Origin of the sequence: Actinopolyspora mortivallis DSM 44261, from assembly GCF_000384035.1 — a bacterium.
GTDB lineage: Bacteria > Actinomycetota > Actinomycetes > Mycobacteriales > Pseudonocardiaceae > Actinopolyspora > Actinopolyspora mortivallis.
The window spans coordinates 1,801,458-1,858,273 of record NZ_KB913024.1 but is presented as its reverse complement, the minus strand read 5'-3'; the positions used below and the strand labels follow the sequence as shown (position 1 = coordinate 1,858,273).

Below are 56,816 nucleotides of genomic sequence, written 5' to 3'. Positions count from 1 at the left end.
GCGCAGGAAGTCAGGGGTGACCCCGAGAATCTCCGAAGCACGTCCCATCGTGTAGGCGGGGTAGTCGGCGTCGTCGAACGCCCTGTCTGCGCGGTCGGTGGGTCGTGCTTCGGACATGGCCGCTCCTGATCACTGGAACCGGGATCACCCCGTGCCGGAGGAAGAGCGGTGGTCAGCTGTTACCTCCCTCGATGACCTTCCGGTCTCCGCCGTGATCGACCTTGATCTGCCGCGGTTTCGCCTGTTCGGCCACGGGCAGGGTCACGGTCAGCACCCCGTCGGTGTAGGTGGCGCTGATGTTGTCCACGTCCAGCCCGTAACCGAGCGAGAGCTGACGCGAGAAGGTGCCCCTCGGCCGCTCGGCGGCGATGTAGTCGACCTCCTCACCACGGTTGCCCGTGCCGCGTTCGGCCCGGACGGTCAACGTACGGTTCTCGGCGCTGACCTCCAGGCTGCTCGGGTCGATGCCGGGGAGGTCGAACTCGACCACGTAGTTGTCCCCGGAGCGGTAGGCGTCCATGGCCATCGACTGCGGAGCACGGTTGCTGCCGAACACCTCGGTGGCCAACCTGTTCAGGTCCCGGAACAGCGGGTCGAATGCCGTGGTCATCTCAGCGAACTCCTTTCCACACACAACCAAGCAATGCCGGAACGGTTTCGGTCACCAGCACAGGGAAGTGTGGGTCCGACGAGTCGGTCGGGAACGAAGGTGAGATCCGTGTCCCGACCGTCGACCGACCCGGAACGGAAAGCGAGAACGAAGAACGAGGCCTGTGACCACCTCCGGTTTGCTCGTCCCTCATCGCCTTACGGCACTTATTCTGGCACCATGACTCCAATTTCGCAACCCTGAACGGGCAAGACTTTGTCGTTGATCACACGAGATCGTGACCTCCGTGCCGCCACCGCCACGGCTGGCAACCACGGGCGGGGACTTGAGGAACATCGGAACGAAAACCGGCGCTAAGCGGCCGTGGGGCTGATCCGCTCGTTGACGACCTTGACCGGGCTGCTGAAGTCCGCGCTCGGTTCCGCCGCAGTGGGCGGGTGCAGACCTGAAAGGGCCAGTGAGTTACCAGTTGAGTACCTGTCTGAGGAGCAGGCTGCGGCCGTTGCGCGACCCGTCCGAACCCGACGAGGACGAACTCGGCTGAACCGGGCCCGCAGGAAGGCCGACAGTGGGCTCGGGCGGAATGCGCCCGAAACCTGCCACTTGGTCGTGAAGTAGCTGGTGGTTGCGGCTACTTGTCGACGATGAGCGCGGTCTCGCACTACGCGCTACGGGTACCGGCGATCACGGTTCAACGGCGGTAGCGGGGCAAGCCGGCGAACCAGGTCTGCTCGGTCGTCGTGCCCGCCAGCTCGTCGTGCGGCACCGCGAAGGGGTCCCGGTCCAGTACGACGAAGTCGGCCGAGAGTCCCGGGGTCAAGGAGCCGGCCTGGTCCTGGAGTCCCATCGCACGGGCCGCGCCGGTGGTGTAGGCCGCGACGGCCTCGGGCACCGAGATCGCCTGCTCGGGCCACAGCGCCCCCGGGGCCAGGCCGGCCGGGTCCTGCCGGGTGACCAGCCCGGCGATTCCCGGCCATGGGTTCGGCGACCCCGCCACCGGCCAGTCCGAGCCACCCGCCACCAGCGCGCCGGTGTCGAGGAGGTCCCGCACTGGCTGGATGCGGGTGGCCCGGTGCGCGGGCAGCACCTCGCGCAGCGCGTCGACGATGACGCCGGGGAACCACAGCGCGGGCGACATGTCGTTGACCACGCCCAGCGGCGCGAACCGGCCGACGTCGTCGGGGTGCAGGAACTGGCCGTGCGCGATCTGCACCGGAGGCACCCGTTCGCCCGCCCGGTGGGCGGCCTCAACGACGTCGAGCACCATCCGGGCCGACGCGTCCCCGGTGCAGTGGATCTTCAGCCCGAGCCCGGCGATCGCGGCCCTGCGTAGCCAACTGGCGAGCTCGTCGACCGACATCGTGGTGTGGCCGGTGTGGTGGCAACCGTGCACCTCGTCGGGCAGGTACGGCTCGAGGAACGCGCCGGTGCGCGTGGTCGGGACGCCGTCGAGGAAGATCTTGCCGAAGTCCGGCCGGTGGTGGCGGGTGCGGTACTGCTCGGCGACCGCGACCAGCTCTTCCCCCACGACACCGGCGCTCATCAGCGAGTTGTTGAGTAACAGCGAAGACACCGTCCAGGCGTGCAGGCGCCCCTGCTCGTCGAGCCGCCGCAGTCCGGCCAGCTGGTCGAGCGAGACAGCCGCGTCCTGGAAACCGGTGACCCCTACCCGGTGCAGCAGCTCGATGCCGCGCTCGCTGCTGCGGGCGTGGTACTCGTCGTCGTGATCGGTGGCCTCGGCGCGGGCCCGCTCCACCAACGCGCCCGCGCTCTCGTAGAGGACCCCGGTCGGGCGGCCGTCGCTGTCACGCACGATGCGCCCGCCGACGGGGTCACCGTCGTATCCCAGCACCCCGGCTCGGCGCATCGCCTCGGTACTGGCCCACCGGTTGTGGTGGCTGTCGTCGGTGAGCACCACCGGCCGCCCGTCGGCGGCCTCGTCGAGGCGCGCCAGTGCGCTGGACTCCGAGATCTGGTCCAGCAGCGTCGAGCCCCAGGAACCGCCCGCGACCCACTCCTCGTCGGGCCGGCTGCGTACTCGCTCGCGGACCGCGTCGAGGATCTGCTCCAGCGACGCCGTCGCAGGGAACTGCAGGGTGTGCAGGTCGGCCTCCCCGGCGGCGGCGTGATGGTTGTGCACGTCCAGCAGCCCAGGCAGCACCGTAGCCCCGGCCAGGTCGACAACCTCGGTGTCCGGACCGGCGGCCCCGCCCGCCTCGATGTCGCCGCCGACGGCGGTGATCCGCCCGTCGCGGATCCCGAACGCCGTCGCCCGCGGCCGCAGCGGATCCATGGTGTGCACCACCGCGTTGCGGACCAAGACATCGAGCGTGCTCATGATCGTGACTCCTCACTGTCGACGGCAGGAACCCCACGAGATTACAGTTTGACACAAAAATGTTTTGTGACAAAAATTTCGGATGTGGGTTGGGAGCCGGTCGGCACCGACGACACCGTGCCGCCGGCGTCGACAACCGTTCGGTCGTGATAACCGCCCCCCACGCGGCCGAACTGGGCGCGGCCGTCACCAGCGAGGCCACTGAGGTGTGCCCGGACAGGGCCAGCAGTGTGACGGTGTTCGCGCCGTCCTCGACATCGTGCGTAAAGGGCGGAATGCCGGAGCTGGTACAGGGTGAACGGCCTGCCCGGCAGCCCGGTGGTGGCCTGCTCGAAGCGCTCGGCGTCCCGCCCGGGCCGAGGACTTCGTCGGCGCGAGCGGCGGTTTCATACAGCATCCGCCACAACGTCCGTTCCCGGAGCGGCAGATGCGGACGTGCCAGCTAGCCGCCCTTATCCGCGCCCCCTACCCACACGAAGCGATCACCGAAGAAGATCAACCCAGCGACCAGCGCCGCGACGGCTTAGCGCCGGTTTCCGTTCCGATGTTCCTCACCCCCTGAGGCGGAGTCCGGCCGGATCCACCCGCGGCCGCCGGGACGTTCGGCGACGGAATCGATCATGGGTCCCGTTCCTCGGTGACCTCGGCGAACGGCAGCGGGCAACTCGGGCTGGTGCCACATGCGAGAAGATCGTCACAGCCGGCCTCGACCGCCTCGGACAGCGCGCACCGCAGGGTGTTCAGGTCCGCTATCCGGGCCTCGACCTCGGCCAGTTTGTCCTGCGCGTGCCGACGCAGTCCCACTCCGAAACGGCCGCCACGGTGCGGTCGACCGGCCGCGAGCAACTCGGCGACCTCGGTGAGACTGAACCCCAGCCGTTGGGCTGCTTTGATCGCTCGCAGTGTGGTGACCGCCTGCGGTGGGTAGAGCCGGTGTCCACCCAGGCTGCGTTCGGGTTCGGCCAGCAACCCGCGCCGCTCGTAGTAGCGCAGTGTCTGGGGGTTCACCCCGGCGGCCTCGGCGAGTTGGCCGCTTCGCAGGAAACCCCTGGGTTCGGAACCCTCCTCCGCTCGACGATCTCGCCCGGCACCCCGGCAGACAGCGCTCGTCCCCCGCTCGTCCGTGTCGGCGGGCCATCCCGTGGGGACCGCGCACGACTCCGACCGTCCGACCGGGATGGTGCCGAGGACCGATCCGCAGCAGGAGCATCCGTTCGTCCCCTCGGTCGTCATCGCTGTCCCCTTCCGGTTGTGGTGCCCGCCCGGACCGGGCGGTGTCCTCGGTCGAGTCCCAACCCCACCGTGGTGCCGTAGACCAGGTGCGGTACCAGCGTCGCCACGGCGACACGCGGGCTCACGGCGATCCCGAACAACCCCCATCCCAGGTAGGGCAGCCACACCAGCCCCATCAGCGCCCACAGCAGCACGCCGTAGCCGAGCCCGGCCCACACCGACACCCGGCGGACCGACCCGGCCAGCACCGCCGCTGCCACGGCTCCGTAGCCCAGGTGGGCAAACCCGGCCATCAGCAGTAACACCGGCTGCGACGGCACCCCCACGGTCTGACTCGTCAGAGCCACCGGAACGGGCTTCGGCACAGGTGCCGCGCCGACAGCGGTGCCGAGGAGCATCACCGCGCTCATGAGCACCGTCGCGACCGTGCCCCAGCCGAGCCCGGCCACCAACCGGTGCGCGGTGGGCTCGCTCTTCGTGTCGCGGCTCGCCCGGTTCGTCGTCACCTGCACCCCATGCTCCCTTCCTCGCGGTCCTGTGTCCTGCCACGTCGACGGTAGGCCCGTAGTGGGCTACAGGATGCAACCGCGATCCGGGCGGGTTACGTACCACGAACGGGGCAGCTATCGTGGCTCGTCACGCTCCGCCGTCACGGGGCGGTTTCCGGGCGAGCAGGAACCCCTGTGGTGTTTCCTCGGGAAAGTCCCCTCCTCGTCGGCTCACGCAGCAGCCGGGCCCGTACGGACAGTCCGGCCCGCTCCAGCGGCTCGGCGACCATCTCGGGTGAGAGGTCCATCCCGAACACCGACAGCCCGAGGGCGCCCAGGTGGGCGGTCACCCGGCCGGGACCGCAGCCGACGTCGGCCACGGGGCTCTCGGCGTCGCGCGAGTTCGGCGAAGCCGCCGAGCACGGCACGGTCCAGTGGTTTGGCCGCCAGCTCGTCCCGGATCCACTCGGCGTGGTCGTGGGCCGTGGCGTCGTGGGAGCACCGGGTTCGGCGGAGGAAGTCGAACTCGGTCACGGGCGACCATCATAGTCCGGCGAGACCCCGGGAAAGACCTGTTCGACCAGCCGTCCGGGTCTTGTTGTTCGCGTTCGGAGATGTTGCCGGTGTCGGTCCCGCCGAGTGTGAGCGGCGGGACCGACACCGGAGCCGAATCACCGCGAGGCCTCGGCCTCCGTGTCGGCGGGGGCGCCGCGACGTCCGAAGTACAGCATCCCGGACAACAGGGCGAGGAGGAAGACCACGGCCATGACCACCAGCAGCGGCACGGGTCCGAACTGGACGATCAGGGGGATGGCAGCGGCCGTGACGAGACCTCCCCCGAAGAACGGTTCCAACACCAGTTGCTTGTAGCCGAAGGCCGGGTAGGCGGGGGTGCGCAGTTCCGGGTCGGCGATGCGCATGAGGATCAGGCCGGTGGCGGTGACACCCATGGACTGGCCGAAGTCACCTATTCCGCGTTCGAACCAGTAGTCCGGAAGCATCCGTGGGGCCAGCAGCAGGAAGGCTCCCAGCGACCAGGCGATGCCGACGGTGGCCAGCAGCAGGAACGGCACGATGTTGTGGGCGATCACGTCCAGCGACAGCGTCCCCATGGCGGCGATGATCAGCATGTCCAGCGCGAATCCCTGGATACGTTCGATCATGAGTCTGTCGATGATCTGGGTCCGGTCGAAGCGGTTGATCACCACCTGCAGCAGGATGCCCCCGAGCATCGCCAGCGGGAACAGGGGCACGTAGCCGAAGATCTCGATGGTGTCCACCCACAGCGCGTTCTCCAGGAGTTGCAACCCCCACAGCAGCAGTTGGCCGATGATGATCGCCAGCGCCAGCACGCCGAAGTGCAGGGTCAACGGCTCGATGGACGAGGGGTGCACCGTCAGTGTGGCCGCGGAACGCCGGTTCTCCCGCTCGACCAGTCCCATGCGTTCGGCCACCGACGGGGCGGCGTCCGCGCGCAGTTCGGTGGCGTGCCCCCGACGCACTCCCCAGTTGATCAGCACGATGCCCAGCACGATACCCATGAGCAGGCCGATGGTGGCCATGCCGAGCGCCAGGTCCTGTCCTTCGGCGAAACCGAACTCGGCGAAGGTCTCCCCCAGGCCTCCGGCGGTTCCGTGGCCCCCTTCGAAACCGATCTCGATGAGAGCTCCCGTCAGCGGGGGAAGCCCGAACACGGGAGTCAGCACCGCCAGGGCCAGCAGCAGCCCGAACACGTACTGGCCACTGCTGAGGGTCAGTCCGAAGGCGATCTGGGGCCCGGCCATCCGTCCCGCCTCGCGCGCCTTCGGCATCCGTCTTCCGAGGAACAGTCCGGCGAACACCACCGAGATGAGCAGCCCCGGCAGGGTCGACCAGACCTGTTGGATCTCGGTTCCGAACAGTCCTCCCTCGGTGAACCGGTCGGTACCGAACGCCGCGGCGATCCTGCCGAACACGTCGGGACCGAGCAGCAACGCGATCCCCCCACCGATGATCGATCCGGGAAGGAAGAGTCTCTGCGCCAGTCGCCATTTCACCCGGACGAGCTTGGCCACGAGCAACAGCACTCCCAGCAACAGGAGCGCGAAACCGATCGTTTCGGAGGACATGATCACCTTTCGGTAACCGATGGTTGAACGACGTCACCACGGAGGTTCTCCGGGGTGTCCTGACAAGAGCCGAGCTGTGTTCATCGGCGGCGCAATCCTATTTCCCGGGACGTCCGCCCCCGTACAGCGCTGGGACGTTCCCGAAAGGACACGTGTTGCCCAGCAATAACGGTGATCCCCTCACTTCCGCCCAGGGCGGAAGGCACGGCTTCCGGGGGCGTTCGAGTCCCTCATTCCGGCAGGGGCGTCGAGAGTCCGTGGGGACCGGGTCACGCTCTCGTGCTTCTCTCCGGGAAAAGCATGAATTCAGTTCACTGTATGGTGTATTGTTTTGTGTATGCTGACGAGTGAGACGCGGGAGGCGGTGCTGGCCCGACTGGGCCGGGCCCTGGCCGACCCGACACGCTGCCGGATCCTGGTGCGCCTGCTGGACGGGGAACACTATCCGGGACAGCTGGCCGAGCAGTTGGGGTTGTCCCGCTCGAACGTGTCCAACCACCTGTCGTGTCTGCGGGGCTGCGGGTTGGTGGTGGCCACCTACCAGGGACGTCAGGTGCGCTACGCACTGGCCGACGCGCACCTGGCCCGGGCTCTGCGGGAACTGGTGCGGGTGGTACTGGCCGTGGAACCGGGCGAGTTCTGCTCCGAGGAGGACACGACCACGGTGCCCGCCGAGGGCGGGGTGGTGCGGCCATGAGCGAGTCCGGCACGCACAGCGCACCGACCCGGGCCACCGGCGCGGGATGTTCGGACGGATGCTGCGCCCCCTCCCCGTCGTCGCGCGGCCTCCCGGACGCCGCGCGACGGGCTATCCTGTCGCGTCGGATCCGACTGCTGGTGGCGGCCACGATCAGCTACAACGTGATCGAGGCCGTGGTGGCGGTCACCGCCGGCGTGCTGGCCTCCTCGACGGCACTGATCGGCTTCGGCCTGGACTCGATGGTCGAGGTGGCCTCGGCGGCCGCGGTGGCCTGGCAGTTCTCGGCCCGCCAGGCGGCTCTCCGTCAGGCGCGGGAACGCAGGGCACTGCGGATCATCGCCGTGTCGTTCTTCGTGCTCGCCGGTTATGTCGCCGTGGAGGCCGTGCGCTCCCTGACGGGCGGGGTCGGGGCGGAGTCCTCGCCGGTGGGAATCGTGCTCGCCGCCCTGTCACTGGTGATCATGCCCGGTCTGTCGTTGGCCCAACGCTTCGCCGGTCGTCAGCTCGGATCGGCCAGCGCGGTGGCCGACTCCAAGCAGACCCTGCTGTGCACCTATCTGTCCGGGGTGCTGCTGGTCGGGCTGCTGCTCAACGCCGCCTTCGGCTGGAGCTGGGCCGATCCGGTGGTGGCACTGGTCATCGCCGCGGTCGCGGTCCGGGAAGGTCGCGAGGCCTGGCGCGGAGAGGGATGCTGCGCTCCGACGCTCACACCGGAGGGCACCGACCGGACCGACGACTGCCGCGAGGGCGGTATCACGCAGTCGTGACCCTCCACCGGAAGTATCGACGATCCCGGATTCGAGGGGCGTTGTCCCCGACATCGGCGCTGACACGCCGCGCCGTGCGGGGAAGCGTGCTCCGCGTGCTGACGCGCTGGTGACACACTGCTGACCCGGTGGAGAGTCGGTGACCACCGACGCTCCGCGAAACTCCTGGAGTGCGCGGATGGCCGGGACACCGCCGCGAGACGGGACCGAGTCGTGCCCCTCGGGATCCCGAGGGCAGCAACGAGAGGTTCGATGGTGACAGTCCGGTGTGTTCCGCGTTAGTTTGTTCGCCCCACTGAACGACGGGAGAGCTGCGTGCACAGCGGAGACGGGCCCGGCACGGGAACCGACGACGGGCGCCTGGACCAGCACACGGTACGTCGGAACAACCTCGTCCGCGTGCTGGAGGAGGTCCGCGCTTCCCGAGCCCGCTCCCGGAGTGAGCTGGCAACACGTACCGGGCTGAGCAAGGCCACGGTGTCCGGTCTCGTCACCGAGCTGATCGAGCGGAGACTGCTCAGGGAAAGCGGCCGGCACCACGCGGGCGGGGTGGGCCGTCCGGGCCGACTGCTGGAACTGGACGGCAGCACGGTGGCGGCCCTGGGAGTGGAAGTCAACGCCCACTGTCTGGCCGTGCGAGGTGTCGACCTCGCCGGTCGCGTGCTCTCCGAGCGCCGGATGGGCTGCGACACGCCCCGGGCCGGTGCCGAACAGGCCGTGGGTGAACTGGCGCGGCTGGCCGGCAAGGTCCTCGGCGAGGTGGAACGCTCCGGTGCGCGGTTGGCCGGGATCGGTGTGGCGGTGCCGGGAATCGTGGATGTTCCGAACGGAATCGTGCGCCACGCCCCGAACCTACTCTGGCGGGACGTGCCGATCGCCTCGTGGCTGCGCCGGTGGCTGGCCCTGGACGAACGGCACACGGTCGTCGTCGACAACGAGGCCAACCTGGCCGCACTGGCCGAGTTCAACCAGCCGGACAACACGGCGGACGATCTGGTGTCGCTGACCGGCGAGGTCGGTGTCGGCGCGGGAGTGGTCACCGGACGACGGCTGTTACGCGGCTCGGCCGGTTCCACCGGGGAGATCGGCCACGTCCCGGTCGTCGCCGACGGGCGGGCCTGCGGGTGCGGCCAGCACGGCTGCCTGGAAACCCGGATCGGCCTGGAGGCGGCGGTGCGGGCCGCCGCGCCGGACCTGATCGGAACCGCACGGGATCCCGCCCGGCAGGCGCGGATTCTGCTGCGACGTGCCGAGGAGGGCGACCCACGGGCTCTGTCCGGTCTCGACGAGGTCGGACACTGGCTCGGCGTCGGCATCTCGATCGTGGTCAACCTGTTCAATCCGAGCCTCGTGGTACTGGGCGGCTACTTCGCCGCGGTCGCTGCCCATGTGCTCCCGCGGGCCACCCGGGAGTTACGGGCACGGGTCGTGGCGGGGCAGGCGGCGGCGTGCCCCGTCACCGCCTCGGCGTTCGGATTCACCGCCGCCGTGCGGGGCGGGGCGAACATCATCGTCGAGGAGGTGCTGGACGATCCCTGCCGCTGCCCTCCCACCGGGCCGCGCGGAAAGGGCTGAACCACCATCCGGAGCGGGAGGACTCACTCCCGTCCGGGAAGGTCGCCGAGGGCCCGTTCGATCCGGTCCCGCACCGTCTCGGCCGAGGCACGGGTGCGCAGCACCCCGACCACCACCTGCTCGGATTCCCCGTCGGACCCGAGCTGATGGCTTTCCCCACCCATCCCCACCTCGGTGAGTGCCCGGCGCAGCGCCTCGTGCGCGTCGAAGGCGCCCCCGCTCTTCAGCCAGCGCCGCAGTACGTGGTTGTGGGTGGCCACGACACTGGCGGCCTCCACGGCCGCCCGTAAGTCCGCCTCGGGCGTTCCCGCGTAGCGCTGCCTCAGGTAGCGGGCGAACACGCGCTGGTAGCGGTCGATGCTGACGATCTCGCGGTCGCGCAGCGAGGGGACCTGTCTGGTCAGTTCGAAACGTTTGAGCGAGATCTCCGGTTCGGCCAGATACATCTCCAACACCCGTTCCGCCGTGCGGCGCACGGCCCGCATCGGCGGTTCCTCCGTTCCCGAGCGTTCCAGGTCGTTGACGACCTCGGTGAGACGCTCGTCGTGGTCGGGAAACACCACCTCCTCCTTGGAACGGAAGTAGCGGAAGAAGGTGCGTCGTCCGACGCCCACGGCCTCGACGATGTCCTCCACCGTGGTGGCGTCGTACCCCTTGGTGGCGAACAGGTCCAGCGCCGCCACCGCCAGGGCGCTGCGGAGGCGACGTCGCTGTCCGGCCGTGCGGGCGGCGCGGGGTTTCCGGCCGGTGGAGCTCCCCTCGGGCATGGCCCGCAATGTAGCAGGCCACGATTGCCGGTGGCACGCAGTGCCGCTACGATACGACTCGTATCCGCTTTTTTGGCACTGGATGCCAGTAGTTTGTTCGAGTACCGCTCGGAAGAACCGAGCCGCTCCGCTGCGCAGGAGGAACCGCGTGGATTCGAGTTTCGACACCTACCAGCTCTCCGACGAGCACGAAGCCCTCCGGGAGGCGGTACGGGCACTGGCCGAGAAGGAGATCTCCCCCTACGCCGCCGAGTGCGACGAGCAGGAACGCTACCCCCGGGAAGCTTTCGAGGCCCTGGCGAAATCCGGCTTCGCCGGAGTGCACGTGCCGGAGGCCTACGGCGGCCAGGGGGCGGACTCGGTGGCCACCTGCATCGTCATCGAGGAAGTGGCCCGGGTGTGCGCCTCCTCCTCGCTGATTCCGGCGGTGAACAAGCTCGGCACGATGCCCATCCTGCTGTCGGCCTCCGAGGAACTGAAGCACCAGGTGCTGCCCTCGGTGGCCGCCGGAGAGTGCACCGCCTCCTACGCCCTCTCGGAACGCGAGGCCGGTTCGGACGCCGCCTCGATGAAGACCCGGGCCCACCGGGACGGCGACACCTGGGTGCTCAACGGCACCAAGTGCTGGATCACCAACGGCGGTGAGTCCAGCTGGTACACGGTCATGGCCGTCACCGACCCCGACAAGGGACCCAACGGGATCAGCGCGTTCGTGGTGCACGCCGACGACCCCGGATTCGAGGTCGGTGGCAAGGAGAAGAAACTCGGCATCAAGGGATCCCCCACCGCGGAGATCCACTTCAACGACTGCACCATCCCCGCCGACCGGATCATCGGGGAACCGGGAACCGGCTTCAAGACCGCGCTGCGCACCCTGGACCACACCCGTCCCACCATCGGCGCCCAGGCCCTCGGCATCGCCCAGGGAGCCCTCGACGCGGCCGTGGACTACGTCAAGGAACGCAAACAGTTCGGTCGGGCCATCGCCGACTTCCAGGGTGTCCAGTTCATGCTCGCCGACATGGCGATGAAGATCGAGGCGGCCCGACACATGATCTACGTCTCCGCCGCGCGGGCCGAACGTGAGGAAGGCAACCTGGGATTCATCTCCGCCGCCGCCAAGTGCTACGCCTCCGACGTGGCCATGGAGGTCACCACCAACGCGGTACAGTTGTTCGGCGGCGCGGGCTACACCCGCGACTTCCCCGTGGAACGCATGATGCGCGACGCGAAGATCACCCAGATCTACGAGGGCACCAACCAGATCCAGCGCATGGTCATGGCCCGCTCGCTGCTCAAGTGAGACCGGACGGACCGGTGTTCGATGGTCGGGGCACGTGTGTCGGGACACCCGCCACGTGCCCCGAGCGCGTGCGGCGAACGCGCTCCGAACTCATCCCTCCCACCGGTACTGAGCGTCGACGAAGGCGTTGACCTCCTCGTATCCGTGACGCACCGCCCACGCCCAACCCCACTGTTCCCACCCGCTCAACTCCCCCGCCGGGGCGGTGAACCGCGCCCGCACCTCCTGGGACCAGAACAGCCCCACCGCCCCGAACTCGAGCACGACCCAGCCCCCCAGCCTCTCCGGGGCCAGCGCCTCCCGCCCACCAACCGGTGACCGGCTCCACCCGCTGTGCACCCCGGGCAGGAACGCGAAACCGTACAACCGACCGCGCAGCTCGCCCACGGCGCAGTCCACTCCCGCGCGCCACCAGCGCTCCAGCACCGCCACCTCGGGCGGAATTCTCGCTCCACCTCCGGAACCCTCCATCCCGACCCCCTCGTGCGCTGCGCAGAACGCCCGAAACCGAGTATGCGTCCCCGTCGGGGTCGCCGCAGCGCGTCCCCCCGGAAACGGGTGAATTCTTTTCGACGCCGCGTTCGGGCCGGTGGTTGGTTACCGTCGAATCACTCGGCATCCACCACGAACCGCACGGGGAGCTCCGTGGTCGAGCAGCAGAACCCACCGCGTGAACGGACCTCCTCGCTGGGCAGGGCCAGCGGGGCCATGGCCGTGGCCACACTGGCGAGCAGAGTGAGCGGCCTGTTCGCCAAACTGCTGCTGGTGTGGGTGCTCGGGCTGGGGGTGGTCAACGACTCCTACACCGTGGCCAACACCCTGCCGACGGTGGTCAACGAGCTCCTGCTGGGCGGTGTGCTCACCAGCGTGGCCGTCCCCCTGCTGGTGAGCGCCCGCCAGAGGGGCGAGTCCGAAGGCGAGTCCTACGCCCAGTGGATGATCACCATGGGGCTGGTGCTGCTGGTCACGGCCACCGTGCTGGCCGTGGCCTCGGCTCCCCTGCTGACCGAGCTGTATCTGGGCCCCCACACCCGCGCCAACAGTGCCCTGACCACGGCACTGGCCTACCTGCTGCTTCCCGGCATCGTCTTCTACGGGCTCTCGGCACTGTTGATGGCGATCCTCAACGTCCGTCAGGTGTTCGGCCCTCCGGCCTGGGCCCCGGTGCTGAACAACGTGGTGATCACCGCCACGGTGCTGCTGTACACGGCCATGCCCGGAACCGTCTCGCTCGACCCGGTGCGCATGGGAGAGCCCAAACTGCTGGTGCTCGGGCTCGGCACCATGTCCGGCATCGCCGCCCAGAGCCTGGTGATGGCGTTGTCCCTGCGCCGCACCGGTTTCCGCTTCCGCTGGAACTGGGGATGGGACCACAGGCTGTCGGAGTTCGGAGCGCTGGCCGGATGGGTGCTCGTCTACACCCTGATCAGCCAGGTCGGGATGATCGTGACCATCCGGGTCGCCGGTCAGGGCACCGCCGGCAGCGTGGCCACCTTCCACTACGCCTGGCTGCTGTCCCAGGTGCCCTACGGAGTGCTCGGGGTCTCCCTGCTGCAGGCGCTCATGCCCAGAATCAGCAGATCCGCCGACCGGGGGGACACCGGTTCCTTCGTCGACGACCTCGGTCTGGGCGAACGACTCAGTGCCCTGCTGCTGACGCCGGTGAGTGCGCTCATGCTCATCGGCGGCCCCGTCATCGGCGTGGCCTTCTTCTCACTGGGCCAGGGCAGCACGGCCGCCGCCGACCGTCTGGGGGTGACCCTCGGGGTGGCGGCGGCCGGCATCGTGCCCTTCGCGATCACCATGTTGCAGCTGCGGGCGTTCTACGCGATGAAGGACGCTAGGACACCGGCGGTGATCAACGCGGTCATGGTCACCTTCCGCGCCCTGCTCTGCTACGGAATGCTGGTGACGCTGGATCCGCGGCACCTGGTGATCGGGGTGACCCTGGCCATGTCCCTGAGCTTTTTGCTCGGTGCCGTGGTGGGGCAACTGTGGCTGCACCTGCGTCTGGGCCCGGTCCAGACCCGACGCACTGCCGGCGGCATCGGGTGGGCCCTGCTGAGTTCGACCGCCGGATGTGTGCTCGCGGTGCTCGTGCTGCACCCGCTCTCCCCCGGCCTGGACGCTCTCGGCGAGGTCCCCGGAGCCTGGGTCGACCTGGTGATCCGCACCGTGATCACCCTGGGAGTGGGCTTCGGTTCCATGCTGCTGCTGCCCGTGCCCGAGACGGTGATCGCGCGGCAGCGGCTCCGGCGGATGTGGCACCGCCTGCGCCACGGCTGTTGAGGATCAGCTCCTCACCCGGAGGCGCCGCTCGCGCAGCTCGGTGAGTTCCGGAAACTCCGGCAACGGACTCAACCGCTCACCCACCGCCCAGGACAGCAGAACATCGGCCAGTTCGGGGTTCCGCGCCAGGGCGGGACCGTGCAGATAGGTGCACACCACCCGCCCACTGACGGCGCCCTCGGTGCCGTCGGGGCCGTTGCCGGTGCCGTGCAGCACCGTCCCCAGCGGTCGGGTATGCTCGCCCAACCTGCTTCGTCCCAGATGGTTCTCGAAACCGGTCAGCGTTCCCACCCCGGCGAGTTCGCCGCGCGTGGACAGCTCCCCGATCGCCCTGCGCCCGCCCGGCTCGGTCGTGATGTCGACCAGCCCCAGGCCCGCCCGTGTTCTGCCGTCACCGGTGGTGAACGCGGTTCCCAGCACCTGCAGACCCCCGCAGACCCCCAGCACCACCGCTCCGGAGGCCACGGCCCGGTGCAGCCCGTCCCCTCGGGACAGGAAGTCCACGGCGGCCTGTTGGGCGACGTCCTCACCCCCGCCCAGCAGGTAGATCTCACAGGTCTCGGGAAGGGTCGCCTCCGAGGACAGCACGGTCACGATCTCAGCGGCGTAGCCGCGCCAACGCAGCCGCTGGGCGAGCACCAGCGCGTTTCCCCGGTCCCCGTAGGTGCCGAGCAGGTCGGGAACCACGAGTGCGATGCGGACGGTGGATTCTGTCACGGTCTTTGCCTCTTGGAGAACAGATCGCGGAACGCGGTGTAGTTGGCGATGACCTCGACCGGCTCGTCGTTCCTCCCGTGGGAGGCGGCCCACCGCAACGCCTGGGACACCCCGGTGGAGGCGACCTCGCACGGGACTTCGGCGTAGCGCAGCCGGACGGCGAGGTCCAGCGCCCGTTCCCCCGCCACCACCACGGTGCGCCCGGCCAGTCGTTCGAAGTCGATGTCCCACAGCCAGGAGACGTCGTAGCCGTCGGCCTCTCTGCTGTTGACCACGAGCACCAGCGGACGCTCGTTCTCGGCGACCAGGTCGAGCATCTCCAGCCAGCTCGCCGGGTTCTTGGCCAACAGCAGCCGCACGCTGTGCCCGGCCAGCAGAACCCGCTCGTAGCGCCCGTGGGCCTGCCGCAGCGCGCGGACACGGTCCACCGCCTGCCGGACGGGGGTACCCAGCGCCGAGGCCGCGGCCACCGCGAAGGCCGCGTTGACCCTGTTGACCTGCCCGGGCAGCGGCAGGGAGAGCTGTTCACGCAGCCCGTCCGGACCGATCAGCTCGGTGGTGGCGACCGTCCAGTCCGGGTGGGGACGGCGCAGGCCGCAGGCGCAGTGCCAGTCGGTGTCCTCGCGGTGCAGGAAAGCCCCGCACCGGGGGCAGTTGAGGGCGTCGTGCTTCCACCGGCACCCTCCGGACACCCAGGTCACCTCCGGATGGTCGGCGGCGGCCGAGACGATGTTGGGGTCGTCGGCGTTGGCGACCACCCTGGTTCGCGGGACCCGGGAGAGTGCCGCGCGCAGGCTGGCCTCGACGGTGCGGATCTCGCCCACCCGGTCCAGTTGGTCGCGGCTGAGGTTCAGCAGCAGGATCGCCGTGGGAGCGAACCGTTCGGTCACCTGGGCCAGATGCAGCTCGTCGACCTCCAGCGCGGCGCGGTCCGCACCGAGATCGCCCATCAGGGCGGCGACGTGGCCGTCGAGCATGTTGGCTCCGGTCGCGTTGCTGACCGACCGTCCCCCGGCGCGGAGCGCCTCGGCCACCATGTGGGTGGTGGTGGTCTTGCCGTTGGTGCCGGTGACCACGACCACGTGTTTGCCCGCCACGAGTTCGTCCAACAGGTCCGGTTGCAGCGCCAGGGCGACTCGTCCGCCGATGATGCCGCCGCTGCCGAGACGCAGCCTCCTGGAGGCACCCGTGGCGAGTCGGCCCGCCGCCACCGCCAGGGCGGTACGCACCCGACGCAGGGGGGAGGCGTGCTCGGTGGGGGGGCCGCCCGGCGGAACGAGCCGCCAGCGTGGCGGCCGGGCGGGCGAACACGACTCGTCCCGCCGGTGCTGTCCGGCTCGCGTGTCCTGGCGGGTCGTGTTCGTCATCGCCGGGTCCTTTCCGTACGGCAACGAGCGTGGTCGGGATCCCCACAACGGGGCGCGGGGCGATGTTCCACGGCCTCCTCCCTCCCCTGGTTCCGGCGCCGGTTCGCCGTCGGTCGGTCCTTCGCCCGAGCGGGATGCCCGGATCGCCGTGGGCGGAACCGTTCGGCTCGTCTCGGTGGCGAAAAACCGATCGTGCGGGGGAACGGTTTTTCCGTATCGGCACGAAACAGTGTACGGGGCGCGATCCTTTCGCGCTGTCCCGAATAAATCGGCAAAGATTTCACATTGGCTCGTTCGAGCTGCCTCTCCCGACGAGAACCACCTCACTCGAAGAGGTGAAAACAGGGGATCGTCTTTCGACATCATCGCGAATAGTGGCCCTCACCAGGGAGGATGATCTCCTCTAATTCGACGGGAACGGTGTCAACACACGATCGAGCAAAATGATTGTCACTGCGGGTGAGAACGATCATCGGGGTGGCGAAAACGGAAGTGAACCAGCCTCGCCAGGCCCACTTGACTTCCGCACACACGTGCAACACGCTGACATTCCGGTACGGACACGAAAAACGCGCGGGACGGAAGGCACCCGCCCGAGATCCTCTCCGGGGAGGGGAACACATGGAAGGTGTCGTACTGACCCTGTTGTCCAGCCTCGTGATCCTCGGTCTGCTGTGGACCGTGTGGGATCTCCGTATCGACCGCAGGAAACGCCGCAGACAGTGACGGCTCCGTGCGACAGTTTCCCGGAGGGCACACCGGAGGTGCGGGCCCACCGGTTCCGAACGAGATCGGCCGGCATCCTCGCCCTGCTCGGTACCGTTCTGACGATCCTCAGCCAGTTTCTCCAGCAGCGGGCGGGGCTTCCCCGCGGCGACCCGCTCGGAGCTTTCGAGCACATCAGCGGCAGGCCCTGGTTCACCGCCGCGTTCCTGGGCATCCTCGGGATGCTCTGTTGGCTCGTGGCCTTTACGGCGGCCGGACGTGCGCTGCGGGATCCGGTGAGTGGCTCGGTTGCGCGAATGGCCGAACCCCTGTTGACGGTCGCGGTCGTGCTGTTCACGGTCAACTACGCGCACGACGGTTTCAGCGGGGGGACACTCGCACGGCAGTGGAGCACGGGGAACATCGAGACGGGAACGGCCACAAACGACTTCCGCGTCGTGGAAGTGCTCGTCGGTGGTTCCTCCGTAGCGTCCCAAGCCCTCGTGGGGCTGGCGCTGGCGGTGTACGCCCTGGCGATGCTGCGAAGCGGACAGTACTCACGCGTGTTGTCCTGGACGGGGCTGGTCAGTACCGTCGGATGGTTTCTCGTCGGTTCGGCTCTGTTCCTGCGCCTTCCCGGAGTCTCGTTCGAGCTGCTGTTGCCTTTCGCGGGGCTGGCCACGGTGTGGGTGCTGGGTGTGGGGATCACCCTCGTGCGTCGGGGTTTCTCGGACACCTCGCCCGGTCCCTCCGAGCCCCGGCCCTGAACTCGGTCCTCTCCGGAGACCGGTCCCCGGTCACGGGGTCTCCTCCGCCGGTGGTGGGGTGAAGGTGATCTCCTCGTCCGGGCCGGGCACACGGAGAGCGGGCAGCGACCGCTCGATCTCGGCGCGGGAGGACTCCAGCCAGGGAGGCAGTTTCAGGGCCGTGCCCAGCTCCGGGAGTGGTTCGTCGACGGTGAGACCGGGAGGGTCGGTGGCGATCTCGAACAGCACCCCTCCCGGCTCACGGAAGTAGATCGAGCGGAAGTAGTGGCGGTCCAGCACGGGAGTGACGTCCACCCCGCTGTCGAGCAGCACCTCGCGCCACTGACGCTGTTCGGTGTCGTCGGCGCTGCGCCAGGCTATGTGGTGCACCGTGCCCGCCGCGACCACACCCAGCGGGGCTTCCGGGCTGCACCGCACGTCCACCATCGCCCCGGAGGCTTCTCCGGCCGCGGCGAAACGGAACCTGGATCCGTCCTCCTCGACGAGCCGGAAACCGAGCGTTCCGGTCAACAGCTCCGCGGTGTGCTCATGACCGATTTCTGTCACGGTGACAGAGTGCAGCCCGCGGATGGCGTACTCGGGAGGGATGGTGCCGTTCTCCCACGGGCCACGCGAGTCCGCCCACGGATGCCCCACCAGCTCGATCAACAGCCCGTCGGGGTCGGTCACCCACAGTGCCTCCTCCTCGGAGCGGGCGGACGGAGGACCGGTCTCCACGTCGAGCCCGTCCAGGTGGCGCTGCCACCACCCCAACGAGTGCTGGGGAACCGAGAAAGCCACCGAGGTGGTCTGCCCGGCGCCCCGCCGTCCACGCGGCGCGTTCGGCCAGGAGAAGAACGTGATCAACGTTCCCGGCTGTCCTGATTCGTTTCCGAAGTACAGATGGTAGGTGTCGGGAGCGTCGAAGTTGACGGTTCGCTTCACCAGACGCAGCCCCAGCGCCGTACGGTAGAAATCCACGTTGCGCTGCGGATCGGTGGCGATCGCGGTCACGTGGTGCAGACCGGTGGGCGTGCTCGGCATGGCTGCTGCCTCCCTCGTCGGAGCCCGCCGTGAACAGCGCCGCCCGGCGGGACCACTGCTGCCCGCCCACCATCGTCGGACATCCCCGTCGCCCCCGCAGCGCCGAGAGTCGGAGGACACCGGGGCAGCGCTCGGTCCCGCATCCCCGCACCCTGAGGCCTGTCAATACGCATATGCGCGTGGTATGTGTGGAGGAAGACTGTTGACGCTCCGCGTGAGGGCCAGGAGGCTGCCATGACCGACTCCGAGCGGCACAAACAAACGTTTGCCGCCAAACTGGCCCATCTGATCGAAACGGTACACCCACCCGACCGGGGGAGATACTCGTACCGGGAGATCGCAGCCGGGATCAAAGAGCATCGGGGTGCGATGACGGCGGCCTACATCCAGCAGCTGGCTGCGGGCAAGCAGTCGAATCCCCGTATGCACTACGTCGAGGCCCTGGCGTCCTTCTTCGGCGTCCCACCAGCGTACTTCTTCGACGACGAGGTGACTCGGCAGGTCGATGCCGAGATCAGTGACGTGATCCAGTGGCGCGACACCGAAGCACGGGAAATCGTCCAGCGCATCAACACGCTGAGCCCGGAACACCGCAACGCGGTCTCCGAGATGGTGAACCATCTCGCCAACCACGAACGGAAGGACCGTGCCCGCAGAGGCCGACGCAAGCGGGTCACCGATGACAGGGAAGACGGGTGAGACGATGCCCTCCGAAAACACCTGTTCGGAGGCTGTTCCCCGGTGTTTACGGCTGAGGTCCCTCACCGGGGCTGAGGAAGCACGAGAGGAAAGCGTGACTGCCGAGACCGATCCGCGCTCCACTGTTGCCTCCCGCGTCGAACCCCTGCTGGGAATGATTCCGCATCCGTGGGACATCGACGACTTTCTCGACAGGCTGGAAGAGCACCGCGACCGCGAGATCGACCTGGTGGCCGTGCCCTGGACCCTCGGTGACAGCACCGGAGCCTGGCAGCGCCGTGAGAACTACGACGTCATCGGCTATGCCGAGAACACCACCGCCGTACACCAGGACCACATCATCCTGCACGAGATCGGCCACGTGATCTCGAACCACCGTGGCCGCTGTGTGCTGTCCGCTCAGGAGGCCCAACAACGTGCACCGAGTCTGGCGCCGGCCGCCTTCGCGCATCTCCTTGACCGCGTCAGCGCCGCCGCCGAGGAACACGAGGCCGAAACCATCGCCACGATGATCCTGGCTCGGGTCTCACGTCAGCCACGCCGCCGTCATCGACGGACCACTCAGCGACTGGATGCTTCGACCGCCGCCACTCTGACCAGGTTGACCTCGGCATTCGACCAACCCTGACCCCCGAAACCGTGATGGCCAGTCTACTGATGTGGAGCACCGGGCTCCTCGCGCTGATCGCGGCAGGTGTCCGCTACCACCGTGCCACCCACCGCACCCCCGGGGTTATCCATCTCTCCGGGGCCATCGCCAGTGTGGGGCTTTCCGCCCTCCTCTCGTCCCCCCACACACTGATGCTCACGGCACCGGTCGAACCGTTCCCCAACGCCACCCGCCTGCTGGCCAACGCCTTCGGGATGGTGGGCGCGTGGTGCGTGTACGGGTTGCTGGTCCACCTGGTCACCGACCCCCCACGTGCGCAGACGGCCGTTCGTCGTCAAGCCGCCGTGCTCGGCCTCAGCCTTGTGGTCATGAGCCTCCTCCTGATACGGGCTCCCATCCCTTTCGATCCCGATTTCGTCGCTCGTTTCGCCGACGAACCCACGGTGCTGGGTTACATTCTGATCTTCTGCGGCTACGTCGCTTGGATCCTGCTCGCCTTCGTGCGGCTCGTCCATCGCTACATTCGCCTCAGCGACCGTCCCTGGCTGCGACGTGGTCTGCGAATCACCCAGCTCGGTGCCGTCTTCGGCCTCGCCTGGGCAGCGGGCAAAACAACGGTGGCCACCGCGGTCTTTTTCCGGGCGGGGCGAACACTGGGCTTCGAGTCCACGGTGTCCACCGTCACCGCCGCCCCGTGTGCGGCCCTGGTCGCCATCGGAGCCACCATGCCCTCCTGGGGACCCGCACTGACGGCATCGGTGCGGCGCGTACGGCACTACCACGCCTACCGTGTGCTGACCCCGATGTGGGAGACGCTGTCCCCCGTACTCGCCGGCCACACGCACCTGCCCAGCGCTGCCTCCCAGCGACCACATCCTCTCGACTGGCGCTTGACACGCCGGATCGTGGATCTCCACGACGCGCTGTTGCTGCTCGCTCCCTACCGCCCCAGCACGCCTCGTAGTCGAGAGAGCATCCCCCCGGCCACTCGTCGTGCGGATCCCGAGGCCGCGCACGAGGCAGCCGCGATCCTCGAGGCGGTACGCGCCTGGCACTCCGGCGCGTCTCCCAGAACGAACGTTCCCGACCCCCCAAACACGCACCCGGACGACCTCGCCTGGTTAACACGTGTGTCCCGTGCCCTACGCCACGCCAGCCCTCTAGCCGGAGACCAGAATCATGAACGCCTCTGACCTCAACGCGGTCACCTCCTCGACGAGCACGTCCCCCAAAAACTCCCGTCCTCTCGCTCGGGTGCTCACCGAAGTGTTCGCCCCATGGGTGATCGTGCTCATGCTGCCCCTGGCCGTGGCCTGGCGGGCCACGCACGCGCCCATACCTACCGTCCTCTGGGGACTTCTCGTCGCACTGACAAGCAGCATCATTCCGATGGGCGTCATCGTCTGGGGAGCTCGCACCAAACGGTGGGAGGGCCACCACGTCCGCAACCGCGAAGGACGTCTGATCCCCTTCCTCACGCTGATCGTGTCCAGCCTCGGCGGAGTGGCCGCCCTGATCATCGCAAGCGCTCCCTGGCCACTGATCGCACTGGACATCAGCATGCTCGTGACACTGGTGGTTGGCGGACTCATCACGATCTTCTGGAAGATCTCCATGCACACGGCCGTCGCCGGCGGCACCGTGATCATCCTCGCCGCGACATACTCTCCCGCGCTCTGGGTGACGGCGGTGGTGGTCGCCGCAGTCGGGTGGTCTCGGGTCGTCCTCAATGACCATACATCGGCCCAGGTCACAGCGGGGGCGGTCATAGGGGCCGCCGTGGGTGGCGGCTTGTACGCCGTCCTGGTCACCCAGACGTAGGTGACTGCCCCGCCAACCTTCCGGCCTGGAACCCGAGGTGCCAACACCTCTATCCATGTAGTACCGTTTGAATACGGTTGTTGACAGAATCCGGGATGGCTGTTTCCATCGCCCCCGTGCTGCCGAGGTACGCGGACGTAGCAGTACGACCCGGGACTCCGTCACGGTGATGCCACGATGGCCGCTGCCGCCGAAGGGGTCGCTGCGAAGTAGCCGGGCAGCACGTGGCCATCCTTCGTGCCCGAGCAGGAGCGAGATCTCTCACTGGGGGTAGGGATCTCGCTCGTGCTCGGGGAGGAACCGGACACGCCCGAAAGGCGCCACGGCGAGGTATCGATGCTGACCGGCACGATCCGAACTTCGACCGCCCCGACGCGGCCACCCGGTATCAGCACATCGACGTGCTGTTCGACGAGCACACCATCGACTGGGACCTCGTCGAGCGGCACTGGAGTGATCTGCTGCGCAGTGCGATCTCCATCCGCGAAGGACGCGTGTCCTCCTGAAGCTGTCCTGAGGGGCGGAGTAGAGCGGTCCCTTGGCCTGTGAGTCGATAGCGTGCGCGTGTGCGGCGCGAGTGACAGTCAATGGGGGTGTCGGTAAGGACTGTGTCATCGGGTGCGGTCGAGGTGTGTCATTCGTCGACGATCAGCGGCAAGCCGCTTCCTGGGAAGGAACTGTCCCTGCCGCACGGGTCCATGCCGCCCTACATTTGGGGTGTACGGACTCGAAGCCGCTGGTCAACGGCCCTTCCGCCGGACCGATGCGGCACACATGAGGAGTGAGGCCCATGCCTTCCGACAACGTCGAGCGCGTGAACATCACGGCCCTGGCCTGGGACATCGCGGCGGACATTTACTTCCCGCCGGGTTTTGACCGCAACCGGACCTACCCCGTGGTGATCAGCGCCCATCCCACCGGCAGCTGCAAGGAGCAGACCTCCGGCAACGTCTACGCCACCGCGTTGGCCCAGCAGGGTTTCGTCGCGATCGCCTTCGACGCGAGCTTCCAGGGCGAGAGCGGCGGCCAGCCGCGGCTCACCGAGGACCCGGCCTTTCGGGTGCAGGACTTCAGCTACGTGATCGACTACCTGGTCACCCAGCCCTACGTCGACGAGAACCGGATCGGCGTGCTGGGCATCTGCGGTAGTGGCGGTTATGCGATCAACGCGGCGATGACCGAGCGGCGGATCAAGGCACTCGGCACGGTGACCGCGGCCAACGTCGGCCGGATGATGCGCGAGGGCTTCGTGAACTACGACCCACTGGGTGCGCTGGAGACCATCGCCGCCCAGCGCACCGCCGAGGCACGCGGACAGGATGCGGTGGTCAACGACCTGCTGCCACCCTCACCCCAGGCTGCCGAGGAGGCGGGAGTCACGGACATCGACGTGCGCGAGGCCACCGACTACTACAAGACCGATCGCGGCCGCGCGGAAAACGGTGCGACCAGCTTCCGGTTCTCCCGGCAGGCGGCGCTGGTCGGGTGGGACGCCTTCGACCGGGCCGAGGTACTGCTCACCCAGCCGATGTGCGTCGTGGTCGGTGACCGGCCGGGCAGCTTCGGCGCCTACCGCGCCGGTTTCGAGATCTACGGGCGCGCGGCCTCCAAGGACAAGGAGCTCGTGGTCGTCGACGGCGCATCGCACTACGACCTCTACGACCAACCCGAGGCCACGAGCAAGGCGCTGGAACACCTGATCCCGTTCTACCGCAAGCACCTCTGAAACCGATCCACCGCGCCCCGCCCGGCCGGTTGCGGTGGGGCGGGGCGCGGCACCGACCGCACGAGACGAGGATGGGCGTCATGAGCAGCAGCAGAGCTCACCGCGCTGAACTGGGGGAATTCCTCAAGGCGCGACGTGCCGAGCTGAAACCGCACCAACTGGGACTGCCCCACACCGGCAGCCAACGGCGCGTGCCAGGGCTGCGTCGGGAGGAGGTCGCCCAGCTGGCGGCGATCAGCACCGACTACTACACGCGCCTGGAGCAGGGCCGCATCGCCGCATCCGCACCGGTGCTCGATGCGCTGGCCCGGGTGCTGCACCTCGACGACGCCCAGCGCGAGTACCTCTCCGAACTCGCCGGCAAGGACGCCACGCGGCCGCGCCGACGCGCGCGCCAAGCAGTGCGACCCTCCCTGCGGCGCGTGCTCGACGACCTGCGATTCACCCCCGCGTTCGTGCTGGGCCGCCGCATGGACGTGCTGGCCTGGAACCCCCTGGCGGCAGCCCTGGTCACCGACTTCGCTCAGCTTCCGCCCAAGCACCGCAACTACGTGCGGCTGCTGTTCACCGAGCCGCACATGCGCACCCTCTACGCTGCCTGGGAATCCGTCGCCCACACCAGCGTGGCCCTGCTGCGCCGCGAAGCGGCCCACTACCCCGACGACCAAGCTCTGACCGAGCTCGTCGGCGAACTGTCGATGCGCGACACGGACTTCCGCCGGTGGTGGGCCGAGCACCACGTCGCCAACCAGCGCATCGGCACCAAAACCCTGAACCACCCCGTCGTCGGCGATCTCACCCTCGACTGGGACACCCTGACCTGCACCAGCGATCCCGACCAGCACCTCGTCACCTGGACCGCCGAACCCGGCACCCCCACCTACGACCGACTGCGCATCCTCGCCTCCTGGGCCGCCCGGTACCAGGACGAACCCACCGACAGCGGGCCAGCGGCTACGGCAGCTCCAGATGAAACGTGAACGAGATCAACACCCTCACCGCTCAGCGGAGCATCACGGACCGCTGCTACGCAGACCCCTGGGCTCGTCGGTGGGGCACAGGCTGATGTCGCGGGAGCGCGGGGCTAGGTTGCGGTCGGCGTGCAGCGTGGCGCGGAGTTGGGGCTTGAGGAACATTCGTTCCGGATCGTGCGGCAGAGCGCTTGAGCGTCGGTAGCTATCGCGGATAAACAGGGCGAAGCCGCATCAGTCGTCGTACGACGCTTGCCAGCATGAACACCGCTTGGCGCACGATCCTGGGCAGATGTTCCCCAGGCCCCGAGTTGGTCTCGGTTAGGTTGCCAGTCGAGAGGCCTCTAGGCCCAGTTCTCCGGTCGTTACGCCGGGCCGCAAGGTAGTGATCGTTCGATCGTGGTGTGTGTCGCTAATGTCCGCGTATGCGGCAAGAGTGGACGTCGGACGAGCTGGTCGACCTGTGGACGCTGGTCGGGGATGACTGGCGGTGGGTGAGAAACAAGACCGGTGTGACCCGGCTGGGGTTCGCGGTGTTGTTGAAGTTCTTCGAGGTCGAGGCGCGGTTTCCGGCGTATCCGGAGGAAGTGCCGTCGGTGGCGGTAGAGTATGTCGCCTCGCAGGTGCGGGTGGAGGCTACCGAGTTCGCCAAGTATGCGCTGTCGGGGCGCACGGCGGAGTATCACCGTGGTCAGATTCGTCGTGTGTGGGGGTTTCGCTCGGCCACTGAGGACGATGAGCGGCGGTGGCCGACTGGCTGGCTGCGGAGTTGGTCGGGGTGGAGTTGGATCGCGGCCGGTTGGCTGCGACGGTGTTGACGCGATGTCGGCAGGAGAAGGTCGAGCCGCCCAGTTCCGGCCAGGCCGATCGGGTGGTGGCCAGCGCGCTGCGGCAGTTCGAAGCGGACTTTTGCCAGCGTACGATGTCCCGGATCGGTCCGGCGGCGCAGCGGCTGGAAGATCTGGTAGCCGTGGTCGACGGCGCCCGTGGTGGGTTGCTGAGCGAGTTGAAGGCCGATCCGGGACAGGCCAGTTTGGATACGCTGCTGGCCGAGGTTGACAAGTTGACCGCGGTGCGGGAGCTGGGGCTACCGGCGGATGTGTTCGCCGACGCCTCGGAGAAGCTTCTCGTCGCGTGGCGGGCGCGGGCGGCGCGATCGTGGCCGTCGGATTTGCGGGATGCCCCGCTCAACGTGCGGCTGACGCTTCTGGCGGCGTTGTGCTGGACGCGGCAGACGGAAATCACCGATGCGCTGGTGGATCTGTTGATCAGCCTGGTACACAAGGTCAACACCCGTGCCGAGCGGCGTGTGGAGCGCGAGTTCACCGAGGATCTGCGCCGGGTGCGTGGCAAGGAAGGCATCTTGTTCCGCATGGCCGAGGCGGCGGTGGAGCACCCGGACGATTCGGTGCGCACCGCGCTGTATCCGGTGGTCGGGGAGAAGACCCTGCGCGAGCTCGTCAAAGAGGCCAAGGCCAACCAGCACGCGTTTCAGGCCAGGGTGCGTACCGTGCTGCGCAGCTCGTATTCGAACCATTACCGGCGGATGCTGCCCGCGTTGTTGGCCGCGTTGGAGTTGCTGGGCCGGTACCGCGAGGTCGCTGGCAAGATCCGGTTCTACGACGCTGGCGAGACGGTCCCCGTCGAGGGGGTGGTTCCCAAGGCGTGGCGCGAGGCGGTGGTCGACGGCCTCGACGAGAAGGGCCGTATCGAGCGCATCCCGTATGAGTTGTGTGTGCTAGTGGCGCTGCGGGACGCGCTGCGTCGCCGTGAGGTGTATGTGGCCGGGTCCGAGCGGTGGCGCAACCCCGAGAACGATTTGCCACCCGACTTCGAGGCCAGTCGGGACGTGCACTACGCCGAACTGCGCCAACCGTTGGATCCCAGCGAGTTCATCGCCGACCTCAAGCAGCGCATGAGCGCGGCGTTGGACCGGTTCGATACAGCCCTGACCGAGGGAACGGCGGGTGGGGTGCGCATCATCCGGCGCCGCGGCGAGCCGTTTATCACCGTGCCCAAGCTGGGGCCCCTTGAAACCCCGCAGATGCTGGGCGCGCTCAAGGAGGAGATCGCCCGCCGGTAGGGTACGCTGGATCTGCTGAATGTGCTCAAAGAGGCCGATTTCCTCACCGAGTTCACCGGCGAGTTCACCTCGGTGGCCTCCCGCGAGATCATCGACCGGGACACGCTGCGGCGTCGGCTGCTGCTGTGCCTGTTCGCGCTGGGCACCAACATCGGCATCCGCCATCTCGTGGCCACCGGCGAGCACGGCGAGACCGAGGCCGCGCTGCGGTATGTACGGCGGCACTTCATCACCCGCGACAACTTGTGTGCGGGGCTGGGTAAGCTGGTCAAGTACGCCACCGCGCTGCGGCTGGGCACCGCCGAGTCGGAGTCGATCCTGCGACGGTTTTCCCGCGGTGGACCGAAACACCCCACTTACCAAGCCCTGGAAGAACTCGGCCGGGCGGTGCGCACGATCTTCGCCTGCGACTACCTCGCCGACCCGTCCCTGCGCCGCGAGATCCACGGCGGGCTGCAAGTGGTGGAGAATTGGAACTCCGGCAACGGGGTCATCTTCTACGGCAAAAACAGCGAACTCACCGGCCCTGACCGCGAGTCCGCCGAAGTCTCCATGCTCGCGCTGCACCTGCTGCAATCGGCGCTGGTACACGTCAACACGCTGCTGCTGCAACAGGTGCTGGCCGAGGATTCCTGGGGTCAATCCCTCAACGACGCCGATTGTCGCGCTTTGAGTCCGCTGTTCTGGTCCAACATCAATCCCTACGGACGGTTCCGGCTGGACATGGAGCGGCAGCTGGACCTGGTGCCGGTATCCGATCGGAACTGAGCGGCAGAACGATGCCCTCGTGTTACGAGGTGCATAAAGTCGGGACGCTGTCAGTAATGGTTGGTGGAAGAGTCCTGAGCGAACTGTTCCCGTTCGTCACGCCATCCGGGAACCACGACGACTTCGCCGAGCCCCGCAACGTGCACTCCGCACGCGGTGGCGGCTTCGGAGAGCATCCGCACCGCATAGTCCACGGCTGCTCCGGCGCTGTCGGCGTCGAGGCCGAGAGTGGCATGCAACGCGCACGCGGTTCGCGCCGATTCGGCAGTCCAGCCGATCCACGCCTGCCATCCCTGATCGCGGATCCAGGTGCGCACCGCATGCAGTGTGGCCTCGTCCGGTGCGGTCGAAGCCACTAGCAGCTCCGGCCGCACCTCCCACGTGCGCCCCACCGTCGGGGGATCACTGGGACTCAGGGCATCGAGCTGATCAGTATAGTCCACATGACCATCCTGCCATCAGGCCGTGAGATACCGTGCGATCGAGGCGTTACGGTACTTCACACCAGGATTGTCTGACCGGTAGTACTGTGTGCACTGGATCCACCATCCCGTGCCGCTTGCACCCGGATCCCCGACCTTGGGAACGTAGCGTGGATTGGTCTTGCCGTTCGCGGGCACATACAGATCATCCAGATACGAAGCGGACTTGACCACTCGGCATCCGTACTGGGTGGTCCAGGTTTTCTCCGGACCGGAGGGCTTCTGCGAACACTGATACAGCCGAATTAACGCTTCGGTGACAGTGACATCGCGACCGACGCCGCATTCCCAGCGTGTTTTGGCAATGATTTTTCCGGTCCCCTTCGACACGTGGGGCGCGTTCGCGTTAGCCCAACACGAGGATGGTTCCGGCCGAGACGTCTGCTCTACCCCAGTGCGTGGCGTGTCTTGCGCCACCGCCGGCGCCGCCGACATCCCCAGCATCACCATCGCGGCAGCAGCACAGCTCAACAGAGCGCGAGATCCTCTCGCGATCATGAACAACCCTCCCAGACAACGACGTCCTCGAGCACAAGCCACGAGGACATTGACCGCAAGGAAGATTAATGGCATGCGTCCACATACAAAGCGACTAATCAGGGGAATATTGACCAAACAGGGATGACGCCAAACAGACGTCCGGCATGGAACAGACAGTCGACGGTTACTCGCGCGCCCAGCCTGCAAGAAGATCGACAATAACTCCAGATGAGTACACCCTTTGACGCTGACTGAGAAACGAAACTTTCTCACGCATGATCAACAATAGTCGCTTCGCGTCCCCGAGCTGCCCTGCGGGTGTCGAAAAAACGTGTTGGAAAAAGCGAGTGTCCACCAAGTCGATCACAGCCCTTTGTCGTACAGTCGACGCATCCGCGATCATGGAAGGTGCAGCCGATGACCGACGCTCCAGCCGAATTCGCCCTCGACGGCGACCCCCTCGACACGATCGGGGGCGACGCGCGCGTCGGCTACGCCCGGGTGTCCACTCACGAGCAGAACCTGCGCCGCCAAGTCGACGCGTTGACCGACGCCGGGTGCCTCCGGGTGTTCGAAGAAAAACTCATCAGCGGGAAAAACGCCGAACGCCCCGAGCTGACCGCCTGCCTGGACTACCTCCGCGAAGGCGACACCCTCATCGTCCTCGAACTCTCCCGTCTCGGCCGCAGCCTGCACGATCTGCTTTCCCTGGTCAGCGAGCTACGCAGACGCAACGTCGGGTTCACCTCGCTGCACGAGAACCTCGACACCACCCCGGCGGTCGCCTCGTGTTCCACGTCTTCGCCGCGCTGGCTGAATTCCTCCGAGAACTCATCGTCGACGGCACCCGCGAAGGCCTCGCCGCCGCGAAAGCCAACGGCGTCCGACTCGGCCGACCATCGGCCATGACACCCGAACAGATCCACCACGCCCGTGCCCTGCTCGCCGAACCCGACACCACCGTGGCCTCCATCGCACGCTCCTCGGCGTGTCCCGCTCCACCATCTACAAATACGTCCCCGAACTCAGCACCAACCAGACTTTCGAACCCGGATCCGTCCCACACTCAACACGTCCGAGCTAAAACCAGCCCCTCGTTCCTGCGACCGGACCATCCACGGCTACAGCACAGCCCCACCCTCGAGCTCTATTCCGTCTACCTTGCGGCCCGGCGTAACGACCGGAGAACTGGGCCCTCTACCGCAGTTCCCACTGGTCACAGTGACCTCGATGCCGTGCTTCGGCCACATCCGCGGCAAAACCACGCACCAACGTGGCGCGGTGTGCGCCCAGACTGACGAACTCGCGCAGCGGTGGCGGCTGCACGTCCGCGTGGGCCTCGCTCCTCTTTGTAGATCTGTCGACCCTATCGCGAGCCATAACAAATGTGCCGCTAATCACGTAACAAACATTGTCGACGCGCCGCTGTTGCTCCGTTCGAGTGGCTCATGGAAATGAATATTGCTCATATCGGACAAAGTCGATCAAATGTGGGTGTCTAACTCAGCTATTACCAGGAATTGATATGAAAAACCCACTCAAAAAGCTCGTCAGGGCGTACCTTCACGCCCGCGCAGTGCCACTACCGCATCGACGAAGCAGACGCCGACGCTGACCACCATTGCCGATTCCGATCAGGTTCAGTTGACCTGGGATTCCGTGAAAGGGGCCGCAAAGTACGAAGTTCGTCGCGACGGAAAGTTGCTGAAGACTACCACGGAGACAACGTTCATCGATTCTGAGGTGGAGCAAGGCACTCAGAACCATTACGTGGTGCAGGCCCTGACTCCGGAGACGACTCCGCTCAAGGACCGTCTGCAAGCCCCGGGCGTGGTCGCACAAAACACGGTGCCAGAAACACCGGCCTTCGGGATTCCCCAGGAGAAAAGCAACCGCGGCCCGGACGGTAAACCGTTGCCACCTCCTGCCAAGAACCCGCAGGTCGAAGATGGTCGGACCGTGGTGATGGGCGGTGTTGTCCGGATTCCCGCTGGAGAGTCCCCGCAGCAGGCCCGTACCGTGCTCGACAGGCGTGACCGAGCAATGACGCAGGCTCTCAGCTCAACCGTGCGCCATCAAGCCTTCATCGCTCCTCCGGGCACCAGCGTTTCCGTGCGAGATCGAAGGCGGCTACTTCAGCGGTGACAACCGCGGTTTCGACGCGACCTCGAATCGGTTCCGCGCCCAGCTGGAAGCGTTCATCGACTGGCCCGCCGCAGAAGTTCTGCAGACGAAGGCCACCCACGATACGAAACACATCAACGGTGCGGGCGAGGTCCTCAAACGGGCCAATGCCGGGACCGAGGACATGGACATCTTCTGGTACCCGGACGGCACCAACACCATTCAGGCACGCTTCCGTGCCGAGCACGCAATCGGTAACCCGTTCTGCGTCGCGGGAAAAATCACCTATGACTGGCGCGCTCTAGTTTACAGGGACGGCTACTACACTCTCGAGGGAGACTACTACCCCGTCCCGCACCACGGGATCTATCTCGCGACCGGCTTGACCGGGTGGCGGATCGTCCACGAGCGGAAGAACCAAGGATTCGCCTGCTTGACCGGTATATGCGGTAAGGAAAACATCCGGGCGGGAAACCTGTAGAGAGGGACAGCATGCAACGCTCGACGACACCAGACATGACGTCGCCGTCGCGCAGGCTGCTCGCTGGTGCCGTGGTCGCGGTCCTGGCCGCGATCACGGCACTCCTGGTCGAAGGAGTACTCGGCTCCGCAGCCAACGGTGTGCCGTTGGATGGCGACACCCTCACCGATCATCTCGCCAGCACGGGGCGGCAACAGTGCCATACGTGACGGTGACGGTACTGGTTCTCGGCGTTCCAGTGGCAGCACTCCTCGAATGGGTATGTCGGCGTGCCAACCTGTTGACCACCGTGGCAAGCTTTGCGGTAGCAGGGTGCGTAACCGGCATCGTGGTCTCGATGGCGATCACCGGCAGTATCGTGCTGCAGTTCGTATGGCCCGCTATCGCCGCAGCCGTGCTGGGCCGCAGTCTCGGTGATCCCCTGGCACGGCGACCGATTCCTTTCATCATGGCCGGACTCGCGGTTGCCGCACTGATGGTTGCCGCTTTCGTCTCCGCATGAACGTGCATCACAGGCCGGAGAACCCTGGCACGGTGCTGGCCACCGTGACCTGTCCTTCACGGTGCCAGCAGCTACGCTTGTCACCGATGCGGACCGTTGCCGGCACTATGGATTGTTACGAAACGTCGCCGGCAGCGACCGTCGCTGCCGGAGCAGCGCTGGCCACGTGGACCGTGCTGCCAGGACGTAGCCCTGCTGCCGGTTTCGGGGTTCACCTCCTCAACATGACCAGTCTGATTCCGTTAGTAGCCGGGATCGTGGTCCTCATCGGCGTCTCCGTCGCTCTGCTCACCGAACGGCTGTGCCACAACGCCGGTGCACCAATGATCCTGGTGGCATTTGCGAGCGCTGGCATAGTGGCCGGAGTCGTCACTTCGCTGCTGTTCACAGGCGGCTTCACACATCAGTTCCTGTGGCCAGCTATCGTGGCTGCTGTGGTCGGGCGTGCCGGGGCGGGTTTGCTGGCCGCCCGTCCCCGCCTGCTTGTATTGGTTCTTCTGCTCACCGTCACAGCCCCGGTGGGTAGCGTGCTCATACACTGATGCCCCCCTGTGATTCAGTTTCTGAGCAGGCCAGGCCAAAAAGCAGCTATAACGACCAGACTGGCCCCCAACAGCTGACTCGGCGGCGCTGTGGCTCAACCGACGCGACGGACAGCTATCCGTGCACAGCATCAACAGCATTCTCCGCCAGATCGCTACCGCGGCCGGGCTCTGGTGCACGACTCCGGACCGGATGCGGGGAAAGCGCGGGTGCATCCCCTACGCTGCGACACACCTTCGGCACCCAGCTGGTGCGAAGCGGCGTTGACATGGCCAACATCGCCGACGCCGACCTCATGGGCCACGCCAAGCTCGATTCCACCCGCGTCTACACCCCCTCCTCGGCTGCCGATCGCGCTCGCGCCATCGACACCACACTGATCGTCGACATATGACACACCTCGGCTGCACCTGGTGACACGCCCCTTACCGGCACCCCATCTCGCAGATGCCTCGGCGATTCCACCCGTCAGGCCGTGACCACCTGGGGCGCGACGTCGGCGAACATCCCGGTCGGTACGCCGACAGCCCGCACGGACTCCAGTTTGGCGATCTCGGCCAGCATCGTGTTCAGGCTGACGTTGCCCGGATCTGACCGAATCGTCGCCAGCACCTCGGCACCGTCCTCGCCGTCGTCCCTGTCACCGGCGGGGAGCCCGCCACATCGTCCAGGTGAGTGGTCCTCCGTCGGGCACCTGGACCTCCGTTTGAACCTCGAACCCGAAACGCCGGTAGATCTCCACGTTCCGTTCGTCCGAGGTTTCCAGGAAGGATGGGACCCCGGCACGGTCGGCCTCCTGCAGTCCGGGCCGGATCACCACCCCGGCCAGTCCCCGGCCCTGCTGGGAGGGATCCACCCCGACGCTGCCGAGAAACCACACCGGATCCCGAGGGCGATGGGGTGCCAGCGCGGTTTCGGCCCGTTCGAAGTACTCCCACCGGTCGCCGGCCAACTCGACGAACCGGCCGGTCAGCTCGGCGAACACTGCCCCCACACCCGTGCTCTCCGGCGTGGTCCACACCGACACCGCCTCGCATCCCGGGGTGACCCACACCCGCCCGTGTTCCAGACCGACACGGGAGAGGAACAGGCGCTGGAACTCCGCCAACCGCCGCTCGTGCTCCTCGGCGGCGATCACGTGCCGGGTCCACGGGTAGTCCGCGAAGGCGCGGCACAACGTGCCCACGGCCGCTTCCACGTCCTCGTTCCGGGCGGGACGTGCCTGTGGGGAAGCAGCGGTCACGGACGAACCTCCCTGGTCACACGGAAACGATCACCGCGATACTACTCGCCCGCACCGGCGGCGAGCGTGCTCCTGCCTCTCACCCCTCGGACCGGTGATCGGGGGAGTCCTCATCCCGCCGGGCACGTTCCCGCTGCGGCACCACCGTGTAGTACGGGTCCCGCGCGGTTGTCCGCCCGGCCTCGAACACCCCGTAGCGGGTCGCCGCCGAGGCCGCCGTGCCACACACCCCCGCCAGCCAGGCGGCCGTCCCGCCACGCCCGGCACGCAGCGCCGCCCCCGCGGCGACCACGGCCAGCGCGCGGGCCGCCCGCAGCACGTTGCCGGCCCGGCCGGTGCGGTAGGCCTCGGAGATCCTGCCCGCCCTGCGCTCCATCAGCGAACCGGAGACCAGCTCGCCCACGGCGCCGAGGACGGTCATGCGTCGGGCCGGCAGTGACTGCTCCCGCGGTGTCAACGCCGTGGCCAGCGCCCCGGCACCCAGCACCGCGCTGGAGGCGAACACGAAGGGAAGCTCGCGGTGCACCTCGTGCCAGCCGGGCACCGCCGTGTCGGCCAGCAGCACGGCGGTGTAGGTGGTCATCCCCGTGCCCAGCACGGCGCCGACCACCGAGGCCGGCCTGGCGAGGAAGGGAGCGATCCCGGTGACCTCCGAGGCCGCCACCGCCGTGGTCACCGCCGAGAACGGCGCGAGGATCCACGAGCCCACACTCAACGGAGAGGTCGGCTTGAACACGCGCAGCATGTTCAGAAACCGCGCCGGGCGTCCGAGATCGTGCACCAGGGCCAGCACACTGGCGGCCGAGCCGCCCGCCGCGCACAACCTCCCCACCCGACGCAGCCGAGTCTGCCCACGGACCCCGGCCACCGCGGCCATGACCGCCGAGGATCCCGCCGTGCCACCGAGATAGAGGTAGGCGGGCACGTCCGGCACCTTCCAGGTGGGTTCCTTGATGACGGGACGGCCGTAGTAGGACCGGAAGGGCGGCCTGTCCTCGGAGGGCCGCCGCGTCGCCTCCACGTCCCCGGGACTCACCGACCACCTCCCCAGAAACACCCCACCACGGCCGCCGCGGCGGCCACCGCCGCCCCGGCCGCGCACAGGGCCATCGTGGGCAGATCCCGCGTGGTCACCACCGGATCCGGAGGCAGTCCGTAGACCTCCGGCTCGTCCAGCAGCAGGAAGAACGCCCCGTCACCGCCCACCCCGTCGTCGGGCTCGTGCCCGTAGAGCCGGGCCTCACTGATTCCCTGCTCGTGGAGCTGTTCGAGACGGTGCTGGGCACGCTGCCGCAGTTCCTCCAACGGCCCGTACTGGATGGACTCGGTGGGACAGGCCGTGGCACAGGCGGGGGCCAACCCCTCCCCCAGTCGGTCCTGGCAGAGCGTGCACTTGAACGCTCCCCCGTCGGAGGGGCGTACGTCGATCACCCCGTAGGGGCAGGCGGGCACGCAGTAGCCGCATCCGTTGCACACCTCGTCCTGCACCACCACGGTGCCGTGCTCACTGCGGAACAACGCCCCCGTGGGACACACGTCCAGACAGGCGGCATGGGTGCAGTGCTTGCACACGTCGGAGGACATCAGCCAACGCAGCTCCCCGGACTCCTCCGCCTCGGGGACGGTGGAACCCCCCATGCCGGGCATCCCGAGATCCACCCGGGCGCGGCTGGCCGGGTCGATGCGCTGTTCGACGAAGGCCACGTGCCGCCAGGTGCTGGCCCCCAACCCGCCGGTGTTGTCATAGGACATGCCGGTCAGCTCCAGACCGTCCTCCGGCAGCAGGTTCCACTCCTTGCAGGCGACCTCGCAGGCCTTGCAGCCGATGCACACGCTGGTGTCGGTGAAAAACCCCACCCGCGGCGGGTGCTGTGCCGGATACCCCGCCTCACGGCTCGGATCCGCCAACGGTCCGCTGAGGCGGTTGAGGGCGTCATCGCTCATCGTGCTCCCCTCCCTCGTCCTCCCCGCTCCCCTCCGAACGGGCGGTGTCCTCGACGCGTGTGGTCCCGGTCAGGTCCGTGATCCCGGCCCGCCGTCGGTAGTCGGCCAACAGCCGGTGCAGCTGTCGTCCGCGCGGACGTCTGCCCGCGAGAATGTCGCAGGTCCCCGCCTTGGTCTCCATGATGTGCACGTTGGGATCCAAGGCGACCCCGATCAGCTCGTTGGCCGCGTCCCCGGTGCTCAACCCGTTCGGTCCCCAGTGCCAGGGCAGCCCGATCTGGTGCAGGACGGTGCCGCCGAGACGCAGCGGACGCATCCGCGGGGTGACCAGCACCCTGGCCTCGATCGCGGCGCGGGCGGTGACCACCGTGGCCCACTGTCCGTGGACGAGCCCGCGTTGTTCGGCCACCTCGGGGGAGACCTCCACGAACATGGCCGGGGCCAACTCGCTCAGATGCGGCAGCCACCGGCTCATCCCGCCCGCGGTGTGGTGTTCGGTGAGCCGGAAGGTGGTGAACACGTACGGAAAGACCTCCGAACCCGGTTCGGCCCCACTGGGCTGGTACGGGTTCTCCGGCCGCGGATAGAGCTGCCGGGCCGGGTTGCGCTGCACCCTGTGGAGAGGGTTGGACAGCGGGGACTCCTGGGGCTCGTAGTGCGTGGGAAGCGGGCCGTCCACCATGCCCGTCGGCGCGTACAGCCAGGCCCGCCCGTCGCTCTGCATGACGAACGGTTCGTCGCCGCGCAGCGCCTCCGGACCGACCGCGTCCGGGCCGGGTTCGTGGTCCGGTGGCGTGGCGGCGTCGAAGTCGGGCACGTCGTGGCCGGTCCAGCGTCGCCGTTCGGGATCCCACCACACGTAGGCCTTGTGCGTGCTCCACGGGTTGCCCCGGGGATCCGCGGAGGCGCGGTTGTACAGGAGACGCCGGTTGGCCGGCCAGGCCCAGCCCCACTCGGGGGCCACCCAGGACTGTTCCTGGCCCGGCCGCCGTCGGGCCGCGCGGTTGACCTCCCCGGCGTAGACCCCGCAGTAGATCCAGCAGCCGCAGCGTGTGGAGCCGTCGGAACGCAGCTGGGTGTAGGCGGACAGGGCGTTACCGGCCTCGTCGACTCCGTTGATCTCCCGCAGCACCGCCGCCGCGCTGGGCTCGGCGATCTCCCCCTCGGTGGGGTAGTTCCAGGTCAGTTCGAGCACCGCGCGGTCGCGCCGCCGCTGCCGTGGGCCGCGGTGGTGCTGACGGGCGGCCAGCTTGGCGCGGATCCTGACACCGAGATGGTAGTAGAACCACAGGTCGCTGCGCTGGTCGCCGACCGGTTCGACCGCCTTGTGGTGCCACTGCAGCATCCGCTGGGTGTTGGTGAAAGTGCCGTCCTTTTCGGTGTGGGCCGCCGCTGGCAGGAAGAAGACCTCCGTACCGATCCGTTCCGGACCGGTCTCGCCGTCGACGACCTCGGGGCCGTCCTTCCAGAAGGTGGCGGTTTCGATCAGGTTCAGGTCACGCACCACCAGCCAGTCCAGACTGGCCAGCCCCATCCGCTGCTGGCGGGAGTTGGCCGTGCCCACCGCCGGGTTCTCCCCGACCACGAAGTATCCCCGCACCTTCCCGTCGATCTGGTCCATCACGGTGTGGAAGTTGCCGTGGTCGCCGGTCAGCCGCGGCAGACGGTCGAAACAGAAGTCGTTGTCGGCCACGGCATGCTCGCCCCACCACGCCTTGAGCAGGCTGACCAGGTAGCTGCGCATGTTGGCCCAGTACCCTTTGGCGGCGCTGTCGGCGGCCACGAAGGAGTCCAGGTCGAGGTGGGGGTGCGCCTGGGGCATGGGGATGTAGCCCGGCAGCAGGTCGAACAGCGTGGGGATGTCGGTGGAGCCCTGAATGCTGGCGTGTCCGCGCAACGCGAGGATCCCCCCACCGGGTCTGCCGATGTTGCCCAACAGCAGCTGCAGGATCGAGGCCGCCCTGATGTACTGCGCCCCCACCGTGTGGTGCGTCCAGCCCACCGCGTAGGCGAAGGCCGACGTGCGCTCCCGTCCCGAGTTCGCCACCAACGCCTCGGCGACCTGCCGGAAACGGTGCCGGTCCACCCCGCAGGCCCGCTCCACGAACTCCGGCGTGTAACGGGCGAAGTGGCGTTTGAGGATCTGGAACACGCAGCGCGGATGGCGCAACGTCGGGTCGAGTTCGGGCGTCCCCCGGTAGACGGGCCCACCCGAGCCCGCCCGTTCCGGGCCACCGGCGGGCGGCTCCCACCCCGAGGGGGACTCCGGCCCGCCTGGACCGAACAACTCGTCCCAGTGGTCCCGCTCGCCGGCCGAGGCGTTGACCCGGGATCCCTCGTAGTGCCAGGTGGTGGCATCGTAGTGCCCCTCGGCGAACCCGGAGAACAGTCCGTCCAGGTCCTCGGTGTCGAGGAACTCCTCACCGACGATCATCGGGGCGTTGGTGTAGGCGGCCACGTACTCGTGGAAGTAGTGCCCTCCGGTGAGCACGTGGTTGATCAGGCCGCCCAGGAAGGCGATGTCACTGCCGGCGCGCAGCGGCACGAACGTGTCGGCCAGCGCCGAGGTCCTGGTGAACCGCGGGTCGACGTGGATGATGTGCGCGCCGCGCCGTTTGGCCTCCATCACCCACTGGAACCCGACCGGGTGTGCCTCGGCCATGTTGGAACCCTGGATGACCACACAGTCGGCGTGCTGCAGATCCTGCTGGAAGGTCGTGGCCCCTCCCCGCCCGAAGGAGATTCCCAGACCGGGAACCGTGGAGGAGTGTCAAATGCGGGCCTGGTTCTCGATCTGGATGGCGCCGAGCGCGGTGTAGAGCTTCTTCATGAGGTAGTTCTCCTCATTGTCCAGCGTGGCTCCACCCAGGCTCGCGACGCCCATGGTGCGGTTCAGCGCGGCACCGTTCTCGTCGGTCGACTCCCAGGTCTCGTCGCGGGTGCGGATCACCCGCTCGGCGATCATGTCCAGTGCCGTGTCCAGATCGAGGTCCTCCCACTCGGTGCCGTACGGACGGCGGTAGCGCACCCGGCTCTCCCGGCTGGGAGAGGTGACCAACGACCGACTCGCTGCCCCCTTGGGGCAGAGTCTGCCGCGGCTGACCGGCGAGTCCGGATCACCCTCGATCTGGGTGACCGCGCCGTCGCGCACGTACACGCGTTGGGCGCAGCCCACGGCGCAGTACGGGCAGACCGAACCCACCACCGCGTCGGACTCGGCGGTGCGGGCGCGTTCGGTGTCCGTGCGGCGGGACCGGGCGGCCCGGCCCCTGCCGAGCGGGTCCTCGCCGGTGATCTGGCGCAGCACCGGCCAGCGCAGCCATTCCCGCATCGCCGAACCACCCCCTCGGTGCTCCGGTGACCATGCTGGTCCCGCACGGCGGCCCCCGCAACCGCGAGACGGGTTCACGCGACTTCCGTCCCGGCAGGCCCGGGGACCGAGGCCCTACCCCCAGAAAGGGCCTCGGCGGGCCGGGTTCCCGCGCCCACACACCGGCCCCATCGAGGTGCGGCGGCGTTTCCGTGGTCGAGGGCGTGTTCACTCACCTGATCGAGGACACCACGACGTCGGCTACGGTTGACAGCGTCCGGGACGACAGTAAAGCCCACTTGCCGTTCCGTCAACTAAAGACGACACTGAAGTGGGCAGCGTCAACCGCAGATGCCGTCCAAGGGGGAGGAGATCGACCATGAGTGACGAAACGTCCGACAGCCGGACCTCGTTCGGCGCGCGGCTGCGTTGGCTCATGGAAACCCACCCTCAGCCGGACGGGCGACCGTGGACACCGGGAAGTCTGGCCAAGGCCCTGACCGCGGCCGGTCACCGCGTCTCCCGGCAACACATCTGGAAACTGCTGCGGGACGGGGCCCAGCCCAGCTTCGCACTCGTCGACGCCGTGGCCGACGTGTTCGGCGTGGGCGTGGAGACGTTCAGCGAACGCGCCGAACCGGAACTGCCCGCGGCGCTGTACCGCGCCGGCGAACTGCCGCCCGAACAGCTCGCCCACCTCGTCCAGTTCGTACGCTTCCTCGAATCCCAGGTGGAACACCCCCACCAGGACCCGGACCAGTGAGACCCTCGACGCCCCACACGGGGGACACCGGTCGCGAGCACGGGAACGGAGGTCGCAAGAGTGCTCAGTGGTGAGAACACACACCGGCGGTGGGCCCAACGCCGACGTGAAAGACGGCTGCGCCGCGACCTGCGCGCCACGCTGCGGGCCGCCGGAATCGACCACCCCATGGACATGACCGAGGTCTGCCACCGGCTCTCACGACAACGCAGCCGACCGATCCACGCCACCGAGTACCCACTGGCGGCCAACGGACCCTTCGGGCTGTGGATACCGGGACGCAAGTCCGAATGGATCCTGTTCCAGTCACAGACCACCCCGCTGCACCAACAGCACATCATCGCCCACGAACTCGGCCACATCCTCTGCGGACACCGCCCCGACCCGATCCTGCCCGGAGACGGGGTCGACCCCACCTCCTTCGACTGGGGAACCCTGCGCCGCACCGCCTACGACACCGCCCAGGAACACGAGGCCGAGATCACGGCGACCCTGCTGCTGGAGACCGCACGCACCTGGACCGAGATCTCCCTGCCCACCGGCTCGGCCCGGGCCCGACGGGCCCAACGGACACTCAGCCACCAGGCGAGGTGGTTGTGATGCTCTGGCTGACAGTGCACCTCATCGTCTGCGGAGTCCTGGCGGTGTTCCTCATCCGGCTGCTCCGCGACCCACGCAACCCCGCCCTGTGGGCGGTGGTCGCCTGCCTGGTCCTGCAGGCCGCGGGATACTGGCTGCAGGAACTGGCCTATGCGGACGCGGCGGACCAACGACAGGGAAACGGACTGGCCAAACTGGCCCAGAACGTGGTACTGCACGCCAAGTACTTCGCGCTGGCGCTGTTCTTCCTCTTCTCCCTCGGCGGTCAACACGCCCGCCGACGAGCCCGTCGGGAACTCGCGCTGCTGCTGCTCACGGCCGTACTGATCACCACCGCCATGTACGCGACCCCACCCCCGCTGCGCGACCACTCCTTCTCCACCGCCGACATGAGCGTGACCCCCATCGCGGCGTTCTACCTCCTCGGCGGCCTGTACTTCATCCACATCCTCACCCTCACCGCACGGTGGGCCTGGCAGTACGGCGCGGAATCCGACCGCCGACTCCGGGCCGGCCTGCGCACCGCCGCCGTCGGGATGACGCTGCAAGCCCTCGCCAGTCTGCTGCGGGCCGGCTTCGTGATCATCCGGTGGTCCGGCGGCACCGTCCCCGACCCCGTCAACACCGCCACCCTGGCACTGCTGATCGTGGCCAACCCACTGTTCGTCGCGGGCCTGCTGCTGGCGCTCACCCGTACCCAGCTCGCCCGCCTCCGCACGTGGACACGCCACCGGCGGTACTGGCGCCAGCTCCGTCCCCTCTGGGAAGTGCTCCACCCTCTCTACCCAGAAGCCACACTCACCTCCCGCGCCGGCGGAACCCACACGCACGGACAGAACTGGCCCGCCACCCGCACCCACCGCCTGTTCTGGCGCCGCTACGTCGAGTGCCGGGACGGACTCGTACAGCTCAGTCCCGATCTCGCCGAGGCCGGCTACGACCCGCAGGCCCCTCCGGCCGAGCAAGCCGCCGCCCTGCACGAGGCGGTGCGCCGCCAACTGGCCTCCAGACAGCCGTACCTCTCCCTCGCGGGCTACGACCCCCAAGCCCCGGTCGAACAGCGCGCCGAGACGATGCGGGAAGCGCTGCGCCGCCAACGCGCCTCACCCGAGTACGAGCCCGACCCGCGTTCGGCCGTTCCGGTGCTGACCAGCACCGACGTCGAGGCCGACCTCGACCAGCTGCTGACCCTCTCACAGGCCGTGCACGACCACCCTCCCCCCGACGAGGCCCACTCATGAAACTGATCACCGCCCACCGTGTCCTGCTCGGCCCGGCCGAACACGCCCTGCACGACGGGGCCGTGCTGCTGGACGGCACCCGCATCCACGCGGTGGGACCACGACAGGAGCTCGCCCACCACCTCCCCGCAGACACCCCCAGGGAACACCACCCGCACGCGACCCTGCTGCCCGGGCTGATCAACATGCACGTGCACCTGTCCTTTGACAGCGGCCCGGACCCCGTCGCGACCCTGCGGGACCAGGACGAGGACAGCCTGCTGTCCGCCATGCTCGAACGCGCCCAACAGGCACTGCGAGCCGGAGTGACCACCGTGCGCGACCTGGGGGACCGGGACGGCGCGGCGTTGCGACTCCGCACCCGCATCGCCCACGAGGAACTCGCCGCCCCACGCATCCTCGCCGCGGCGGCCCCGCTGACCGTCCCCCACGGACACTGCTGGTTCCTCGGCGGCGTGGTCGAGCACGAACACGACATCCGTGAGCGCGTGCACCGGACCGCCGCCCAGGGCGCCGACCTCGTCAAGGTGATGGCCTCCGGTGGCCAACTCACCCCCGGCTCCCCTCCCATGTGGCAGTCCCAGTTCACCCCCCACGAACTGTCCCTGATCGTGGACGAGGCCACCCGGCTGGGCCTGCCGGTGGCCGCACACGCCCACGGCAGCGACGCCATCGAAGCCGCCGTCCGGGCCGGGGTGAGTACCGTGGAGCACTGCACCTGGATGGGCCCCCACGGCCAGGACCGGCGCAGACACGTGGCCGAGAGAATGGCCGAACACGGCATCTACGCCTGCGCCGCCAGCTCCCGCAACTGGCGCGCCCTCGTCGACAGGGCGGGCCCGGAGAGAGCCCGCCAGATCCACGGCCGACTCAGCTGGATGGCCGACCTCGGAGTCCCACTGGTCACCGGCACCGACGCCGGTCTGCCCGGGTCGGTGTTCGACGACTTCGTCGGCGCCCTCGAACTGTACGAGTACCTGGGATTCACCCCGGCGACCATCCTCGACATGGCCACCGTCACCAGTGCCGCCGCCCTGGGCCTCGGCGACCGCCTCGGGCGGATCGCAGCGGGCTACGAGGCCGACCTGCTCGTGGTGGACGGCGACCCCCGCACCGACGGGCTCGCGGTTCTCCGTCATCCCCGGCGCGTGCTCACCCGTGGGCACACCGCCGTCGCCACCGACGGGCAGGACGGCTGAGTCGGCATTCGCCGCCGGACACCGAGCCGGCTCAGCCCCGCTCGGTGGCGGTGTCCGCGGACCGTGTTTCCTCCGCGGAGGAGACCGTGGTCGTGCCGGTCCTGCCAGGCAGGAAGAACCAGGCGACACAGGCGGCCAACGCGATCAGCCCCGCCGAGGCCAGGTAGGCGAGCTGAGAGGCCTCCATCCACGATCGGGAGACCTCCTGGGCGAGCTCCGCACCCCCCTCCGGCAGGGAACGGGCCACCTGCATTCCCCCGGGCAACGAGTCCTCGGCGGTCTGCCGGGCCTGCTCCGAAAGGCCGGTCAACGATCCGGACAGCCGGTTGGCGTAACTCCCCCCGAGCACACTGCCCAACACCGCCACCCCCAGCGAGGCCCCCACCTCACGGGTGACGTCGTTGGTGGCCGAGCCCATACCCGCCCGTTCCTTCGGAACATTGGCCATCAACTGATCGGTGGCCGGGGCCATGGCCAGCGACATGCCGGCCGCCGTGCACGACAGCGGAAGCAGGATGTGCCAGTAGGAGGACTCGACGGTCAGGGTACTCAACCCGGCCATACCGACAGCCGCGAGCAGCAGACCACCCGCGATGGTGTTACGCGGCCCGAACCGCCCCACGATCCTGGACACCTGCGGTGCGATCAGGATCATCATCACCGACATCGGCAACATCGCGGTGGAGGCCGTCAGCGGCGAGTAGCCGAACACCACCTGCAACGTCTGACTCAACGCGAAGAACACACCGATCATGGCGAAGAACACCAACGTCAACGCCACGGCCGAGGCGGAGAACCCGCTGTTGCGGAACAACCGCACGTCCAGCATCGGATCACGCTGCCGCCGTTCCCACAGCACGAACAGAGCCAGCAGCACGAGCCCCACCGCCACCAGGGACAGCGTGCGCGTGGACAGCCAGCCCACGTACTGGGCCTCGATCAGCGCGTAGACGGCGAGCGTGATCCCCGCCGTGGACAACAGCGCCCCCACGAAGTCCAAACCGCCGTGACCGCCCTCGGTGCCGGTGCGGGAGGGAATGTAGCGGATTCCGGCCAGCACCCCCACGAGTACCACCGGAACATTGATGACGAAAACCGACTCCCAGGAGAAGTACTCCAACAGCAGACCGGCCACCACCGGCCCCAGCGCGCTGCCCGCCCCCGAGACCGCGGCCCAGATCCCCACGGCCTTGGTCCGCTCCCCGCTCGGGAACACGCTGGTCAGGATGGACAAGGTCACCGGCATGATCATGGCCCCGCCCACACCGAGCAACGCCCGGGCCGCGATCAGTTCGGCACTGGAGCCGACGAACAGCCACACGTACACCGAGACGGCACCGAACAACACCATCCCGGCCTGCAGCATCCACTTGCGCCCGTAGCGGTCGGCGACGGAGGAGCTGGTGAACAGCAATCCCGCGAACACCAGCGCATAGGCATCGGAGAACCACTGTTGAGCGGCGGTGGAGGCTTCCAGGGCACGGGAGAGCTTGGGTAAGGCCACACTGAGTGAGGTGTTGGCGAGCATCGTCGCCGACAACGCCAGACACAGCACGAACAGGGTCGCCCACCTGCGTCGATAGACCGCGACCTCGATGCCTTCGGCAACGGCGCCCCGTTCGCCCGTGTTCGGCCTCGGTTCGGCGGTGGATCCGCCGTCGGACATACGCACTCCTTTCACCGCCCCCAGAATATGGCAGTACTGCCACTTGGCATACGTGGCAGTAAGCACAGTTGACGCTGAGCAGCGAATTCAGGAAGCTGACGCCATGACCACTGTGGCGGCCACTCCGGCCGAGGACACCGAACGACGCGGAAGAAGAGCGATCAAGGCCGCACGCACCCGGGCGAACATCGAGGCGGCCGCGCTGAAACTCTTCCACGAACAGGGTTTCGAAGCCACCACGATCGACCAGATCGCCAAAGCCGCCGACATCGCCCCCCGCACGTTCTTCCGCTACTTCCCCAGCAAGGACGCCGTCCTGTTCGGCGACCTCAGCGAGGAACTCGACCACGTCCGCCGGGCCCTGGACGAACGCGCCGAGGACGAACACCCCATGCGCGCCCTGGCCGTGGCGATGCTCGACGGAGCCGAACGCATCGAGGCCGACCGTGACCAGCACCTCATGCGCGCCGAACTGCTGAACGCCCTGGACTCCACCGGCGAGTACGAGATGCACCTGATGCGGCAGCGCTGGATGCAGGATCTCACCGAACTGGTCGCCGAACACCTGGGCACCGACACCAGCTGCGACCCTCGCCCCGGAGCCTGGTCGATGACCATGGTCTCCTGCTTCGGCGCGGCGATGCACTCCTGGCTGACCCGGCGGGACGGAACCACACTACGCACGATCCTCACCGAGGTGCTCTCCAGCACCGCCGACGGCCTGGGCGAGGCGGCGCAACAGGCCCGGGAGGGTGAGCGCTCCACTCAAACCTGAGGGACGAAGCGGCGCGGGACAGCCGGGGAAGTCACCGCTCCCCCGCCGCGGCCACCGCCTCGGAGCACAGCGCACGGGCCGCACGGACCGTCTCTTCCAAACAGTCGGGACGAGCCCGCCGCACGATCACGTCCAGCTCCTCCAGCCCCGCCCGGCTCAACAGACGTTTCTCGTTGGTGATCCACTCACCCCGGCCGGCCAGCACGGCATGCGCACTCTGTGAAGCGGCCTGAGTCAACAGCGCCGTGCACTGCGCCACCCTGCCGTAGGGAGCGTGATTGGCCCGCGCGTACTCGAACACAAACTCCGCGTAGGACCACCACGTGCTCCGGGCGGATTCCCGCAGCCGTGACGGGAAGTCCGGCCGGAGCAGCTGCCCACGCAGCACCCTGCCGGTGACCAGTTCCGCCGGCAGCAGATACGAGGGGATGCCGGCCAGGTGGAACAACAACGGTTCGAAACGGAACCTCCCCCGCTGTGCCCGCACGGTCTCGTGCTCGACCTCGTCGAGATCACGGAAATGGACGTCGACCGGGATGCCCTCCACCCGCAGCCAGGCACCACCGTTGAAGATCCTCCCCCAGGAGCCCAGCTCGGAGACCTCGCCGGGCCAGCCCACCTCCCGCAGGTTCTGCGGAGCGAACTCACCCCGGTAGTAGAGCGCGAAGTCCCAGTCACTGTCGACACGGTGAGTACCCAGCGCCCGTGATCCTCCGAGAGCCACCGCCTCCACACCGGGATGCTCACACAGCAAGCCCTTCGCCCGAGCTCTTCTTCCACGATCACCGCACGGTGATGTCGAACTCGCCCCGTTCCACGAGCTCACCGACCACGGGAAATCCCGGCAGCTGCCCGGCCACCAGCAGCCCTCCGGAAGTCTGGGCGTCGGCCAACAGCAACGCCCGCTCCTCGTCCACCGCGGACAGATCCGCGCCCTCCCGCACCCACGCGAGATTACGCCTGCTCCCGCCGCTGACGTATCCGTCCCGGACCGCCTGCCGGGCACCGTCCAACAACGGCACCGCCGCGGTCTCCACCACCGCGGAAACCCCACTGGCCCGGACCAGTTCACGTAGATGACCGAGCATCCCGAAGCCGGTCACGTCGGTGGCACACTCGACCCCGGCCTCCCTCGCCATCCGGGCGGCCTCCTCGTTGAGGGTGGCCATCGTCTCGACCGCCTCGGGGAAAACCTCCCCCGTGGCCTTGTGCCTGCTGTTGAGCACCCCGGTGCCCAGCGGTTTGGTCAACGACAACGGCAACCCGGGCTTGCCCGCGTCGTTGCGCATCAATCCGGACACCGGTGCTCGTCCCGTGACCGCCAGGCCGTACTTCGGCTCGGGATCGTCCACACTGTGCCCCCCGGCCAAGGGACAGCCAGCCAGCCCGGCGATCTCGGCTCCCCCACGCAGCACCCGCTCGGCCAGTTCGGTCGGCAGCACCCCCCTGGGCCAGCCCAGCAGGTTCACCGCGACCACCGGCACCGCCCCCATCGCGTACACATCGGACAACGCGTTCGCCGCGGCGATCCGCCCCCAGTCGTAGGGATCGTCCACCACGGGGGTGAAGAAGTCCGTGGTGGCCACGAGCGCGGTGTCCGTCTCCGTCCGAACGACGGCCGCATCGTCCCCGGCCCCCACCAGCAGATCACCACCGCCGGGCAGGTCGACGGAACCGAGCATGTCTCCGAGCTCGTCCGGCGGGATCTTGCAGGCACAACCTCCACCGTGCGCATAACGCGTCAGGCGGTATGTTTCGGAAGGAGAAACCTCGATGTCGGCCATGAACGCGAAACTAGAGCATCCGGCGCTCATCGGCATGACACGACGAGGTGAGATGTTCGGGGAGGCGTAAGGGTGCCTGGTGGCCCCCGCGGTCTTCAAAACCGACGTGGCCGAGCAACTCGGTCAGGCGGGTTCGATTCCCGTCCGCCTCCGCCACAAGCGGACGAGTTCGCGGCCCTCGTGGCTACTCCTCCCGTTGGGTCTCACGCCACCAGGAACGCAACCTGCCCAACACACCCGGACGTCTTTCCCCGTTCGGCCCCCCACCGCCCTCGCTCGGGGTGTCCACGGAGTCGAGTTGATTCGACTCGGTCGTAGCGTGCCACATCCAGTACGCCACCATGGATTCCACCTCGACCGGCCCGATCCGGATCTTCGGGCCGGTGGGCACCGCAACCACTCGACGACGCGGATGTTGAGCTCCTCCACCAGCTCACGTACGGCCCGCTCGGAACGCTGCTCCTCACCCGGGAAGACAGTCGGTCGATCTCCTTACGGAGCCGCACGGCGGGGGAAGCAGGGCCTCGGTGGAAAGGTCCTTCCGCTCGACGTACTTCTTCGTTCCGGGGAGAGTGTTGAACTCCTTGCGTTTTTTGGTGGTGTGAGTCTGTCGGTTCGCGTGGTTCTGTTGTTTTTTATTTCATTTAATACTGAAAAAACAGTGACAATCAATGTATTAAAGCACCGACAGGCGACGCGAGTGACACGCACGCTGCGGTCACCACTCGTACCGTGTTCGACGTGGACGAACGCCGGAACATCCCCGCCACCGACCGAGTACTCGGCGAACCTCCCCTCGCCGCCGCGGTCGAGCGCTTCGGCCGGCAGAGCGTCAAACGCGTCGTCCGCGCCGCCCAGCAACGGGCGCGGAAGGGGGAGATCTCCCCGCAGAACGTCGTCGACGAGGCACTCCGACAGCTGCCGCGTGGAGCGGGAGGACTCCGCGCGGTCCACAACGCGACCGGGGTGTTGCTGCACACCAACCTGGGACGCGCCCGCCTGTCCGAGGCCGCCCGCCACGCGTTGTGGGAGAGCGCGGGAACCTGCGACGTCGAACTCGACACCGAAACGGGTGTTCGCGGCCGCCGCGCCGCGAACACCCGAGGCGCCCTGCTGGAGGCCGTGCCGGCCGCCGCCGAGGCCCATGTGGTCAACAACGGTGCGGCCGCCCTGGCCCTGGTCGCGACCGGACTGGCCGCGGGACGGGAGATCGTGCTGGCACGCGGGGAGATGGTCGAGATCGGGGACGGTTTCCGCATCCCCGAACTGCTGGAATCCACCGGCGCACGACTGCGCGAGGTCGGCACCACCAACCGCGTGCACCTCGAGGACTACCGCAGAGCCGTGGGACCCGACACGGGCTGCGTGCTCAAGGTACACCCCTCCAACTTCGTGATCAGCGGTTTCACCTCCACCGTCGAGGTGGCCGAGCTGGCAGTACTGCCCGCCCCCGTGGTGGTCGACATCGGTTCCGGCCTGCTCTCCCCCCATGCCCGGCTGCCCGCGGAACCCGACGCCAACAGTGCACTCGCCTCCGGAGCGGACCTGGTCACCTGCAGCGGGGACAAGCTCCTCGGCGGACCACAGTCCGGGCTGTTGCTGGGTACGGCACCGCTCGTCACGCGACTTCGCCGCCACCCGCTCGCCCGGGCCCTGCGCGTGGACAAACTCACCCTCTCCGCCCTGCACGCCACCCTGACCGGCCCTTCCACCCCCACCGCCGAATCCCTGCGACGTGACCCTGGTGAGCTGCGTGAACGTGCCGAAGGCATCGCCGAGAAACTCGCCGCGGCCGGTGTGCCCGCCACCCACGAAACCACCACCGCCACCGTGGGCGGTGGTGGCGCACCCGGTGTGGAACTGCCGAGCGCCGCCGTGGCACTGCCCGAACACTACGAACCAGCGCTCCGGCGAGGAGAGCCCGCCGTACTGACCCGTGTGGAACGCGGTCGGTGCCTGCTCGACCTGTTCGCGTTGGACCCCGCCGACGATCCCGAGATCCTCGCGGCGGTCCACGCCGCCCGTACCGCTCCGGAGCCGTGATGCGGGTGATCGCCACCGCCGGCCACGTGGACCACGGAAAATCCACTCTGGTCGCCGCCCTCACCGGAACAGATCCGGATCGCTGGAGCGAGGAGAAACGACGGGGCCTGACCATCGACCTCGGATTCGCCTGGACCGAACTCCCCTCGGGGGAAACCCTGGTCTTCGTCGACGTTCCGGGCCACCGACGTTTCGTGGGCAACATGCTCGCCGGGATCGGCGAGATCCCCGCCGTGCTGTTCGTGGTCGCCGCCGACGAGGGATGGATGCCGCAGTCCGAGGAACACCTACAGGCCCTGCACGCCCTCGGGGTCGAACACGGGATACTCGCGATCACCCGTTCCGACCTGGCCGAGCCGAGCGCGGCCCTCCGGCAGGCCCGAAGACGACTCGAAGCCAGCACCCTGGCGGGGATCCCCGCCGTGACACTCGGAGCGGGTGACCAGAGCGGGACCTCCGAACTGGTCGCCACCCTCGAACGGGTCGTGTGCGCCCTGCCGAACCCGAGACACGAGGGTGAGGTACGGGTGTGGCTGGACCGGGTGTTCACCATCCGAGGAGCGGGCACCGTGGTCACCGCCACCCTGCCGAGCGGAGAACTCTCCCCCGGCACGGAACTGGAACTGGCCCGTACCGGACGACGTACCACCATCCGCGACCTGCACACCCTCGGGGAACGAACCGAACGGGTGCGGGCCACCGCTCGGGTGGCACTGAACCTGCGGGGCCTGCGTGTCGACGAGCTGCGGCGCGGGGACGCCCTGATCACCCCCGGCGCGTGGTGGAGCACGGACACCGTCGACGCGCGCCTGTCCCCCACACCCCCCGGAGAACTGCCCCGCGAGCTGACCCTGCACATCGGTTCGGCCACGGCCGGAACCCGGGTACGTCCTCTGGGCGGGGACATCGCGCGCCTGTCCCTCGACCGCCCGCTGCCGCTGCGTGTCGGGGACCGGGCCCTGCTGCGTGACCCCGGCCGGAACCGGGTTCCGGCCGGGGTCACCGTGCTCGACGTCCGCCCTCCCCCACTGCGGCGCCGAGGGGCCGCCCGGGCCAGGGCCCGTGAGCTGGACGACCAGGAACACACCGTCGCCACCTCCCTGTTGCGCAGGCACGGAGCCCTACGCCTGCACGAGCTGCGGGCGATGGGACTGGCCCCTCCCCCCGCCGCGCACCGCTGCGGGCAGTGGCTGCTGGACCCACGGACCCTGCGAGAGCACGCCGAGACCCTGCTCGCCATGCTCGAACGGCGGCGGGAGGAGCGACCGCTGAGTGACGGTCTCACGGAAGGAGAAGCACTGCGTGCTCTGGGACTGCCGGACCGCGCGCTGCTGGACCTCGTGCTCACTCATCCACGGCTGGCCGGGGTGAGCGCCCGAGCGGGACGACTGTGCCTGAACACCCCACTGGGCGAGCGACTTCCCCCCGGGATCGCCGCGTTGCGGGACCGACTGCGCACCACCCCCTTCGACCCTCCCACCGCCGGGGAACTGCGGGAGCTGGGGTTGGGCCGCGCCGAGCTCGGTGCGGCCACCACGGCGGGTGAACTGCTCAAACTCGCCGAGAACGTCTACCTGCTCCCCGACGCGCCACGCCGGGCCGCCCACCGGCTGGCCGCCCTGCCCTCCCCGTTCACTCCGGCCCAGGCCCGGGAAGCGTTGCGAACCACACGTCGTGTGGTGGTCCCGCTGTTGGAGCGTCTGCGCCGGGAGGGCTACACGCTGCGGCTGCCGGACGGCACCCACCGGATCCGCCGACTCGACGGGCCGGACCGTTGAGCGGGAGGTTTGTCCGCTCCCGCGCCCTGGGCATCCTGCCGACAGGAGGCGGCACGTCGGAAGCGGTGCGCCGCGCGGTGTCGGCGGTCTCGCCGAGCGGGCGGAGGAGGAAGGACATGCCGCAGAAGATCTGGAACGGATTCCTCACGTTCGGGCTGGTGACCGTCCCCGTCGGGCTCTACAACGCCACCGAGGACCACAGTATCCGTTTCAACCAGTACCAACGCGGCACACACGACCGGGTGCGCTACCGCAAGGTCAACGAGCGCACCGGTGAGCAGTTGCGCAACGAGGACATCGTCAAGGGGCGCGACGTCGGCGGGACCCTGGTGACGGTGGAACAGTGGGAACTGGACGAGCTGGCCCCGGTGCGTTCCCGCACGATCGAGATCGACGGTTTCGTGGAGCTGACCGAGATCGACCCGGTGTGCTTCCACCACACCTACTGGCTCGCCCCCACGGACGAGCAGCAGGACCGCCCCTACCGCCTGTTGCACCGAGCCATGCTCGACACGAACCGTGCCGGTATCGCCACCTTCGTGCTGCACGGCAGGGAGTACCTCACCGCGGTGCACGCCCACAGCGGCGCCCTGGCGCTGAGCACCCTGTTCTTCCCCGACGAGGTGCGCGACCCGCCCACGGTGGTGAGTCCTCCCCGGGCCGACCAACGGAGCGGCCGGGAACTGCAACTGGCCACCGACCTCATCCGTTCGATGAGCGAGCCCTGGCAGCCCTCCCGGTACACCGACACCTACACCGCCCGGGTGCGACAGCTGCTGCTGGACAAGGCGCGGGGACGTTCCCCGGTGACCCGCACCGACCCCGCAGAGCCCGCCGAAGCCCCGGAGCTCGCCGAGGCGTTGCGGCACAGCGTCGAACTCGCCCGCCACCACCGTTCGGAACGGGAACCAACACCCCGGCCGGATCTCGCCGAGCGGGAGGTCTCCAGCCTCACCCGGGACGAACTCCGTCGCAGGGCCAGGGAACTGAACATCAGGGGTCGATCGAAACTGAGCCGGGCACAACTCGAAAGGGCCATCACGGAGACCCCCGGTGCCCACCGACGGGGACAGCAGCAGGAGGACGAGCCCCGCACTCGCGACAGACAGCCGTGATCCACTCCACAACTCCACGATCAACGCCACCTTGAGCCCATTGGATGCGTTAGTCTTGAGTGCAACCGACGCAGGAATACCAACCGGCAATGCTCACGTTGGAAGCGATGCGCTCTCCAACGAAGCGTGCGGACGAAAGAGGTAGTGATGACCAACTTTTTCGGTGCCGGCGGTCCCGGTTCGAGCCCGTTCGACGACTTCCTCGCCCGTTTTCTCGGCGGACAGGGCGGAACACCGCGGCCGGTGCAGCGCGTCGACATCACCCGGCTGATGACCCACCAGGCCCAGGAACTGATGGCCACCGCCGCCCGTTTCACCGCCGAACGCGGCGGACACGACCTGGACGCCCACCACCTGCTCTGGGCGGCCACCCAGATCGAGACGACCCGGTCGATGCTCGAACGCGCCGGAGCGGACCCCGCCTCGATCGCCCAGGGCATCGAACAGCAGCTGCCGCAGACCGAGAGCACCGACCAGCCCCCCGCCCTGACTCCCGCGGCCAAACGCGCCCTGCTGGACGCACACCGGGTGGCCCGGGCCGTGGGCTCCTCCTACATCGGCCCCGACCACCTGCTGCTCGCGCTGGCGGCCAACCGCGAGTCGACAGCGGGTCAGATCCTCTCCGCGGCCCACGTGACCCTGGAAGCGCTGCAGAGCGGCACGGCGAGCCGGGGAACCGGACAGCAGAGCGGCGAGACGCAGCAGCACAGCTCGACGCCCACCCTGGACGAGTACGGCCAGGACCTGACCGCCAAGGCCCGTGACGGCGGACTCGACCCGGTGATCGGCAGGGAGTCCGAGATCGAACAGACCGTGGAGGTGCTGTCCCGGCGCACCAAGAACAACCCCGTGCTCATCGGGGAAGCCGGGGTGGGCAAGACCTCCGTGGTCGAGGGCATAGCCCAGCGCATCGTGGACGGCGAGGTGCCCGACGTGCTCGCCAACAAACGGGTCGTGCAGCTCGACGTCTCCGGCGTGGTGGCGGGAACCCGCTACCGGGGGGATTTCGAGGAACGCATGAACAAGATCATCGACGAGATCAGCCAGCAGAGCGAACAGCTGATCATCTTCATCGACGAGCTGCACACCGTGGTCGGAGCGGGCGGTTCGGAGGGGGCCGTCGACGCGGGCAACATGCTCAAGCCCCGGTTGGCGCGGGGCGAGCTGCACGTGGTCGGAGCGACCACCCTGGACGAGTACCGCAAGAACATCGAGAAGGACGCCGCGCTGGAACGACGCTTCCAACGCATCGACGTGGCCGAGCCCAGCGTCGAGGACACCGTGCAGATCATGCGCGGACTGCGGGACCGCTACGAGGCCCACCACCAGGTACGGTTCAGTGACGAGGCGATCAACTCCGCAGCCGAGCTGGCCGACCGCTACGTCACCGACCGCTACCTGCCGGACAAGGCGATCGACCTGCTCGACCAGGCCGGTGCCCGCAAGCGACTGCGTACCCGCACCCCCACCACGGACGTACGGGAGCTGGAGGAACAGGCCGAGCAGCTGAGCAGGGACAAAGCCCAGGCGGTCACCAACGAGGACTACGAGCAGGCCTCCAAGCTGCGCGACCAGATCAACCAGGTGCAGGCCCGGATCCGCCAGCAGCGGAACAACCCGGACGGGATTCCGGAGGTCAGTTCGAACGACATCGCCGAGGTCGTCTCCCGGGCCACCGGCATCCCGGTCACCCAGCTCACCGAGGAGGAGAAGGGCCGCCTCATGCGGCTCGAGGAGCAGCTGCACCACAGGGTGATCGGCCAGGACGAGGCGGTGCAGGCGGTCTCACGCGCGGTGCGTCGTTCCCGTACCGGCATGGGCGACCCGAACAGGCCGGTCGGAACCTTCCTGTTCCTCGGCCCCACCGGGGTGGGAAAGACCGAGCTGGCCCGGGCGTTGGCCGAGTCCCTGTTCGGCGACCAGGACCGCATGATCCGCATCGACATGAGCGAGTACCAGGAGGGGCACACGGCCAGCCGGATGGTCGGGGCTCCTCCGGGCTACGTCGGCTACGGCGAGGCCGGCCAGCTCACCGAGGAAGTGCGCCGCCGTCCCTACTCGGTGGTGTTGCTCGACGAGATCGAGAAGGCCCACACCGACGTCTTCAACATCCTGCTCCAGGTCATGGAGGACGGAAGGCTCACCGACGGCCAGGGGCGCACCGTGGACTTCCGCAACACGGTGCTGATCATGACCAGTAACCTCGGCTCGGACATCATCTCGAACCGCTCCGGGGTGCTCGGCTTCACCACTCGGGAGGAGGACCAGACCGCGGAACCGGCCCGGGAACGTCTGATGGCGCGGCTGCGCGAGTCCTTCCGCCCCGAGTTCCTGAACCGCATCGACGAGATCGTGATGTTCCGCAAACTGGAGTCCGAGCAGCTGCGGCGCATCACCGAGCTCCTGCTGGACGAGACGAGGCAGCGCCTGCGGTCCCAGGGGATCGAGATCACCTTCGAGGACTCGGCAGTGGACTGGCTCACCGAACACGGACACCAACCCGAGTTCGGCGCCCGTCCGCTGCGACGCACCATCCAGCGCGAGGTGGACGACTCCCTCTCCGACCTGCTGCTGGACGGTGAACTCGCCCAGGGACAGCGTGTCGTGGTCGAGGCAGACCAGGACCGACTGCGTTTCTCGGTGCGCTCCGCGGCCGGGACGGCCTCCTCGTGAACGGCCGAAACGACCGTCGGCGCCGGGGGCTCGCGTGAGCACCCCGGCGCCCGGACGGGCACCGGCTCAGCCGCCCCGTTTGCGGGCCAGTTCGGCCAGCATCGCGTTGTAGGCGGCCAACTCGTCGTCACTGCGGTCGACGCGCCGGGCGAGCCGGGTGTCGTGCCGGTACCACTGGGTCAACAGCGCCCCCAGCACCAGCACCAGTGGCACCTCCCCCATCGCCCAGGCGATGCCGCCACCAAGGAACTGGTCGGCCAGCAGGTCACGCGGCCAGGGCAGCTCCAGTGCCCGATAGAAGTCCTCGGCCAGGGGGCTCGACAGGCTCATCGTGATGATCCCGAAGAACGCGTGGAAGGGCATCACCGCCAACACCACCCCCAACCGGGCCAGGTGGGGCAGCGGGCGCGGTCCCGGATCGACACCGATCACGGTCCAGTAGTACAGGTATCCCACCAGCAGGAAGTGGGTCTTCATCAGCTGGTGGCCCCAGTACTCGAACATCCCGAGTTCGAACAGGTCCGTGAAGTACAGCGCGTAGAACGATCCCACGAACAGCACGGTCGCCACCCCCGGACCGGCGAGCACACGGGTGAGCGGGGAGTGCAACACGGCCAACAGCCACTCGCGGGGACCGGCCGCTGCCCCCCTGCCCCGGGCGGGCAGGGCCCGCAGCGCCAACGTCACGGGGCCACCGAGCACCAGCAACACCGGCGCCACCATGTTGAGCACCATGTGCACGAACATGTGCAGGCTGAACACCCCACCCGCGTACACCCCCATCCCGGAGGAGGTCACCCACAGCACGCACCCCCAGCCGGTGATCCAGGCCGCCGTCCTGCCGGTCGGCCAGGCATCCCCCCGACGACGCAACACGCGCACCCCGGCCAGGTAGAGCCCGGAGAGCACCACGGCGGCACCACCGAACAGCGGGTCGAAACGCCATCCGGTCACCAACGCCACCGCGCTCGGTGGAACGGCCAGGTCGTAGCCCAGCACGGACTCGCTGGCGGTGACCTCCGAAGCGGCAGGCCCCGAGGCCGTCCCGATCATGACCGTCGACACCAGCAGGGCGCTCGTCAGCAGGACCGCTTCCACACCGACCAGCCACAGGAGCGCGCGCCGTCGCCCGCCCCGGCCGGTGGGCTCCGCCGGAACAAGGTGTCTGCGGGCGAGGACGCCGAGGCCTCCCAGCGCGACCGTCACGAAGGTCTTGCCCAGCACCAGGGCGAGATGTCCCGCTTCGCCCTCCCCGTAGCGCCGGGGTACCGCGAGCACGTCGAACACCCCGGAGAACACCAGCAGTGCCCAGCAGCACCCCGCCAGCGTCCGGTAACGAGCCAGCAGCGTCTGCGCCCGTTCCTCGTCACGCCACAGGCGCGAGCCCAGTACCAGCAGCACGCCGAACCACACCGTGGCCGCGAGCACGTGCATCACGATCGTGTTCGTACCGATGTCGTGGCCGGGACCGCCGTCGGAACGACGCTCCACGGCCGGAACCACCAGACCGAGCAAGGCGACGAAGACCAGTGCGCAGGCCGTTCTCCAGCCGCGTGCCGTTCCTCCCACCAGGGCCAGTACCACCGTGAGCAGGGCCGTGAGGATGGCGGCCGTCAGCTCCCCCCTGTCCCCGCCGCCCTGCCACGCCAGGAGGAGCCCGGCCGCTCCCCACACCGGCGCGCACAGCGCGGCCCCTCGCAGATACCGACGTGCGCGTTCCGGAAGCTCTCCGCAGGTGTGGGACTCGAAGAACACCGCGAACACCAGCGATCCCACACACACCGCCCCGGCGAGACCGCCCGTCACGCGAAGCGCGAACTCCGACCACTGCATCGGCCACCGCTCTCGAAACAACTCCACACCGGTGTCACTGACGGCACTGCCGCCACCGTCCGGTGGGCACGGACACCGTTCCGGCGTTCACTCGGGTTGCTCGTGGGAAGTCAGACGAGCCCCGCCAGCAGCATGTAGGCCATGCTCGCTGCCATCACGGCCAGACTGGCCCGTACCCCCGGGGAACAGTGGGCGGGCAGTCCGACACCGCGTTCGCGGAGCACGGCCCGCCCGGGGGCGGTCGTGGCCGCCCCGGGGGCCGGAGCGGTCACACCGTGGGGACGCAGCCACGGCACCCGCTCCCACCATCCCAGCGACCAGACCACGGTCTCGCAGCAGAGGTAGCCGACGAACACCAGGGTCAGCCACGCCGGACGCGACGAACCGGGAACCATCATGTAGGTCATGGCCAGCATTCCCGCCGTCGAGGAGAGCCACAGCGGGTTGACCAGCCCCTCCCTGGAGCGGAGCACCACGGTGACCACGAGCTCGAGCACCGTGATCAGGGCGAACAGCACGAGCCCCACCCGGTAGAGGTCGGGATGGCGCATGTGCGGCAGCAGGTACATCACGGCCATCCCGAGAGCCATCGTCGTGTGTCCCGCGTGCCACCACCGTGGCTGGCCGCTCATCCTCCGGGCGTGCAGGGCGTGCTGGACGAGTACCACGACCAGCAGCAGTGCCCAGAGTGGGCGGGACCAGTCCGGCAACAGCGGCATGGCCATCGACGCTTCCATGGGAGTTCCTTTCTGGCGGGACCCTTCGTGTGTGCGGGTCGCCGCACGCCCCGGCACGGTTCCGC

The 56,816-nt window shown here is 68.2% G+C and carries 53 protein-coding genes, 1 tRNA gene and 3 pseudogenes (1 of these 57 only partly in view); 31 read left to right on the top strand and 26 right to left on the bottom strand.

The window, feature by feature from the left end; all coding sequences use genetic code 11:
• The 7 genes and pseudogenes from ACTMO_RS0108975 to ACTMO_RS0108940 all read right to left on the bottom strand — a co-directional run.
• Positions 1-117: the start of a MerR family transcriptional regulator gene (locus ACTMO_RS0108975; protein ID WP_019854349.1), read on the bottom strand. Its footprint begins 237 nt before the window's first position; 117 of the gene's 354 nt are visible here — the first part of the coding sequence; the start codon lies at positions 115-117; its stop codon lies beyond the left edge, outside the window.
• A gap of 55 nt (positions 118-172) precedes the next feature.
• Positions 173-610: an Hsp20/alpha crystallin family protein gene (locus ACTMO_RS0108970; protein ID WP_019854348.1), complete on the bottom strand. Its 438-nt coding sequence runs from the start codon at positions 608-610 to the stop codon at positions 173-175.
• A 691-nt stretch (positions 611-1,301) separates the two neighbouring features.
• Complete coding sequence (locus ACTMO_RS0108965; protein ID WP_019854347.1) at positions 1,302-2,948, bottom strand: amidohydrolase; 1,647 nt, start codon at positions 2,946-2,948, stop codon at positions 1,302-1,304.
• A 618-nt stretch (positions 2,949-3,566) separates the two neighbouring features.
• Complete coding sequence (locus ACTMO_RS0108955; protein ID WP_026449021.1) at positions 3,567-3,989, bottom strand: MerR family transcriptional regulator; 423 nt, start codon at positions 3,987-3,989, stop codon at positions 3,567-3,569.
• 188 nt (positions 3,990-4,177) lie between these two features.
• Positions 4,178-4,693 carry a hypothetical protein gene (locus ACTMO_RS0108950; protein WP_019854344.1) on the bottom strand — a complete coding sequence of 172 codons (516 nt, stop codon included), beginning with the start codon at positions 4,691-4,693 and terminating at the stop codon, positions 4,178-4,180.
• Between the two features lie 257 nt (positions 4,694-4,950).
• A pseudogene (locus ACTMO_RS24080) lies at positions 4,951-5,203 on the bottom strand (methyltransferase domain-containing protein); the annotation flags it as partial.
• Positions 5,204-5,340: 137 nt separating this feature from the next.
• Positions 5,341-6,777: a sodium/glutamate symporter gene (locus ACTMO_RS0108940; RefSeq protein WP_019854342.1), complete on the bottom strand. Its 1,437-nt coding sequence runs from the start codon at positions 6,775-6,777 to the stop codon at positions 5,341-5,343.
• Between the two features lie 337 nt (positions 6,778-7,114).
• Between ACTMO_RS0108940 and cmtR the strand changes: the two genes are divergently transcribed.
• The 3 genes from cmtR (at position 7,115) to ACTMO_RS0108925 (ending at position 9,819) form a co-directional block, all read left to right on the top strand.
• Positions 7,115-7,474, top strand: a complete 360-nt coding sequence (gene cmtR, locus ACTMO_RS0108935) for a Cd(II)/Pb(II)-sensing metalloregulatory transcriptional regulator CmtR (RefSeq protein ID WP_019854341.1) — start codon at positions 7,115-7,117, stop codon at positions 7,472-7,474.
• Positions 7,471-8,244 carry a cation efflux transmembrane domain-containing protein gene (locus ACTMO_RS20800; RefSeq protein ID WP_019854340.1) on the top strand — a complete coding sequence of 258 codons (774 nt, stop codon included), beginning with the start codon at positions 7,471-7,473 and terminating at the stop codon, positions 8,242-8,244. Before cmtR ends, ACTMO_RS20800 begins: the two co-directional genes overlap by 4 nt.
• A gap of 315 nt (positions 8,245-8,559) precedes the next feature.
• On the top strand, positions 8,560-9,819 hold the full coding sequence (locus ACTMO_RS0108925) for an ROK family transcriptional regulator (protein ID WP_019854339.1): 1,260 nt from the start codon (positions 8,560-8,562) through the stop codon (positions 9,817-9,819).
• 23 nt (positions 9,820-9,842) lie between these two features.
• Here the strand turns inward: ACTMO_RS0108925 and ACTMO_RS0108920 are convergent, their stop codons facing one another.
• The gene (locus ACTMO_RS0108920; RefSeq protein ID WP_019854338.1) at positions 9,843-10,586 is read right to left on the bottom strand and encodes a TetR family transcriptional regulator; all 744 of its coding nucleotides are present in this window, start codon (positions 10,584-10,586) and stop codon (positions 9,843-9,845) included.
• A 148-nt stretch (positions 10,587-10,734) separates the two neighbouring features.
• On the opposite strand from ACTMO_RS0108920, the gene ACTMO_RS0108915 reads away from it, so the two are divergent.
• Positions 10,735-11,889, top strand: coding sequence for an acyl-CoA dehydrogenase (locus tag ACTMO_RS0108915; protein ID WP_019854337.1), 1,155 nt, complete (start codon positions 10,735-10,737; stop codon positions 11,887-11,889).
• A 90-nt stretch (positions 11,890-11,979) separates the two neighbouring features.
• On the opposite strand, the gene ACTMO_RS0108910 is transcribed toward ACTMO_RS0108915, so the two are convergent.
• The gene (locus ACTMO_RS0108910) at positions 11,980-12,360 is read right to left on the bottom strand and encodes a hypothetical protein (RefSeq protein ID WP_019854336.1); all 381 of its coding nucleotides are present in this window, start codon (positions 12,358-12,360) and stop codon (positions 11,980-11,982) included.
• 174 nt (positions 12,361-12,534) lie between these two features.
• Here ACTMO_RS0108910 and murJ point away from each other — a divergent pair, with 174 nt between their 5' ends.
• Positions 12,535-14,178: a murein biosynthesis integral membrane protein MurJ gene (murJ, locus tag ACTMO_RS0108905; protein WP_019854335.1), complete on the top strand. Its 1,644-nt coding sequence runs from the start codon at positions 12,535-12,537 to the stop codon at positions 14,176-14,178.
• Positions 14,179-14,181: 3 nt separating this feature from the next.
• On the opposite strand, the gene ACTMO_RS0108900 is transcribed toward murJ, so the two are convergent.
• Both ACTMO_RS0108900 and ACTMO_RS0108895 read right to left on the bottom strand, forming a co-directional pair.
• Positions 14,182-14,895, bottom strand: a complete 714-nt coding sequence (locus ACTMO_RS0108900) for a type 1 glutamine amidotransferase (RefSeq protein WP_026449020.1) — start codon at positions 14,893-14,895, stop codon at positions 14,182-14,184.
• Positions 14,892-16,262, bottom strand: coding sequence for a MurT ligase domain-containing protein (locus tag ACTMO_RS0108895; RefSeq protein WP_019854333.1), 1,371 nt, complete (start codon positions 16,260-16,262; stop codon positions 14,892-14,894). The genes ACTMO_RS0108900 and ACTMO_RS0108895 overlap by 4 nt, the downstream gene beginning before the upstream one ends.
• 722 nt (positions 16,263-16,984) lie before the next feature.
• Between ACTMO_RS0108895 and ACTMO_RS0108885 the strand changes: the two genes are divergently transcribed.
• Entirely contained in the window at positions 16,985-17,734 is a 750-nt protein-coding gene (locus tag ACTMO_RS0108885) for a hypothetical protein (protein WP_019854331.1), read from the top strand.
• 30 nt (positions 17,735-17,764) lie between these two features.
• Here ACTMO_RS0108885 and ACTMO_RS0108880 read toward each other — a convergent pair whose 3' ends face one another.
• On the bottom strand, positions 17,765-18,757 hold the full coding sequence (locus ACTMO_RS0108880) for a ring-cleaving dioxygenase (protein ID WP_019854330.1): 993 nt from the start codon (positions 18,755-18,757) through the stop codon (positions 17,765-17,767).
• Between the two features lie 234 nt (positions 18,758-18,991).
• Here ACTMO_RS0108880 and ACTMO_RS0108875 point away from each other — a divergent pair, with 234 nt between their 5' ends.
• The 7 genes from ACTMO_RS0108875 to ACTMO_RS0108845 all read left to right on the top strand — a co-directional run bounded on the left by ACTMO_RS0108875 (position 18,992) and on the right by ACTMO_RS0108845 (position 24,593).
• Entirely contained in the window at positions 18,992-19,456 is a 465-nt protein-coding gene (locus ACTMO_RS0108875) for a transcriptional regulator (protein WP_019854329.1), read from the top strand.
• Positions 19,457-19,550: 94 nt separating this feature from the next.
• Positions 19,551-20,084, top strand: coding sequence for an ImmA/IrrE family metallo-endopeptidase (locus ACTMO_RS0108870; protein WP_019854328.1), 534 nt, complete (start codon positions 19,551-19,553; stop codon positions 20,082-20,084).
• A gap of 14 nt (positions 20,085-20,098) precedes the next feature.
• Positions 20,099-21,259 (top strand): MAB_1171c family putative transporter, encoded by a 1,161-nt coding sequence (locus ACTMO_RS0108865; protein ID WP_019854327.1) that lies wholly within the window; start codon positions 20,099-20,101, stop codon positions 21,257-21,259.
• On the top strand, positions 21,246-21,887 hold the full coding sequence (locus ACTMO_RS20795; RefSeq protein ID WP_169509057.1) for a phosphatase PAP2 family protein: 642 nt from the start codon (positions 21,246-21,248) through the stop codon (positions 21,885-21,887). Before ACTMO_RS0108865 ends, ACTMO_RS20795 begins: the two co-directional genes overlap by 14 nt.
• Before the next feature lie 224 nt (positions 21,888-22,111).
• On the top strand, positions 22,112-22,393 hold the full coding sequence (locus ACTMO_RS23895) for a Tn3 family transposase (RefSeq protein WP_033401516.1): 282 nt from the start codon (positions 22,112-22,114) through the stop codon (positions 22,391-22,393).
• Positions 22,394-22,677: 284 nt separating this feature from the next.
• A complete protein-coding gene (locus ACTMO_RS0108850; protein WP_019854324.1) occupies positions 22,678-23,613 on the top strand; it encodes an alpha/beta hydrolase in 936 nt (311 codons plus the stop codon).
• Between the two features lie 80 nt (positions 23,614-23,693).
• A complete protein-coding gene (locus tag ACTMO_RS0108845; RefSeq protein ID WP_019854323.1) occupies positions 23,694-24,593 on the top strand; it encodes a helix-turn-helix domain-containing protein in 900 nt (299 codons plus the stop codon).
• A gap of 33 nt (positions 24,594-24,626) precedes the next feature.
• On the opposite strand, the gene ACTMO_RS23890 is transcribed toward ACTMO_RS0108845, so the two are convergent.
• Positions 24,627-24,749 carry a hypothetical protein gene (locus ACTMO_RS23890; RefSeq protein ID WP_281167491.1) on the bottom strand — a complete coding sequence of 41 codons (123 nt, stop codon included), beginning with the start codon at positions 24,747-24,749 and terminating at the stop codon, positions 24,627-24,629.
• Positions 24,750-25,009: 260 nt separating this feature from the next.
• On the opposite strand from ACTMO_RS23890, the pseudogene ACTMO_RS24175 reads away from it, so the two are divergent.
• A pseudogene (locus tag ACTMO_RS24175) lies at positions 25,010-27,435 on the top strand (Tn3 family transposase).
• Positions 27,436-27,485: 50 nt separating this feature from the next.
• On the opposite strand, the gene ACTMO_RS0108835 reads toward ACTMO_RS24175, so the two are convergent.
• The gene (locus ACTMO_RS0108835) at positions 27,486-27,752 is read right to left on the bottom strand and encodes a hypothetical protein (protein WP_157062848.1); all 267 of its coding nucleotides are present in this window, start codon (positions 27,750-27,752) and stop codon (positions 27,486-27,488) included.
• Between the two features lie 141 nt (positions 27,753-27,893).
• Positions 27,894-28,247 carry a hypothetical protein gene (locus tag ACTMO_RS22915; protein ID WP_157062847.1) on the bottom strand — a complete coding sequence of 118 codons (354 nt, stop codon included), beginning with the start codon at positions 28,245-28,247 and terminating at the stop codon, positions 27,894-27,896.
• A gap of 567 nt (positions 28,248-28,814) precedes the next feature.
• On the opposite strand from ACTMO_RS22915, the pseudogene ACTMO_RS24075 reads away from it, so the two are divergent.
• The 7 genes and pseudogenes from ACTMO_RS24075 (at position 28,815) to ACTMO_RS23885 (ending at position 32,441) form a co-directional block, all read left to right on the top strand.
• A pseudogene (locus ACTMO_RS24075) lies at positions 28,815-29,695 on the top strand (recombinase family protein).
• 346 nt (positions 29,696-30,041) lie between these two features.
• A complete protein-coding gene (locus ACTMO_RS22910) occupies positions 30,042-30,542 on the top strand; it encodes a hypothetical protein (protein ID WP_157062846.1) in 501 nt (166 codons plus the stop codon).
• A 163-nt stretch (positions 30,543-30,705) separates the two neighbouring features.
• Positions 30,706-31,002 (top strand): hypothetical protein, encoded by a 297-nt coding sequence (locus ACTMO_RS0108825; protein ID WP_019854319.1) that lies wholly within the window; start codon positions 30,706-30,708, stop codon positions 31,000-31,002.
• Positions 31,003-31,037: 35 nt separating this feature from the next.
• Complete coding sequence (locus tag ACTMO_RS0108820) at positions 31,038-31,211, top strand: hypothetical protein (protein WP_157062845.1); 174 nt, start codon at positions 31,038-31,040, stop codon at positions 31,209-31,211.
• Positions 31,208-31,504 carry a hypothetical protein gene (locus ACTMO_RS22905; protein ID WP_157062844.1) on the top strand — a complete coding sequence of 99 codons (297 nt, stop codon included), beginning with the start codon at positions 31,208-31,210 and terminating at the stop codon, positions 31,502-31,504. Before ACTMO_RS0108820 ends, ACTMO_RS22905 begins: the two co-directional genes overlap by 4 nt.
• 224 nt (positions 31,505-31,728) lie before the next feature.
• On the top strand, positions 31,729-32,046 hold the full coding sequence (locus ACTMO_RS0108810; protein ID WP_019854316.1) for a hypothetical protein: 318 nt from the start codon (positions 31,729-31,731) through the stop codon (positions 32,044-32,046).
• A complete protein-coding gene (locus ACTMO_RS23885) occupies positions 32,046-32,441 on the top strand; it encodes a site-specific integrase (protein WP_084792100.1) in 396 nt (131 codons plus the stop codon). The genes ACTMO_RS0108810 and ACTMO_RS23885 overlap by 1 nt, the downstream gene beginning before the upstream one ends.
• A 74-nt stretch (positions 32,442-32,515) precedes the next feature.
• Here the strand turns inward: ACTMO_RS23885 and ACTMO_RS22900 are convergent, their stop codons facing one another.
• From ACTMO_RS22900 to fdh, 5 genes are all read right to left on the bottom strand, one after another.
• Positions 32,516-32,659 carry a hypothetical protein gene (locus ACTMO_RS22900; protein WP_019854314.1) on the bottom strand — a complete coding sequence of 48 codons (144 nt, stop codon included), beginning with the start codon at positions 32,657-32,659 and terminating at the stop codon, positions 32,516-32,518.
• Positions 32,660-32,687: 28 nt separating this feature from the next.
• The gene (locus ACTMO_RS0108795) at positions 32,688-33,290 is read right to left on the bottom strand and encodes a GNAT family N-acetyltransferase (protein ID WP_019854313.1); all 603 of its coding nucleotides are present in this window, start codon (positions 33,288-33,290) and stop codon (positions 32,688-32,690) included.
• Positions 33,291-33,369: 79 nt separating this feature from the next.
• A complete protein-coding gene (gene nrfD / locus ACTMO_RS0108790; protein ID WP_019854312.1) occupies positions 33,370-34,326 on the bottom strand; it encodes an NrfD/PsrC family molybdoenzyme membrane anchor subunit in 957 nt (318 codons plus the stop codon).
• Positions 34,323-35,234 (bottom strand): 4Fe-4S dicluster domain-containing protein, encoded by a 912-nt coding sequence (locus ACTMO_RS0108785; protein ID WP_019854311.1) that lies wholly within the window; start codon positions 35,232-35,234, stop codon positions 34,323-34,325. The genes nrfD and ACTMO_RS0108785 overlap by 4 nt, the downstream gene beginning before the upstream one ends.
• Entirely contained in the window at positions 35,224-38,565 is a 3,342-nt protein-coding gene (gene fdh, locus ACTMO_RS0108780) for a formate dehydrogenase (RefSeq protein WP_281167490.1), read from the bottom strand. Before fdh ends, ACTMO_RS0108785 begins: the two co-directional genes overlap by 11 nt.
• A gap of 358 nt (positions 38,566-38,923) precedes the next feature.
• Between fdh and ACTMO_RS0108770 the strand changes: the two genes are divergently transcribed.
• The 4 genes from ACTMO_RS0108770 to ACTMO_RS0108755 are packed head-to-tail and all read left to right on the top strand — an operon-like array spanning position 38,924 to position 42,347.
• Positions 38,924-39,307: a helix-turn-helix domain-containing protein gene (locus tag ACTMO_RS0108770; RefSeq protein WP_019854308.1), complete on the top strand. Its 384-nt coding sequence runs from the start codon at positions 38,924-38,926 to the stop codon at positions 39,305-39,307.
• A gap of 60 nt (positions 39,308-39,367) precedes the next feature.
• Positions 39,368-39,907, top strand: a complete 540-nt coding sequence (locus ACTMO_RS20775) for an ImmA/IrrE family metallo-endopeptidase (RefSeq protein ID WP_019854307.1) — start codon at positions 39,368-39,370, stop codon at positions 39,905-39,907.
• Positions 39,907-41,148 (top strand): MAB_1171c family putative transporter, encoded by a 1,242-nt coding sequence (locus ACTMO_RS20770; protein WP_157062843.1) that lies wholly within the window; start codon positions 39,907-39,909, stop codon positions 41,146-41,148. The genes ACTMO_RS20775 and ACTMO_RS20770 overlap by 1 nt, the downstream gene beginning before the upstream one ends.
• Positions 41,145-42,347, top strand: coding sequence for an amidohydrolase family protein (locus ACTMO_RS0108755; RefSeq protein ID WP_019854305.1), 1,203 nt, complete (start codon positions 41,145-41,147; stop codon positions 42,345-42,347). The genes ACTMO_RS20770 and ACTMO_RS0108755 overlap by 4 nt, the downstream gene beginning before the upstream one ends.
• Positions 42,348-42,378: 31 nt before the next feature.
• On the opposite strand, the gene ACTMO_RS0108750 is transcribed toward ACTMO_RS0108755, so the two are convergent.
• The gene (locus ACTMO_RS0108750) at positions 42,379-44,013 is read right to left on the bottom strand and encodes an MFS transporter (protein ID WP_019854304.1); all 1,635 of its coding nucleotides are present in this window, start codon (positions 44,011-44,013) and stop codon (positions 42,379-42,381) included.
• A gap of 103 nt (positions 44,014-44,116) precedes the next feature.
• Between ACTMO_RS0108750 and ACTMO_RS0108745 the strand changes: the two genes are divergently transcribed.
• Entirely contained in the window at positions 44,117-44,788 is a 672-nt protein-coding gene (locus ACTMO_RS0108745; protein WP_019854303.1) for a TetR family transcriptional regulator, read from the top strand.
• A gap of 31 nt (positions 44,789-44,819) precedes the next feature.
• On the opposite strand, the gene ACTMO_RS0108740 is transcribed toward ACTMO_RS0108745, so the two are convergent.
• Positions 44,820-45,542: a nucleotidyltransferase domain-containing protein gene (locus ACTMO_RS0108740; protein WP_019854302.1), complete on the bottom strand. Its 723-nt coding sequence runs from the start codon at positions 45,540-45,542 to the stop codon at positions 44,820-44,822.
• A gap of 28 nt (positions 45,543-45,570) precedes the next feature.
• Positions 45,571-46,572: a selenide, water dikinase SelD gene (gene selD, locus ACTMO_RS0108735; protein WP_084792099.1), complete on the bottom strand. Its 1,002-nt coding sequence runs from the start codon at positions 46,570-46,572 to the stop codon at positions 45,571-45,573.
• Positions 46,573-46,632: 60 nt separating this feature from the next.
• Between selD and ACTMO_RS0108725 the strand changes: the two genes are divergently transcribed.
• Positions 46,633-46,728, top strand: a tRNA-Sec gene (locus ACTMO_RS0108725).
• Between the two features lie 28 nt (positions 46,729-46,756).
• On the opposite strand, the gene ACTMO_RS0108720 is transcribed toward ACTMO_RS0108725, so the two are convergent.
• Positions 46,757-46,915: a hypothetical protein gene (locus tag ACTMO_RS0108720; protein ID WP_157062842.1), complete on the bottom strand. Its 159-nt coding sequence runs from the start codon at positions 46,913-46,915 to the stop codon at positions 46,757-46,759.
• 389 nt (positions 46,916-47,304) lie between these two features.
• Between ACTMO_RS0108720 and selA the strand changes: the two genes are divergently transcribed.
• From selA to ACTMO_RS0108700, 4 genes are all read left to right on the top strand, one after another.
• Positions 47,305-48,615 carry an L-seryl-tRNA(Sec) selenium transferase gene (gene selA / locus ACTMO_RS0108715; RefSeq protein WP_019854299.1) on the top strand — a complete coding sequence of 437 codons (1,311 nt, stop codon included), beginning with the start codon at positions 47,305-47,307 and terminating at the stop codon, positions 48,613-48,615.
• Complete coding sequence (gene selB / locus ACTMO_RS0108710) at positions 48,615-50,393, top strand: selenocysteine-specific translation elongation factor (protein ID WP_019854298.1); 1,779 nt, start codon at positions 48,615-48,617, stop codon at positions 50,391-50,393. The genes selA and selB overlap by 1 nt, the downstream gene beginning before the upstream one ends.
• Positions 50,394-50,509: 116 nt before the next feature.
• Positions 50,510-51,508 (top strand): non-homologous end joining protein Ku, encoded by a 999-nt coding sequence (ku, locus tag ACTMO_RS0108705; RefSeq protein ID WP_019854297.1) that lies wholly within the window; start codon positions 50,510-50,512, stop codon positions 51,506-51,508.
• A gap of 147 nt (positions 51,509-51,655) precedes the next feature.
• Positions 51,656-54,181, top strand: a complete 2,526-nt coding sequence (locus ACTMO_RS0108700) for an ATP-dependent Clp protease ATP-binding subunit (protein ID WP_019854296.1) — start codon at positions 51,656-51,658, stop codon at positions 54,179-54,181.
• A 66-nt stretch (positions 54,182-54,247) separates the two neighbouring features.
• On the opposite strand, the gene ACTMO_RS0108695 is transcribed toward ACTMO_RS0108700, so the two are convergent.
• Entirely contained in the window at positions 54,248-56,014 is a 1,767-nt protein-coding gene (locus ACTMO_RS0108695; protein WP_019854295.1) for a bifunctional copper resistance protein CopD/cytochrome c oxidase assembly protein, read from the bottom strand.
• A gap of 110 nt (positions 56,015-56,124) precedes the next feature.
• Positions 56,125-56,751, bottom strand: coding sequence for a DUF5134 domain-containing protein (locus ACTMO_RS0108690; RefSeq protein WP_019854294.1), 627 nt, complete (start codon positions 56,749-56,751; stop codon positions 56,125-56,127).
• Positions 56,752-56,816 lie beyond the last annotated feature (65 nt).

Excerpts from the sequence above, each read along its gene's own strand:
- ACTMO_RS0108970 (WP_019854348.1), bottom strand. The coding sequence starts at position 610 with ATGACCACGGCATTCGACCCGCTGTTCCGGGACCTGAACAGGTTGGCC.
- ACTMO_RS0108965 (WP_019854347.1), bottom strand. The coding sequence starts at position 2,948 with ATGAGCACGCTCGATGTCTTGGTCCGCAACGCGGTGGTGCACACCATG.
- ACTMO_RS0108940 (WP_019854342.1), bottom strand. The coding sequence starts at position 6,777 with ATGTCCTCCGAAACGATCGGTTTCGCGCTCCTGTTGCTGGGAGTGCTG.
- cmtR (WP_019854341.1), top strand. The coding sequence starts at position 7,115 with ATGCTGACGAGTGAGACGCGGGAGGCGGTGCTGGCCCGACTGGGCCGG.
- ACTMO_RS20800 (WP_019854340.1), top strand. The coding sequence starts at position 7,471 with ATGAGCGAGTCCGGCACGCACAGCGCACCGACCCGGGCCACCGGCGCG.
- ACTMO_RS0108920 (WP_019854338.1), bottom strand. The coding sequence starts at position 10,586 with ATGCCCGAGGGGAGCTCCACCGGCCGGAAACCCCGCGCCGCCCGCACG.
- ACTMO_RS0108910 (WP_019854336.1), bottom strand. The coding sequence starts at position 12,360 with ATGGAGGGTTCCGGAGGTGGAGCGAGAATTCCGCCCGAGGTGGCGGTG.
- ACTMO_RS0108895 (WP_019854333.1), bottom strand. The coding sequence starts at position 16,262 with ATGACGAACACGACCCGCCAGGACACGCGAGCCGGACAGCACCGGCGG.
- ACTMO_RS0108880 (WP_019854330.1), bottom strand. The coding sequence starts at position 18,757 with ATGCCGAGCACGCCCACCGGTCTGCACCACGTGACCGCGATCGCCACC.
- ACTMO_RS0108875 (WP_019854329.1), top strand. The coding sequence starts at position 18,992 with ATGACCGACTCCGAGCGGCACAAACAAACGTTTGCCGCCAAACTGGCC.
- ACTMO_RS0108865 (WP_019854327.1), top strand. The coding sequence starts at position 20,099 with ATGGCCAGTCTACTGATGTGGAGCACCGGGCTCCTCGCGCTGATCGCG.
- ACTMO_RS20795 (WP_169509057.1), top strand. The coding sequence starts at position 21,246 with ATGAACGCCTCTGACCTCAACGCGGTCACCTCCTCGACGAGCACGTCC.
- ACTMO_RS0108850 (WP_019854324.1), top strand. The coding sequence starts at position 22,678 with ATGCCTTCCGACAACGTCGAGCGCGTGAACATCACGGCCCTGGCCTGG.
- ACTMO_RS0108845 (WP_019854323.1), top strand. The coding sequence starts at position 23,694 with ATGAGCAGCAGCAGAGCTCACCGCGCTGAACTGGGGGAATTCCTCAAG.
- ACTMO_RS23890 (WP_281167491.1), bottom strand. The coding sequence starts at position 24,749 with ATGTTCCTCAAGCCCCAACTCCGCGCCACGCTGCACGCCGACCGCAAC.
- ACTMO_RS0108825 (WP_019854319.1), top strand. The coding sequence starts at position 30,706 with ATGGACATCTTCTGGTACCCGGACGGCACCAACACCATTCAGGCACGC.
- ACTMO_RS0108820 (WP_157062845.1), top strand. The coding sequence starts at position 31,038 with ATGACGTCGCCGTCGCGCAGGCTGCTCGCTGGTGCCGTGGTCGCGGTC.
- ACTMO_RS0108810 (WP_019854316.1), top strand. The coding sequence starts at position 31,729 with ATGACCAGTCTGATTCCGTTAGTAGCCGGGATCGTGGTCCTCATCGGC.
- ACTMO_RS23885 (WP_084792100.1), top strand. The coding sequence starts at position 32,046 with ATGCCCCCCTGTGATTCAGTTTCTGAGCAGGCCAGGCCAAAAAGCAGC.
- ACTMO_RS0108785 (WP_019854311.1), bottom strand. The coding sequence starts at position 35,234 with ATGAGCGATGACGCCCTCAACCGCCTCAGCGGACCGTTGGCGGATCCG.
- ACTMO_RS0108770 (WP_019854308.1), top strand. The coding sequence starts at position 38,924 with ATGAGTGACGAAACGTCCGACAGCCGGACCTCGTTCGGCGCGCGGCTG.
- ACTMO_RS20770 (WP_157062843.1), top strand. The coding sequence starts at position 39,907 with ATGCTCTGGCTGACAGTGCACCTCATCGTCTGCGGAGTCCTGGCGGTG.
- ACTMO_RS0108755 (WP_019854305.1), top strand. The coding sequence starts at position 41,145 with ATGAAACTGATCACCGCCCACCGTGTCCTGCTCGGCCCGGCCGAACAC.
- ACTMO_RS0108750 (WP_019854304.1), bottom strand. The coding sequence starts at position 44,013 with ATGTCCGACGGCGGATCCACCGCCGAACCGAGGCCGAACACGGGCGAA.
- ACTMO_RS0108745 (WP_019854303.1), top strand. The coding sequence starts at position 44,117 with ATGACCACTGTGGCGGCCACTCCGGCCGAGGACACCGAACGACGCGGA.
- selD (WP_084792099.1), bottom strand. The coding sequence starts at position 46,572 with ATGGCCGACATCGAGGTTTCTCCTTCCGAAACATACCGCCTGACGCGT.
- ACTMO_RS0108720 (WP_157062842.1), bottom strand. The coding sequence starts at position 46,915 with ATGGTGGCGTACTGGATGTGGCACGCTACGACCGAGTCGAATCAACTC.
- selB (WP_019854298.1), top strand. The coding sequence starts at position 48,615 with ATGCGGGTGATCGCCACCGCCGGCCACGTGGACCACGGAAAATCCACT.
- ku (WP_019854297.1), top strand. The coding sequence starts at position 50,510 with ATGCCGCAGAAGATCTGGAACGGATTCCTCACGTTCGGGCTGGTGACC.
- ACTMO_RS0108700 (WP_019854296.1), top strand. The coding sequence starts at position 51,656 with ATGACCAACTTTTTCGGTGCCGGCGGTCCCGGTTCGAGCCCGTTCGAC.
- ACTMO_RS0108695 (WP_019854295.1), bottom strand. The coding sequence starts at position 56,014 with ATGCAGTGGTCGGAGTTCGCGCTTCGCGTGACGGGCGGTCTCGCCGGG.
- ACTMO_RS0108690 (WP_019854294.1), bottom strand. The coding sequence starts at position 56,751 with ATGGAAGCGTCGATGGCCATGCCGCTGTTGCCGGACTGGTCCCGCCCA.